This is a genomic window from Bacteroides fragilis (assembly GCF_019583405.1).
GTDB lineage: Bacteria > Bacteroidota > Bacteroidia > Bacteroidales > Bacteroidaceae > Bacteroides > Bacteroides fragilis_B.
In genome coordinates this window covers 115,343-173,013 of the sequence record NZ_SZUU01000002.1, presented here as the reverse complement: position 1 = coordinate 173,013, position 57,671 = coordinate 115,343, and the positions used below count along the sequence as shown (strand labels likewise).

The window sequence follows — 57,671 nt, the reverse complement described above, 5'->3', positions numbered from 1 at the left end:
TCTTGTTGGCGGGGGGGGAGTTGCATAACAAGTTCATCGATATATTTCTTTAAATCGGCGGCATCCAACTCTCCCTCCATGTCATAAGATTCTTCGACTGCTTGTATAGCTGTTATTTTGAGGGCTGTCTCTTTGTAATACCTACGTGAATGATTGAAGATCACGTTTCGGGTTATGATAAAGAGGTAGCCTTCAAAACTTTTGTTTTCATCCAAGAAATGATGAGATTCCCATACTTTCACAAATACTTCCTGCACAATTTCCTCAATATCCATAGAGGCGGTGAAATAGAGCCTTGTGAAATTATAAACTTGTTTCCAGTAATGATTGTATAAAAAAGCAAATGCTTCCTGATCGCCATGCTTTAATTTCCTGACTGTTTCTTTTTCTTGCATCTGTTTTAGTAATTAGAGGTGCAAAAGTAATCTTTTTGTTCTAAATTGCTGCGATTTCTACAAGAATATTAAAAAATAACATTTTTTGTTTAATTTATCTTGGTGTATTATGGCTATATAATCCTATTATATGCACTTAACTGGGTAATATGTTCTTTCTCTTTATAAATAAAATAATAGCAACATATATTTATTAGATAAGTTCTAAAGGAACTATTCTTTTGTGAACTTTTATGCATTGGTTCTCGATCTTGTCCCATATCTTATTTCCAATCTCTTTTTCTACCGGAGTATTCTTATTTTCTTTCCATTGTTTTCTCATTTGTTTTTCTATTAAATTTGAATAATAGAGTTTCTTGCGTTCCTTCTTGTCCAATTGATCTGCCAATAGCTTCTTGATCAGATTAGTTTCTTTGTTACTTTTATTCATTTTAATAATTATATTTAGATTTATTTTGTGTTATCTAAAACTAAATACACAACAGCCCCATCTACCACCACATGACAAGAGCAACTTTTTTTTATAAAAGTTTCTTGACTGGTATCTATAATATACATATTGTTTGTTTTGTTGTCTATTTAAACTTCTGATATTTAGTATAATATATAATAAATTAATTAGTAATAATAACTTCTTTGTTTTTTATGTGATATAGCATTAGTTCCTTTAGAACTATGGTATATTGCTGCTTCTGTAGCTCTTGTTTTGATTGTCGGTGGACTTTGGATGCATTTAAATGAAGGTAGTACCCCGATGGATAAATATATTGAAATTACAGCTCAGAAAAGCAGAATGTATTTATTACCAGATAGTTCGAAGGTCTGGATGCAGCCGGGAAGTTCTATACGTTTTGCCGAAGATTTCAAGAAGCATCGGAATGTATGGCTGAAAGGTAATTCTTTGTTCGAAGTTCACAAAAATATGGGTAGAAAATTCAGGGTGTATATCGATAAAGCCTTTATCGAAGTGAAAGGGACTTGCTTTTTGATAAAGCAGAACAATCCCAGTGCCAATGAAATTACTTTGTTTAATGGAAGCATCGAATTTAATGTAGAATCGACTCAACATAAAATAGAGATGAAACCACTTCAGGAATTGGTATATAATCCTGCTGATGCAGGGACTCAACTAAGGCAAATAGAAAATATAGAGTGGCAAAACGGCCGTTATAATTTTACACAATTTAATTTGGAACATTTGACTAGGATTATAAACCAAATGTATGGTTCACGTATCATTATCAGCGATAAAGTGAATAAAAATTGTGCCTTTACAGGGAGTATTCGCTATGATGAATCTTTGGAAGACGTTATTGATAAAATTTGTTTTAGCCTGAATCTTCGGGAAAAAGAAATAAATCACGAGATTATTATTTACAACTAATATTTATTAACCCAATGTTAAATCTAAAAATTGAAGCATGAACAAGTTTTTATTTTCTTGTCAGAAGCGGTGTCTTAAATACATCGTTATGGCTTTGCTGCTTTATCCGCTGTCTGCACTTGCTGCGCAAGGACAGATTGTGGTTAAAGGTCGGTCTCTCACTATTCCTCAAGCCATCCGGCTCATAGAAAAAAGCAGTCAATATACTTTTTTCTATAACGCTAATGATTTGAAAAACACAAACCTAAAGAGTATTGATTGTAAGGGTTCTATTAATGACGTCCTGAACGAAGTCTTTAAAGGGAGCAATATCAGTTATGTTATTAAAGGTAATGAAGTTATTCTTAAAGTTGAAAAAACGGAAAGCACACAACAAAAAAAGGTGAAAATCATTGGTATAGTGACAGACTCGAAAACCAGTGAACCTATCATCGGTGCAACGGTTCAATTACTGGGTACCACGACAGGTGTGATTACCGATGTAGATGGTAAATTTGAATTAGCGGCATTTCCTAAAAATGAAATACAGATTTCATATATAGGATATGTTACTAAGAAAGTCAAAGTCGGTAGTCAAAAAGTAATGTCTATCACTCTTTCCGAAGACGCCCAGCAATTGGATGAAGTGGTGGTCACTGCTTTTGGTACGGGACAGAAAAAGGAGACCATCACCGGATCAATTCAATCGGTGCGTCCTTCGGATCTTCTGGTACCTTCTGCCAACCTTTCTTCTTCATTTGCCGGACGTTTGTCGGGGGTGATTGCTTATCAACGTAGTGGAGAACCAGGCAAGAACTCTGCGGATTTTTTCATTCGTGGTATTGCAACGATGAATGGAGCAACTTCTCCGTTGATAATCTTAGATGGAGTGGAAGTATCCCAGGCAGATCTGAACGCATTAGATCCTGAAGTAATTGAAAGTTTCTCCGTATTGAAAGACGCTACGGCATCGGCGATGTATGGTACTCGTGGAGCCAACGGTGTGCTTATTATCAAAACTAAATCGGGAAGTGATCTTGAAAGGCCGATCATTGGAGTACGTGTAGAAGGATATGTAAATACTCCGATTCAGAAACCGGAGGTTGTAGACGGGCCTACTTATATGCGTATGTATAATGAAGCGGTGACCAATCAGGGAACTGGGTCTGTACTTTATTCCGATGAAAGAATCAATGGTACGATCAATCATTTGAATCCTTATATTTATCCGAATGTCGACTGGTACAAAGAGGTTTTCAAAGATGCGACATTCAATCAAAAAGCCAACTTTAACGTACGTGGAGGTACTTCTAAAATCACTTATTTTATGAACCTCAACATGAGTCATGAAACAGGAATGTTGAAAGACCGTTCCAGTGATTTCTTCTCCTATAAAAATAATATAAATTATATGAAATATGCGTTTCAGAATAACGTGGATTTCCATTTGTCTAAGTCTTCTACCATTTCACTGCACCTTAATGCACAGTTGAACGACATGCATGGTCCTTTAACAACCAGCGGGGGAAATGGAGTAGGGGATATATTCGGTGCTATCATGGGGACCAATCCAGTTGACTTTCCGGTTATGTTTCCTCAGGGAAACGATGCATGGTATCATTGGGGAGGTATTCTTGCCGGTAATTATGATCCTGCCAACCCGGTAGCTCTTGCGAGTATGGGATACAAAGATACGTTTGAAAGTACGGTAGTGGCCAATATCAATTGGGATCAAAAATTGGATTTTATTACAAAGGGGTTAAGTTTCAAGGCATTGGTCTCATTTAAGAATTGGAGTTACAATCAGAAGTTCCGTCTGCAAGGATACAATAGATATCAGCTTACTGATTATAAGCAAAATGAAGATGGTTCGTATGATTTTGTTGATACTTCTATCGGAGAACCGAGCAATCATACGATGGAATCTTTTTTTGGTACGAATGGTGATCGCCGAATTTATATTCAGGGGTATTTCGATTATGAGCGTTCGTTCGGATCGCATAATGTGAGCGGTATGTTGCTCTACAATCAGGATGATTACAATACGAATGTAAACAGTACTCTTATCGGCTCGCTTCCAAAACGAAAAATGGGCGTTGCAGCACGTTTGACTTATGATTACGCTCACCGTTACATGATAGAGGTTAATGCCGGTTACAATGGTTCGGAAAGTTTTGCCAAAGGGCATCGTTGGGGATTATTCCCTTCTATATCTTTGGGATGGAACATTAGTGAAGAGAAGTTTTGGGAGTCCATAAAGCCGGTGGTTTCTAATTTTAAGATACGTGGTTCGTATGGTCTGGTAGGTAATGATGCGATCGGTAGCGACCGTTTTGCTTATTTAGCCATTGTGAACTTGACCAACAGCCCGAGCTATACGACAGGATACGGGGGAAATAAAATTACATTGGCAGGACCTACTTACGACCGTTTTCAGAACAATGATCTTACTTGGGAAATTGGTCATAAGTTGAATGTGGGTGCTGATTTACAGTTCTTTAATTCACTGAATTTGACTATTGATGGGTTCCGGGAGATCAGAGATAATATTTTCCAACAAAAGAATTCGATACCGAATTACTTTGGAACTGCCAATACTAAAATCTATGGTAACTTCGCCAAGGTGAAGAATAGTGGAATCGATCTTGCCTTGGATTATGGTAAGTCGGTCAACCGGGATTTATCTATCCAGTTCAAAGGGACCTTTACGTATGCGCATAATGAAGTATTGGCATACGATGAAGCTGAGGGACTGCGTCCTGCTTTGTCGCAGGTTGGAAGGAGCCTAAATACCTATTTAGGTTATGTAGCGGACGGGTTGTATATTGACGAAGCAGATATTCGGAACAGCCCTCAGTCGACTCTCGGTAATATAGCGATCGCTCCGGGAGATGTGAAATTTGTAGACCAACCGGATGCTGACGGTAAGTATGATGGGAAAATTACATCAGATGACAGGGTTCAATTAGGCTATCCTACGGTTCCGGAGATTATCTATGGCTTTGGCCCTTCTATTAGATGGAAAGATTGGGATTTCTCTTTCTTCTTTCAAGGACAGACACATGTATCGTTGATGATGAGTGGATTCGAGCCTTTTGGAACCCAAGGTAAGAGTAATGTTTTGAAATGGATTAAGGATGATTATTGGAGCAAAGATAATCAGAATCCGAATGCGCGCTATCCGAGATTGACCCAATACAATAACCAAAACAACATGCAGGCCTCTTCTTATTGGCTGCGTGATGCTTCGTTTCTGAAATTGAGAAATGCGGAAATCGGGTATAGCTTCAAATGGGCGAGAATTTATGTGAATGGAAGTAACTTGTTGACTTTCTCTCCATTTAAATTATGGGATCCTGAAATGGGTGGGGGTGCCGGTATGAGCTATCCGACACAACGCACGTTCAATGTTGGTATTCAATTAACTTTTAAATAATTTAGACGTATGAAAATAGCATATAAACTCCTGTTTCTACTTTTTCTGATATTGGGATATAGTTCCTGTCAGTTTTTGGATATTGTTCCGGACGAAATAACGACCGAAGATGATGCATTTAAGGATCGGAATGCAGCTAAGAACTATGTTTATTCGTGTTACGGTTATCTGCCACAAAGTAATATAGCGCAGGGAAGTCTTGATCTGCTGACTGGAGATGAGGTGATTACAGCTTTTGAGCATGAAACGTTTGCCTCTTTTCCGAAAGGGAATTATACGGCTTCCAATCCGGTGATTTCTTATTGGAATACATTTTTTCAGGGATTACGCCAATGCTACTTGTTTTTAGCAAACGTAGATAAAGTACCCGATCTGACTGAAAGTGTTAAAACCGACTATATTGCACAGATCAAATTCTTGATCGCTTATTATCATTATCAGCTGGCACGTTGTTACGGACCGATCATCCTGATCAAAGAACTGCCGGATGTAAGTGTTTCTCAAGCAGACTATTTACCGCGAACTTCGTATGACGAATGTGTAGAGTGGATATGTAATTTATTGGATGAAGCAGCACAATCATTGCCTCCCGTACGTACTAATAAAGAAGATTACGGATTGGCAACCAGTGTGGCCGCTAAGGCAGTTAAAGCGAAAATGTTACTCTACGCAGCCTCTCCGTTATTTAACGGTAACTCTAAATTTTATGATGATTTTAAAGATAAGCTGGGTAATTTATTGATGCCCGTTACATACGATCCTAATAAATGGATAAAAGCAAAAAATGCCATTAAAGAAGCGATTGATCTTGCGGAGCAGAATGGGCATGCTTTGTATACGAAACAAGACTATAAGATGGGCAACGAGGATGCAAATCCCTATCCGGCAGCCGGTCCGGTGAGATGTCTTCGAACCAGTTTGGTCGATTGGGACTCACGCAATCCGGAAGTCCTTCTTGCAGAAACCCGTAACGAAGGTTCATACGGTATACAGAATAAATCATTACCATTTGTGACTGATGGATGGGCGTGGAATGGGATTGGACCGACGTGGGCCATGTTGAATCGCTTCTATACCAAGAATGGTTTGCCTTGGGACGAAGATCCGGCGTATAAAGATAGAGATAAATTGAAGATAGTCAATGTGGATGCGGCACATGCTGATGAAGCACATGAAGGGAGCAAAACAATTGAATTCAATCTGGAGCGTGAACCTCGTTTTTATGCCTGGATAGCTTTTCAGGGAGGATATTACGAAGTGATGAATGGTTCAACTAATCCTGCTTATGTTATGAGCAATGGAAAGAAAGACAACTCAGACAGCAGATTAATATGTGATTTTGTATTAGGCGGTAACTGTAGTCGTGGTACGGCTACCGTGCAGCGATCGGGTAACTATACACCAAGTGGTTATCTGAATAAAAAAGGGGTTGACCCTAATACGGTTGTTTCTACCAACTCTACGAATTTGAACCAGTATCCTTGGCCTATTATTCGCCTTGCCGACCTGTATTTGGCATATGCCGAGGCGTGTGTGGAAACCAATGATTTAGAAACTGCCAAACAGTATCTGAATAAAGTAAGAGAGCGTGCCGGTATTCCTACGGTAGAAAAGTCGTGGAGTGGCATTGCTACATTAGATCAGGCGAAGCTTCGTCAGATTGTTCGTCAGGAGAGAATGAACGAACTTTATTTAGAAAACCAGAATTTTTGGGATATGCGCCGTTGGCTGCTGGCTGAACAATATTTTAATGTCAAAGCTAAAGGGTTGAATATAGCTGCTACTACCATAGAAGATTATGCGATAGTGAAGACGATTGACTTTGAGCGTAAGTTTGAGGCGCCGACTCAATATCTGTTGCCTATACCTTCTACCGATATTAACAGAAATGAAAAATTGGTAAACAATCCGGGTTATTAATCTTTTTAAAGAGAAATGAAAATGAAAAAAATACTGTTTGGCCTATGTGTGATACTGGGCCTGATAAATATGACCGGGTGCTCCAGCGATGAGAAGTATCCTATGCCGACTAATATAGATCAGAGTTCACTTTCGGCTGAAGCCAAAGCTGGTGCCATTAAATTGAAATGGACCGTACCCGCCGATTCTAATTATTATTATGTGAAGGTGACTTATACATTACCTGAAGATGGGAAGAAATGCATGAGACTGGCAAGTGTGAATAGTGATACCATGTTGGTAGACAATCTGTTGCATCGGTATGGTGATATTAACTTTACGTTGCAACCTTGCAATCGTGGCGGTGAAGGTTCACAGAGTTGCAGTATAACAGCACGAGCCCTTCCTGCACCGAAGCAGATTAAAACAGATCGAAAGGCTATAACCTTGTCTGCTAAACAGTTGTATACAGATGACCAGGAGAGTAGTGAAGGACCTATCGCAAATCTGGTGGATGGGAAGAATGACACTTATTTCCATATGTCATGGAGCAGTCCTACACCTTTTCCTCATTATATCGTGGTCGATTTGGGTGAAGATAATTCCTTGTCCACTTTCTTGTTCTCTTATGTTTGTCGCGACAATAACAATAAAGACAATCCCAAGGAGATGGATGTTCTGGGCAGTAATACTTTTGATGGGAAGAATTATGATGAGAGCCAGACGACTTTATTGGCATCTTTGAGTAATTTGCCTAATACAAAAGCTGCGTCTTACGAATCGGATATAATAAAAGCCGGTGTATCTTACCGTTATCTTTGGTTTAAGGTGAAATCTTCTACAAGCGGTTCCAATTGGGTTGCATTGGCCGAACTCGGTCTTTCTAAGGTAATTGTGAAAACCTATGATCCGGAAACCGGAGAGACTACCATTGAGTAAAGCAAAATTCAATAGGTGCTTATATAATGTAGTGTGAATTTGGCACCTGTGGCTGTCAGATTGATGCTAAATACGAGAATCAAGTAATTATTAAAAAGGAAATACAAGTGAAGTCTTTTATTAGAACAAAATTTGTATTTCCTTTGTTTTATTTATCCTATGTTTAATTTACCCTAATAACATGAAGAAACATCTAATTCTAATGATTTCTGCAGCAATTATACCTCTGCTGCTGTATGCTTGTTCTGCTGAAGAAGAAAAAGCGTTAATATCGACGACTCTTGAGGTGGCGCAGTCTGCCATCGATTTTAAAAGTGATGCAGGAACCCGTGATATCGCTATTGTCACCAATGCCGATCATTGGACGGCCCGGTCTGATAAAGACTGGTGTTCGGTTGCTGTCAACGGAAGTACATTGACGGTAAATGTGTCTGGATATGATGGAAAAGAAACCAGGGAGGCAGCAATCAAAGTTACTGCCGATGGATTGGTAGAGACTGTTAACGTACGTCAATTGGGATCAGAGCCTGCTATTTTGATATCCCAACAGATCTTTACCGTTGAGGCCAGTGGCAGTGATATCGCATTCGATGTAACTACAAATGTTTCGGTAACTATCACATTGCCGGAATGGATCAAAGAGAAACCGGCAAATACACGTGCATCCGAAATGGTGACTACGACGCATAATTACATTGTTGCGGCCAATCCGGAAGATAATGAACGCACGGGCAATATCACCGTGAAAGAGGTCGGCGGAAAACTTGAAGCCTTGGTATCTGTTGCTCAAAAAGGATTGGGAGAATATGAATCCGGAAATCTGGAGGATATCAAAGACGATATTAAAGTTCCGGTAGAATCAGGTGAGGCAAGTTCTTTCCAGGGAGGCTCGAATATTGATAAATCATTCGATGGTGATATGAACACTATTTACCATTCCAACTGGAATAACGCAGGAGATCATTATTTCCCTATCACGCTGACTTATAATTTTGCTGCCGGTTCGGATATGGATTATTTTATATATTATCCCCGTACTTCCGGACCGAATGGTAACTTTAAAGAAGTGGAAATCCGTGTAAAGTCAAATGCGAATACCAGAGGGACCGATGAATGGAATACAGTGATGACTAAAAACTTCGGGGGGACGAATGCCGCAGTCCGTGTTAATTTTCCGAAGGCACAAATCGGAGTCACGTCGGTTCAGTTTATTGTCAAGTCAGGATCGGGAGACGGACAGGGATTTGCAGCTTGTGCCGAGATGGAATTTTATAAAAAGAATCCGGATGCATTTGATCCGCTCACCCTTTTCACCGATGGCACATGCTCTGAATTGAAAACCGGGCTTACCGATGAAGAAATAGAGAACTGTCCTTATTCATTCTACAAGAACATAGCTTATTATATGAAGCAGGGTAAATATCCGACAGAATTCCGTATTCAGGAATATAAGGCTTGGCCCCATCCGGACGCCCAGTCAGAAACACATAAGACCAGTCCTTACAGCCTGCGTGATAATCCTACGGGAATTTCGGTTAAAGATGGAGAGCAACTGATGATTTTTGTCGGTGATACACACGGGCAGACTGTCAGTGCGGTGATTCAGAATCTTGATGTTCCCGGTGGTGATGGTTTCGGGGGAACTTCTTATCCGTTGTCTGAAGGAGCCAACAAGATTACGGCCCGGAATAAAGGATTAATGTATATCTTGTATCACACTCCTGACTATGAAACCGCTCAGCCTGTAAAGATACATATCGCTTCCGGACAAGTAAACGGTTATTTTGATGTAGCTAAACATAAGGCTTCCGATTGGAATAAATTATTGAGCAATGCAGTAGATAAATATTTTGATGTAGTGGGACATTATGCACACCTCACATTTCCTACCGAACGTTTCCGTACTCACACTCCCGACGGAAAAGCATTGATCGATGCTTATGATCAGATTGTGAATTCAGAGATGGAACTGATGGGGCTGTATAAGTATAACAAACTGTTTAAAAACCGTATGTATCTGCATGTGATGTATACCAGTTATATGTATGCCACCAGCTATCACACCGCATACAATGATGGTACACTGGCGGAACTTTGTAATGTGGATAAACTGAAAACTTCCGCATGCTGGGGACCTGCACATGAAATAGGACATTGCAACCAGACACGTCCCGGATTAAAATGGCTGGGAACTACGGAAGTGACGAATAATATTATGTCGGAATATATTCAGACTACGATCTTCGGTCAACCTTCTCGCTTGCAGACCGAAGATATGGGAGACGGCAGCCGTAACCGTTACTCCAAAGCCTGGACTCAAATCATTGCGGCAGGTGCCCCACATGGAAACTTTGGAAGTGACAGCGATGTTTTCTGCAAACTCGTTCCTTTCTGGCAATTGGAGCTTTATTTCGGCAAAGTGCTTGGAAGGACACCGCTTCAGCAAACCGACAAAGGAGGATTCTATCCGGATGTGTATGAGTATATCCGGACGCATGATAATCTGAAGACTGCCGGAGAACAACAAACCGAGTTCGTGTATATCTGTAGTTTAGTAGCTAAAGCCAATTTGTTGGATTTCTTCACGAAATGGGGATTTCTGACCCCGGTAGATGTTACTCTGGACGATTATGGAGTTGGAAAGCTCACTGTTACTCAAACGCGTATCGATGAGATAAAGAAGCGTGTAGAAGCTTTGGGATATCCGAAACCGGATGTTGCCTTGGAGTATATAACAGATAATTCGGTAGAACTCTATAAAACCAAACCTGGAATTATATCCGGAACAGCTACGCGAAGCGGTTCGACATTTACCATGACCAATTGGAAGAATGTGGTGGCTTATGAAGTTGTGGATGAAACGGGCAGAAAGGTTTGTATCTCCGACGGAGTATTGGCACCGTCCGGTACTGCCACGTTTACCATGAAAACAGCCTGGAAGGACGGCTTCAAAGTGTATGCCGTCTCTGCTACGGGCGACAAGACAGCGGTAACGTTTTAAAGAGGAAGTAAGATATACCGTTAAGTAGCCGGCAAGGGCACAGAGTTCAAATCATTGATTTTAACTCTGTGCCTTTCGTCTGCTCGTGGCATATCCGCAGAGAACAAAATCACCATTTTCTTTCATAATTCGGAAAAAAACACGAAATTTGCGACGCTTTTAAGTTCGAATTACTAACACCTTTAAATATAAGATAAAGAAAATGACTAAAAGTGCATTGCAAATTGCCAGGGCTGCTTACCAGCCCAAACTTCCGAAAGCGCTGAAAGGCTCAGTAAAAGCAGTTGAAGGCGCAGCTACACAATCTGTAGCCGATCAGGAAGCTATCCAGAAACTGTTCCCGAACACTTACGGAATGCCGTTGATTAAATTTGAAGAAGGTGAAGCTATCCAGCTCCCCGCTATGAATGTAGGTGTTATCCTTTCAGGAGGACAGGCTCCGGGCGGACATAACGTAATCTCTGGTCTGTTCGATGGTATCAAGACACTGAACAAAGACAACAAGCTGTACGGCTTTATTCTGGGCCCCGGTGGATTGGTTGACCATAATTACATGGAACTGACTGCCGATATCATCGATGAATACCGTAATACAGGTGGTTTCGACATTATTGGTTCGGGACGTACCAAACTGGAAACTCCGGAACAATTTGAAAAAGGGCTGGAGATTATCAATAAATTGGGTATCAAAGCACTGGTAATCATTGGTGGTGACGACTCTAATACAAATGCCTGCGTTTTGGCCGAATACTATGCTGCCAAGAATGCCGGTGTACAGGTGATCGGTTGTCCGAAAACTATCGACGGTGACTTGAAGAACGATATGATTGAAACTTCTTTCGGTTTTGATACTGCATGTAAGGTATACTCAGAGGTGATTGGTAACATCCAGCGCGACTGTAACTCTGCACGTAAATACTGGCACTTCATCAAACTGATGGGTCGTTCGGCTTCTCACATTGCACTGGAATGTGCTTTGCAGGTTCAGCCTAACGTATGTATCATCTCTGAAGAAGTAGAAGCGAAGGATATGTCATTAGACGATGTAGTAACTTACATTGCCAAGATCGTAGCCGAACGTGCTGCTCAAGGCAACAACTTCGGTACTGTGCTGATTCCTGAAGGTCTGGTTGAGTTTATTCCGGCTATGAAACGCCTGATCGCTGAGTTGAACGACTTCCTTGCTGCTAATGCGGTTGAGTTCGCCAACATCAAACGTTCTCGTCAGCGTGAATATATCATCAGCAAGCTGTCAAAAGAAAATGCTGATATCTATGCAAGCCTTCCCGAAGGTGTGGCACGTCAGCTTTCTCTGGACCGTGACCCCCATGGAAACGTACAGGTATCATTGATCGAAACAGAAAAACTGTTGTCTGAAATGGTAGGAACAAAACTGGCTCAGTGGAAAGAAGAAGGTAAATATGTAGGTAAATTTGCTGCACAGCACCACTTCTTCGGCTACGAAGGACGTTGCGCTGCTCCGTCAAATTACGATGCTGACTACTGTTACTCACTGGGTTATACAGCTTCTATGTTGATTGCTAACGGCAAGACCGGTTACATGTCATCTGTGCGTAATACAACTGCTCCTGCTGCCGAATGGATCGCAGGCGGTGTACCTATTACGATGATGATGAACATGGAACGTCGTCACGGTGAAATGAAACCGGTAATCCAGAAAGCATTGGTGAAACTGGACGGAAAACCGTTCCTGACATTCGCTGCTAAACGCGATCAGTGGGCGCTGACTACGGACTACGTTTATCCGGGTCCGATTCAATACTTCGGTCCGACAGAAGTTTGCGACCAGCCGACTAAGACACTGCAGTTGGAGCAGGCTAAATAAGCTTTTCCCCGCATTACAATAGTAGAAACCCATCGGGGCGGATTGATTCAATTCCGTTCGGTGGGTTTTTAGTTCATCAGAATATCCCTATTTTATATGAAACGACTTTCTACCCTATGTCTGCTGGCAGCCGGCTTTTTCATTCCCGGACAGGCACAGCAGTCCCTTCCTCCAGTGCTTGATTCGCTTCGCGCTCCCTTGAAAGTGGCTACACCTCCTTCCGATGCTTATATCGGCTTGTCGCTTCTCGATAACGGTGAGATCAGACACTATAATTATGGAGAACAGGCTGTAGCAGGAACGGTCTATTTGTCCAGTACTGATCATGGCCTGACCTGGAAACGGGTAAACCGTCCCAAAGAAATGCCTTTTGCCGATCGTCAGAGTCCTGTCAGTAAGGAGTATATTCGTCTGGTAGATATGGGAACAATGGGTGTATATTGCATTCGTACTTCCGGAGGGTTGACAGGAGGACGTACTCTTACAAAAGTGTCCGATCGCAGTTCCATCATGATTAAACCACCTGTATTTATCCGAAACGGTAAACGTATTGTCGTGGCTGCTCACGGAGGGGTAACACCGAAAGGGTGCTATACCTATTTTTCCGATGATGACGGTCTGACCTGGAAGTGCTCGAATACAGTCATATCTCCCGATCATCAGGGAGGAGGCTTTCATAAAGGTATCCGTTGGAATCACGGTGCCGTTGAACCTACTGTAGTCGAATTGAGGGACGGGACTCTCTGGATGTTGATGCGTACTTCACAAGACCGCCATTATCAGGCTTTCTCTCAGGACGGCGGACAAACTTGGAGCGAATCGGAACCGTCGCCTTTTTATGGTACCATCACGATGTCTACTTTGGGGCGGTTGGTCGACGGACGACTACTGCTTTTTTGGTGCAACACGACTCCTCTTCCCGAAAAGGAGGGTACAAACGGCGTTTGGGATGATGTTTTCACTAATCGTGACGTGACTCACGTGGCGATTTCTGATGATGATGGAAAGACTTGGAAGGGGTTTCGCGAACTTTACATGGATCCTATGCGCAATGATACCGACTACGCCATTAATGGCGGCGGGATTGACCGTGGCGTTCATCAGGCACAGTTTGTAGAAGTAGCTCCGGGCAAAGTTCTGGCATCCATCGGTCAACATCCTCTTCATCGTGCCATAATGATGTTCGATGTGAATTGGTTGTACGAGAAGAGTCGCTTCAACAACTTTACCGACTCTCTTTCACAATGGAGTACATTCAATTACATTGACGGTATTAAAGGGCACTGTGCTTACAATCGCATACAGGGCTGCATGCTTGAACCCCATCCCCAGAAGGAGGGGCGACAAGTTCTTCATTTGATTTATCGGCCGGATGCTTCACTGGTGGCAGATACGCGTGGTGCGGTATGGAACTTTCCTGCTATGAAGAAAGGAACATTTACCGTCAGTTTACGTATTCCAGAGGGGAGTCATTCGGTTTCGTTGTTACTGAATGATCGCTGGATGAATCCTTCTGATACCGTAGCCCGCTACGAGTCTATGTATGAACTTCCACTGACGCGTAAGCAACTCGGAGTGAAAGACGACCGTTGGCATGAGGTTTCTTTGGAATGGGATTTATCGCAGAAGCGTCCGCAGGCACGTATCCGGGTAGATGGACGGCTTCGTCCGTTGTTCCTTCCACTCAAGAACGAATCGCAGAATGGAATTAGTTATGTTCATTTCATCGCTCCTCCTGCTGAGCCCAATCCGGGTGTTTACCTGGAGTGGGTGAAGGCGGAAGTACTGAACCGATAACGGAAATGAATTCCAAAATAGCTTACCACAGAGTACATAGAGGGCACAGAGTCTTAATATCATGTTTATAAGTATATCTGAAAAATATATCCTCTGTACCCTCTATGTACTCTGCAGTGAATCTATTCAATCCCCAATAAACCAAAGCCAATGAAGTCTTCACGAAATACTTCTATCCCCAACAAATCCGCTTCCGCCCGTCGTACATCGACACGGAAGACGAAAGCGAAGAAGAAAACTGTTCGTACTATGCCTGTCTGGATGCGCAATACTCTTGCGCTTATTGTAGTCGGTGTATTCTCTCTCGCTTTCTATTATTTCGTTATACGCCCTTATTCTTATCGTTGGAAGGAGTGCTACGGACGGAAGGAATATGGCGTTTGCATCCCTTGTGGCTATGAGGTGCATGGCATCGATATCTCCCATTATCAGGGGAACATCGACTGGAAGGAGTTGAAACAAAACAGAGAAACGGATTTTCCGCTTCACTTTATTTTTATGAAAGCCACCGAGGGAGGAGATCATGGTGACGATACTTTCAAAGACAACTTCGAACAGGCACGTCGCCATGGCTTTATTCGTGGGGCCTACCATTTCTTCACTCCACGTACGGATGCCTTGAAGCAGGCGGACTTTTTTATCCGTACCGTGAAACTCGATAGTGGAGATTTGCCTCCGGTGCTCGATGTCGAACTGACAGGCAAAAGGCCTAAAAAAGAGTTGCAACAAAATATTAAGAAATGGCTCGACCGGGTGGAGGCACATTATGGTGTAAAACCTATTCTCTACACTTCTTATAAATTCAAGACCCGCTATCTGGACGACTCGCTTTTCAATGCTTATCCCTACTGGATAGCCCACTATTACGTTGATTCGGTGAGGTACGAAGGTAAATGGCACTTCTGGCAGCACACTGATATCGGAAGTGTGCCCGGTATCCATCACGATGTAGATTTGAACGTATTCAACGGTTCGCTCGAAGAGCTGAGGAAGATGACGATGAGATGAACTTTACCCTCTTTCCCTGCGTTATATTTCTAAAAAAGGAAATACAGATGAATATAGCAATAAGCGGGGCCTCCGGTTTTATAGGCAAGCATCTTACAGAGTACCTTACAGAAGCGGGACACCGGGTAGTCCCTCTGGGGAGGCCTATGTTCCGTGAAGGCACATCGGGGCATTTAATTCAGGCCCTGTCACATTGCGATGTTATCATCAATCTGGCAGGAGCACCCATTAGCAAGCGGTGGACACCGGAATACAAAAAAGAACTTTATGACAGCCGGATTAAGGTGACGCACCGCATCATTCGGGCAATGGATGCAGTAAAGACAAAGCCGCGGTTAATGATTTCCGCTTCGGCCGTAGGATATTATCCTGAAGAGGGTACGTTTGATGAATATACCAATACCCGGGGAAGTGGCTTTCTGGCGGAACTTTGTTATGCATGGGAGAAAGAGGCCCGCCATTGTCCGTCGCAGACAAGACTGGCAATCACTCGCTTCGGCATTGTGCTCTCACCCGATGGCGGGGCGATGGAGCAAATGCTTCGTCCCCTCCGGATGACGCGGGTAGCCGGTGTGATTGCTCCGGGTACACAGCCTTTTCCTTGGATTGCGATTCGGGATCTTTGCCGGGCGATGGAGTTTATTATCAGCCACGAAGAGGTAAGCGGAGTTTTCAATTTGGTGGCTCCGCAACAGATTTCGCAGTATGTATTTACTCAGGCAATGGCAGCACGCTATCATGCTTGGATGAAAGTGGTTGTACCACGCTGGTTCTTCCGGATGAGGTATGGTGAGTCAGCTTCTTTCCTGACATCAGGACAGAATGTACGTCCTACACGTTTGCTCGAGGCGGGTTTTCGTTTTGTGAAGCCGACCATAGAAGGTTTCTTTGAAGGTACTGATCATACTGCGGTAGACCAACTGGACTTGCACCGCTATATGGGTACGTGGTATGAGATAGCTCGTTTCGACCATCGTTTTGAGAGAGGATTATCGGAGGTAACGGCCACTTATATACTGATGCCGGATGGTACGGTCCGTGTGGAGAACCGGGGATGTAAGCATAAGAAGCCCTATGACGTTTGTAAGACAGCAGAAGGACATGCTAAGATGCCTGACCCGTCTCAACCGGGTAAACTGAAAGTATCGTTTTTCCTGTCTTTTTACTCAGATTATTATGTTTTGGAGTTAGATCAGGAGGAATATAATTATGCTTTGATCGGTAGCAGTTCTGATAAATATTTGTGGATATTGAGTCGTGCACCTCTTCTGCCGGAAGAAATTAAGAAGAAATTGCTGGATGCTGCAACTCGCAGGGGATATGATGTAAAGAAACTGATCTGGGTGGAGCAAAGAGAGAAAAAATTAATGTAGTCTATATTAACCTAAACAAAAAGGAGATTAGAAAATGGAAGAATATGAAGTAATTCACCGCCCGGAGCGGAATCGTTTTGAATTGGAAAAGAATGGAATGACTGCCTTTGTGGAGTATGAAGTCGAAGATGGAGCACTGGATATTATGCACACCATCGTTCCTCCTCCTTTGGAAGGAAAAGGAATTGCGGCCGCACTGGTAGAAGCAACTTATAAATATGCCTCTGCACAGGGGTTGAAGCCCAAAGCAACGTGTTCGTATGCCGTCGCATGGCTGAAACGGCATCCGGTGGAATAAACCGTCCGGATTGAGGCCTGTTCGGAAAATGAATCGTTTTTAGGTTCACCACGGATTACACGGATTAATACAGATTCTTAGTATCAATGCTCTAAGCTTAACTCACCACAGAGTAACACAGAGTCTCACAGAGAAGATCTTTCTCTTCAACGCTCTATTGAAAATCTGTGTTAATCCGTGTAATCCGTGGTAAACTTGTCCTGTTACCATTCCGTCATAAAATCTCTCGGAGGAAGCTGACTGTTGCCCATCCTCTTCATTGTTTCCACCTTTTCAGCATTGGGAAGAACTGCTGCATGTTTGCAATGGCCTCTTCCTTCGTCATTTTCACTTCCGAGTCTTTATTAAATTCGTCTACGAACTGTGCGCAATGGTTAATCATTTCGTCCATTGTGCACTCCACGGTGAAATGTCCGTCAGCATAACAATAGGTGCAATACTCTTCATTCTTACTGCCATCTTTTTCTGTTCCCAATACTTCTGGGTTGAGCGGCATGCCGCAGCTTTGGCAAAACTTCTGTTTCATTCTTTTTCTGTTTTTAATGGGTTATTCAATAGGGATATATATTCTTGTCACGTAATCTTTTTCTTCCGCATCAGGTTCACAATTAAGGTATTCTTCAAATGAAGTTGCATCACGAAATGCGGTAGGCAGGGGATGCGAGTAAATTCGGTTATACATTTCTTGCAAACCACTGTAGCTTCCACGGAGTGTGTAGACGGCATAACGTCCTTGCGGAATTGTTTTCATGCCAAAAGCGCCTTGCGGTGACACATTGTGTTCCACTGTTGCGCAAGCGTAAAAACGGCATTGCTCGGTTTTCGTTACTGTAGGGTCATCAAAACTGATGCCTATCCAGCGGGTAGAAGGGGTCAGAAGACCGTTTGTCTGGAGAAAATTTTTCAATTTTTTCCACGCTTCCACGTAAAGTTCCTCTTCGCCATAGCGGCCGATGATACGGATATACACCAGCTTCAATTCCGGTTCTGTCAGGATTTCCGGTTTCAGAGGTTCCTCTTTCAGAGTGCTGAATTTTTCGTAACGTTTTGCCCGCTGTTTGCGGTAGGCGGTGGGGGATATGCCGAAAAACTGCTTGAATGCTTTCGATAGCGATTGTGGCGTTTCGTATCCCACCATCTCTGCTACTTGCACCAGGGGAGTATCCTTGATTTGCAGGTACATTACCGCACGCTCCACCCGTTGCCGAGCGATGTACGTAGCCAGTGGTTCGTGCAGGTAAGCCCGCATAATGCGATGGAAGTGATACTCCGAGAGGCATACTTCACGTGCCAAAGTTTCAACCCGCAAAGGTTCGTTAAGGTGTGAGTTGATATAATCTATCACTCGGTTCACCTGTTGCAGATATTTCTCTTCAGTATCACTCTTCATTGCTTTTGTTCCGTTAGGTTTCGGGACAAATGTAGTAGGTTTTACTGAAAGACCGGTTATCCGATCTTGCTATTTTTTTCTGTAGCTTTCTGTCCTGTCCGTATCGGTAATTTTTTCCATATCCGGCGGGGAATCATTCGCCAGAAAAAGACAATAATGGCATAGCGCCAGTCGATCACTACGACACGTTGCCGGCGATTGAGTGCCCGTACAATCCGTTCGGCTACCTTTTCCGGTTGCATCAGTAGCGGATACTGTTTCCCGTCGTTGAGCAAGTCGGTAGATACGAATCCCGGACGGATGTCTGTAAAGCGGATGTTTAGTTTTTGCATGCAGGCCAACTGCTCCAATGCATCGATATAGGTGTTCTGAAAACGTTTTGTGGCAGAGTAGGCAGGTGCTACTCCCAACCCTTTTGTTCCGGCGATGGAACTGATGACTGCCAATTGCCCACCGTCGTGCTTACGGAAATAATTGAAGGCGGTGTCTACCATGCGGGTGAACCCTACCACATTGGTACGGGTGGTTTCCAATTCGATGTCCGGATTCAGCCCTATGTTCTGATAACCGATGCCGGAACTCAACAGGAACAGATCCATGCCTCCGATTCGTCTGATCAGGTTACTCAGTTTGGGAACTGCATCTGGTTGGGTGACATCCAGGGCGACGACTTCTATACGGTCCGGTGCACTGCTCTGCAAAGCTTCCAGTGAAGGAAGCCGGCGTCCTGCAATACCGAGGCGCCAGCCTTGTAGGAGGAGTTGTTTGGCTACTTCACGCCCAATGCCCGAAGTAGCTCCGATGATAATGGCTCGTTTCATATCTGAATTTATGTTCAGGGGTTTGAGGCAAAGATAAGAAATAAAAATAACACAAGACATGAATGCGTAAAGTGAATAAGCCATATTTTTCTGCAATGAAGACTGAACCTATCATGCAGGGATAATCGGATTTCCTGAGTATGCACCTTTCCGTTTTGAAAGGCCGATCCTATCAAAATGGTAGGGTGATGATGGCTATTAGATACCTGAATGGAATTTCTATTTATCTGATAACTATTGGCTTACGTCCTGCCTTTTTGTTTTGGCACGATATTGGTTATATGTCTTTTCGCTAAATAATTCTTATGTTATGGAAAAATACCTGTCGACGGATATATACGTTAGCAAGCGGAATAACAGTCTGATAAACGGCAAGATGATAGGACGCGTTCTTGGAATCTTACTTTTTATAGAGGCGGTAATGTTCGTACTCTGTTCCGGTATTTCCGCAGTCTATGGTGAAAGCGATTATAAGTTTTTTCTTTATACGGCGGGTATCAACATCCTGTCCGGTGCGTTACTGATGCTCTACGGGCGTGGTGCGGAAAGTCGGTTGAGCCGGCGTGATGGTTATTGCATTGTGACACTTTCGTGGTTGTTTTTCACGCTTTTCGGTATGTTGCCTTTTTATTTGAGCGGGAGTATTGACTCGTTGACTAATGCATTTTTTGAAACCATGTCCGGTTTCACTACTACGGGAGCCACGATTCTTGATGATATCGAATCGCTTTCGCATGGTATGCTTTTCTGGCGCAGCCTGACACAATGGATTGGTGGACTGGGAATCGTTTTCTTTACAATTGCCGTATTACCCGCTTTCACCAGTGGGGGAGTACAGCTCTTTTCTGCCGAATCTACAGGAGTAACCCATGACCGTACCCATCCTAAAATTAATGTTATGGCCAAATGGCTATGGACAGTTTACCTGATATTGACACTGGCAGAAACCGTCCTCCTGATGTTGGGAGGTATGAGTCTTTTTGATGCTATCTGCCAGTCGTTTACCACGACTGCTACTGGTGGATATTCTACCAAGCAGGCCAGTATTTCGTATTGGAATTCACCATTTATTGAATATGTGGTTGCTATATTTATGATTCTTTCAGGAGTCAATTTTGCATTGTTCCTGATGTGTCTTCGCGGTAAGGTCAGTCGTCTTTTGAGGGACGAAGAATTACGTTGGTTCCTCGGCTCTGTTGCCATCCTGACTTTTTTGATCACTCTCGCACTTGTCTTTCAAAATCATTATGACTGGGAGACGGCTTTCCGTAAGTCGCTGTTTCAGGTTGCTACGGCGCACACCTCCTGTGGATTTGCTACGGACGATTATAATCTTTGGCCTGCCTTTACGTGGCTGTTGCTATTGATTGCCATGCTTTCGGGTGGATGTACCGGTTCTACCAGCGGTGGCATTAAGAACATGCGTTTGCTGATTGTTGCCCGTTCTATTCGAAATGAATTCAGGCATTTATTGCATCCTAATGCCGTACTGCTAGTACGAGTTAACAAACAGACCGTTTCGCCTTCGATTGTATCTACTGTAGGTATGTTTTTCGCTTTCTATCTTATCATCGTCATTTTTGGATGGACAGTTCTTCTGTTCTTGGGTGTCGGCTTTTCCGAGTCTATCGGTACGGTGATTTCCAGTATCGGTAATGTAGGTCCGGGACTGGGAGCCTGTGGACCTGCCTATTCGTGGAACGGATTACCCGACACAGCCAAGTGGGTACTTTCATTTCTGATGCTTATAGGGCGGTTGGAACTCTTTAGTGTACTTTTACTTTTCTATCCCGGATTCTGGAAAAATAGATGACAAGAAGGGAGCAGAAAAATGTCTGTATCTATATTCATAAAGAGTGTGGGGTACTTTCTGCATATTTCAGGTAATGTCGTCAAATCGTCAGCAGATGGTTTTGACCATCCCGTATCAGGATTTAGTTCTCTTTCTCCCGGTTGCAGAAATAATCGGAAAATACATATCTACTGGTTATAAAAGGAGACTTGATGATAGTCATGGTTCGTTATTTTAATAAGCACAGATAATTATTATAAAGTAATCATGCAATTATAATAATATTATTCTTCTCTGTGCCTGCTTATCCAAACAGATGCCTGATTGCTTCCCAAGGTGCATAAATCAGCATTCGGGGACCGGAGAAACGCATTACTTGTTTCATCCGTTCCCGCATGGCAGGTTTATAGCAGTGTACGCTGCATTGCTTGCATGCTTTCTTTTTCTCCCCAAAGGGGCAGCGGTCCAGCCGGGCATGCGCATAACGAAGCAACTCTTCGCATTGGGGGCAAAGCGTGACATTCTTTTCTTTTTTACGGCAGTAAAGACGGATCATCAGCTCTACCACTCTCTTTTCCTGATCAATACGGTTTTTGCTCAATTTTAATCTCTGTTAGAATTGACGCAAAAGTAACCAACATCTCCAAAAAACTGTATCTTTGCACCCCGAAAAATGAATATAATAATGAATATTAATAGTAAGGCTAAAGGATTTGTTTGCGGAGCTGTGGCTGCTGCTACTTATGGCATGAATCCGTTGTTTACACTGCCGCTCTATAAAGAAGGGATGTCGGTGGACTCTGTATTGTTCTATCGTTACGGGTTTGCCGTACTTATTTTGGGGATTTTGATGAAAGTGCAGGGACAGTCGTTTGCCCTGAAAAGGAACGAGATATTGCCTCTGGTTGCAGGCGGACTACTTTTTTCTGCCTCTTCACTGCTGTTGTTTTTGAGCTATAAGCACATGGATGCAGGCATTGCTTCCACCATATTATTTGTCTATCCGGTGATGGTGGCGCTTATCATGTTCCTGTTTTTCCACGAGAAAGTGTCGTTGCTGACCTTCTTTTGCATTCTGCTCGCCCTTTCCGGCATCGGACTGCTTTACAAAGGGGAGGGAGGCGAAACGCTGAGTCTGGTCGGCATGTTGCTCGTTATCCTTTCCTCACTGTCTTATGCTGTCTATATCGTCGGTGTCAACCATTCCACGCTGAAGTTAATGTCTACGGCCAAGCTGACTTTTTACGCGCTGTTGTTCGGTCTTTCCATTTATATAGTCCGCCTGAATTTCTGCGCGGATCTTCAGGCTGTTCCTTCGTTTCCTGCCTGGGGCAATATTCTTGCCATGGCTTTCTTGCCTACCGTCATATCATTGGTATGTACGGCTGTTTCCATTCATAGCATCGGCTCTACGCCTACTGCCATTCTGGGAGCATTGGAACCGGTGACCGCACTTTTCTTCGGGGTGATGATTTTTGGCGAACGGCTGACTCCCAGATTAATGCTTGGCATTCTGATGATTCTGGTAGCGGTCATGTTTATTGTAGTGGGTAAGCCATTGATGACTTTTATCAAGGAAGAGTTAGCCCGGGGAATGAAGAAAAAACTGATAAGATAAGGAATCCTGAAAAGCTTATAGCCGTTATACATGACTACATTTCATTCTATCGACGAGTTGCTGAAGATGATGAGCCGAGAACAGCTCCTGCTGAAACAGATGTTCAGCAAGCGGAAACAGCAATCCTTCCGGCGGGAATATGCACTGGAACTGACAGAATATAAACTACAACGTATACAGAGCCTGATCGATCACGGAGTGCTTCGTGAGAATGGTTCGTTTCTTGAGATGGAGGATATTTATCTGCATTTCTTCGAGCAGGTGCTCGAAGTGAATGAAGAGATCAACACTTCGTTTGTCAACGAGCATATCAGTTATCTCAAAGATACTATCTCTTATTATCAGCAAGAAAACCACGAGAAACGGAAAACGACCTATCTGCGTACCATCAAGCGGATATTACGTAATATCGCCTTGACCACCTTGCGCAATGTGATCGACCTGAAGCGTAACATTGACAGTACTTTCAAGAATGAGCCGAACTATCAGATCAAGAAGAAAAAACTGGTTCGCCTGGACGAGAAACGGCGGGATATCGAGGCATTGATAAAAGTGAGCGAGGAGCTTCTTGCCAATGAAGAAGACCGCTTCTTCCGGCGGATACCGGACGAGGAACTCGGGCTTGTGGTGGCAAACGTACGGATACAGCTCAATGAATGTTTCCACAACCTGATCGAGATACAAAAGCAGATTATCAGCTATCTGAACAAAATAGAGTATCAGAACAAGATCCGGGTTAAGATCCGGCAGCTGAAATACTTGAAAGATCAGTTCGAACTGGAAGAACGAACCAATATCTGCGAGGTGTTGATGCAGAAAGACAGTGTCTGGTTCGAACCTGCACCGGCCTATCCGTTACGTCTCTCCGTAGAATATCTTCGTAATGATGATGAAGTGTTGGAGAGCATCCGTAAAGTGATAACCATGATCGGCAAGCGTGCCATCCTGACCCGGAATGTGGCCGGCAGTATTGCCGAAGACTCTCTTGAGACCCATATATCGGAAGAGGCTTATATCAATCTGGAAGAAGTGAAGAAGCGGTTTATGCAGGCTGAAGAAGATTTGTTTTCGTTTGTGGCTGCCTATCCTTTCGCACAAGAGGTTTCTTTTGATGAGCGGATAACGTTCTACTGCCAGATTGTATCCCAGTTTTACGAAGAACTCCGTATCACCGGTGATTATGGCAGAATGGGTGGGGTGGAATATGCACTGATTTATTCGGAAAGGACAGGCGAAATAGTTTAGAAACGAATACAACTCACCACAGATTACACGGATTCTCACAGATTAATAATTTATTTTATTGAGAGTTAAATTAAAAGATCTGTGTTAATCTGTGTAATCTGTGGTGAACTCAAAGCCATTATAGTAATGATTAAACAAACTGCTGAAATATTTGAAATACTGAGTAAAGGAGGATTCATCTCTTCCGATAGTACCAATCCCAATATCCGCCAACTCTATACGGTGATCGAAGATAATCAGTCGGAGTTGTACGATTTCTTTGCTGCCATCAACTTTATCCTTGAGAGCGGGAATGAATATTATTATTTCTCCCGTCGGGAAAATAAAGTCGATCTGGAGCGTAAGTTAGAGATTGCCGCCCGCTGGATTGATGTGCTCGATTTCATTAAAACCTACGATGCGGCTTTTTCATCCGGATTCCGTTTCCAGCCGGCCGATATGGTCGTAAAAGTAGGTACCGACCTGGAACTGAAGGAGAAACTCGCCGGATTGAAGAAACTTGCCGGACGGGAGAAGCACGAAGAGATGATCGATAAAATAGTGAATGACCTGAAACGTGACGGCTTCATTGAACTGGAGAACGAGATCACTTCCACCTATAAAGTAGTGGCGGCTTTCGGCTATCTGGAAGAGTTGGTCGCTTGTATTAACATATCAGAAGAAATACAGAATGAGATACCTGAATAAAATTGTTTTCATCAATAGTGCCCGTATACAATATGCCGAAATACAGATAGACGGCAATGTTCACTTTATCGGTACACAGGGGGTGGGGAAGAGTACGGCGTTACGTGCGCTGCTTTTCTTTTACAATGCCGATAAGACGAAGCTGGGCATATCAAAAGAGAAAAAGAGCTTTGACGAATATTACTTTCCGTACCTCAATTCATATATTATTTATGAAGTGACCGTAGATGATGCATCGTATTGTGTGTTGGCTTTTCGATCCCAAGGGAGAGTTTGTTTCCGTTTTCTGGGAACGGGTTACAAAAAAGAATATTTTATTTCTCCCGAAGGAAAGGCTTATGAAGAGTGGGATCAGATACGCGATGCCCTTGGCAGCTTTGTCTATAAGAGCCGTCGCGTAGAGACGTATGAGGAGTATCGTGACATCATTTTCGGCAACAACCGGGGGCTTCCTCCGGAGTTACGAAAGTTTGCCATTACCGAGAGCCGTCAGTACCAGAATATACCGCGTACCATTCAGAATGTTTTCCTGAATTCAAAGCTCGATGCTGAGTTCATCAAGCAAACCATCATCATGTCACTGAACGAAGAAGATGTGCGTATCGATCTGGGGCAATATGCCCATCATCTGCGACGGTTCGATGAAGAGGTGACCGATATCAGCAAGTGGTTCAGGAAGAACAAGAACGGCGAGGTTACTGTTCGCCGGCAGGCTGACTGGGTAATTGAACTTTATAGGGAAATGCATTATCTGGAGCAACAGGCGCGTACGCTGGCCGGGGAACTGAATTATACTTTCCGGATGGCACAGGAGCTGCTCCCTTCACTGCAACAGAAGAAAGAGGAACTGTTGAAAGAGTTGGCAAAAGAGAAACACCAGCTTGAGGAACTTTCCGGGAAATTTCAGAGTGAGCGCGACCGTTTGCTGGGGCTTGTCAGGGTACAGAACGAGAACTTGAAAACTGCGCGTGAACGAAAGGAACGGTATGAGTCGCAGGATATTTATAATGTGTGCGACCGGGTGAATGCGGAGCCCGAGGCCATACTCCACAAACAGATGTTGGAGGAGCAGCTGACCATGTTGACTGCTCGCTTTGACGACATCAACAGCCAGTATAAGCTACTGAAGGAACAGGCTTCCAGTGCCTTTGAACGTTTCCGTAACGGTAAAAATGCTGAGCTGAATACGCTCCATTTACGTGCTATCGAACGTAAGGAGGCTGTACGAAAGGAGTACGATAAAATATTGAAAGAGGTGCGTGAGCAGGAAGTAGGGAAGTTGACCCTCCTGCGAGAACAGACAGAAAAGAAAAAAGAGGGCATCTATCAGTTGAAGATGGAACGGGAGAAGTGCCTGCACCGGACTTTCCATGAAGAAGAGTTACAGGCCTGCCGGACGGAACGCGTTGCATTGGAAAAGGAGAATCACGAATGCCGGTTGAAGCTGAAAGAGGCAGAACAACAAATGGGGCTGGTACGTCGGCAATGGGAACTGGATCAGGCTGCCTGTGAGCAACAGTCGGGCGTCCGTCAGAAGGAAATAGAGCAGCAGATTGCGGTTGGTAGAGAAAAAGTGGCGGAGATAGACCGGTTACTTGATAACTGTCAGGGATCACTCTATGAATGGTTGAGCAGAAATTGTCCGGGATGGGAGAATACCATTGGCAAGGTGATAGACGAAAAACTTGTTTTATTCAGTAAGGAACTCAATCCCCAATCTGTTCCGGATACCGGACAAGACTCTTTCTATGGCATCAAACTCGATCTTTCGGCTATCCGGAAAGAAGTGAAAAGTGTGCAGGAGTATGCCGCAGAGCAGGAAGCAATTCGTAAGGAGATACATGAATGGCAGCAGAATCTTGAGAAGTCGATAGAGGAAAAAGAGAAAGAGCTGGCTGCCATCCGGAAGAAACACCAGACTGTCCTTAATACTTATAAGGAAGAGATGGCTCAGTCCGCTTACTGTATGGAACAGAATGATAAGCGTATTCAGGTTCTGAAAGCAGATGAAATCATGCTGGAGCAGAAGGCAGGTGAGGAGAAACGTATATTGCTGGAACAGTTGGAAAAACAGTTGGCTGAGGCTACACACAGTTTGCAGGAGTCAGCGGCGGAACTGGAACAGTTCAATCACTTACTTGAAACCCGAATCCGCCAGAAAGAGAAGGAACGTAACCAGAGAATGCAGGAAGAAGACACTCTGATCCGTAACAAGCAGGAGGAGATCCATCAGTCCATTGCTTCTGAAAAGAAGAAAACCGATGAACTGCTGGAGACAATGGATAAGGACCTGTTGCATGAACTTTCCGGAAAAGGGGTGGATACGGAACGTATCACTGCCCTGCGTAATGAAGTGGCCCGCACGGAACAGGAGTTAGCGTTTATCGAGCAGCACCGCCGTCTGGTTTACGATTACGAAAAGGATAAGCGGGAATTCTTCGACCGTATGGACGAATTCAGAAATGGAAAGCAGTTGGCCGAGAAAGAACTGGACGGTGAGAAAGAGAAGTTCCGCTTGAAGGAAGAAGAACTGAATCAGAAAGTAACGGGACTGAACAAGCAATTAGTTGAGACAAATACCCGCTTGAAGCATTTAGAAGAGGATATCCGGGAGACTGAGAACTTCAAAACACTCAATATTTGTCCGCCTGTACTGCAAACGGGAGTGGAAGCAGAGAGTGTGAAGCGCTGCAAGAAAGTGATAGAGGAGCTGACACAGAATCATTATCGGCAGATTGAACAAGAAAAGGACTTCCGGGAAGCGGTCGGTCGCTTTACGGGTAACTTCTCCGAACAGAATACGTTCAACTTCCGTACACGTCTTACAAAGCGCGACGAGTTTATGACCTTTGCTGCCGATCTCAAAGAGTTCATTGATAATGATAAGATCATTGACTTTGAACGTCGTTCGAATGAAGCATATACCGACTTGATTCACCGGATCGGGAAAGAGACGGCGGATATGCTTTCAAAAGAAGGGTTGATTCGCAAAACTATCAACGACATCAATAGTGACTTTGTGGAACGCAATTTCGCCGGGGTCATCAAAAGCATTGCCTTACAGATTGTACCCAGTGGCAATCGTATCATGCAACATTTTGTTACCATCAAAGAGTTTTGCGACCGGAATCAACCGGGTGCTCTGGGCATGTTTAGCCTGTTCGGTCAGGAGGAGCTTGTGGAACAGAATCGGCAGGCGGTAAGTTTATTGCAGTCGCTGGTGAAAGAACTGGCACTGAACAAGGAAAAGGAACTGACGCTTTCTGATACTTTCGAACTTCAGTTTCGCATTGTGGAGAACGATAATGACAGTGGATGGGTGGAGAAACTGGCAAATGTAGGTTCCGACGGAACGGATATTCTGGTGAAGGCCATGATTAACATCATGTTGCTGAATGTGTTCAAGGAAAAGGCATCGCATCAGTTCAATGACTTCAAGCTGCACTGCATGATGGACGAGATCGGAAAACTGCATCCCAATAATATTAAAGGTATTTTGGACTTTGCCAATAACCGGAATATTATCCTGGTGAATAGTTCGCCTACTTCTTACCGGGCAAGCGATTACAAATATACTTATATCCTGAATAAAGACAAGCGAAATATTACAAGCGTGACACGGCTGATAAAGCAAGAGGTGAGGGAGTAATTTCCCTCACTCACATCTGCAAAGGTCGTTGGCTCCGCAAGTACATCGCGGGAGCAACTGCTCCTTTAGAATATATTTTCATACCTTTTCCAAGCGAGGAAAGAAGAGCCTGTGCGATCCAGCTGCGGCAACTGTCAGCATTGCTGAGGATTAATATGTTCATAATAATGTATAGTTTTCCTATTAACAGTGTTAACTCGGAATGAATGATTCTGATTGTTTGCAAACAAAGGACTTCTTTTTCACAGTTAAAGGACAAGTCTTTTGTTTGTAGAAAGCAAGTTTTAATACAGTGTTAAAACACGTTTTCCGGAATTTGTTTGTTTGGAGTGATAAACTGTTTAACCTCAATGATATCTCTGCATTGCGGATGATCTTTTATTAAGGCCGCCTCCTTGAAAGATTTGAGTAGATACTTGCTAATTTAGTAACTATATCTTTCTCAGAATCTCCATGCCAAAATCCGGCTGGTTTTAGTACCTTGACGCATCTCGATAATCTTATGTTCAGATATACCGACTGATTTGAGTTTGGCGGTCAGTTTACCCAGGTTCTTTTCTTTCGATACCAGACTGGTGAACCATCCGCAATTCTTTCGGTAGTTCCGGCTCTCTTCGATCATGGTCAGCAGAAAGCGAAGTTCTCCACCTTCGCACCAAAGTTCGTTGGCATTGCCTCCGAAGTTGAGCTGGGCTTTGGTTATTTTTCTCCCCTTTAGGCTACTGAGTTTACGCAGCGTCCCGTCTTCAGCTTCTTCTCTGGAACTGTGGAAAGGAGGATTACAGATGGTTACATCGAAGTATTCATCCGGAGCAATGATCCCTTCAAATATCTTTCGGCTGTCCCGTTGCAGCCGGAGTTCTATTTTATGGGCCAGTGCCGGATTGCAAGTTACAATCTTTCGTGCATTATCAATGGAGATAGGATCAATATCGGAACCGACGAAAGTCCATCCATATTCTGTTTGTCCGATAATGGGGTAGATACAGTTGGCACCTACACCGATATCAAGACACCTGCATGGGTGAGTGGCTTTTGTAGCCGCTTCTGCCTGTATCGGGCTTTCGGGTTGAATCAAATCCGCTATGTAATGGATATAGTCCGCTCTTCCCGGAATGGGCGGACACAGGTAATTCTTAGGAATATCCCAGTATCGTATGCCGTAACAGCTTATCAACAAGGCTTTGTTGAGTGCCTTCACCGCCTGCGGATTAAAGAAATCGATACTTGTCGTCCCGTATGCGTTCGGTGCGACGAACTTCTTCAACGGGGGATACTCTTCCATCAGTCTTGAAAAATCGTACTGTCCGTTATGCTTGTTCCTTTTATGTAATTCGTTTTTCTCTGCCATGCGGGCAAAGATACAGAGAATCTTTCGGCCGACAAATCGGGCTTGATTAAAAATGCGTATCTTTGCCGGCGAATTAAAAAAGAGCCAACCGTTGAAGTTACTTTTCTTATATCTGATAATCGTGAATACCGTTTCTTTTGTTATGTACGGTATCGATAAACGGAACGCATCCCGAAAACGATGGCGTACTCCCGAAGTCCACCTGCTGGGAATAGCCGTAGCGGGAGGTTCGTTAGGTGCATGGGCAGGGATGTATACGTTTCGGCATAAGACACGGCATCTTAAATTTAAATATGGTATACCGGTAATTGGGGTATTGCAGGTGGGGATGGCGGTATATTATTTCTTGTCAGAATTCATATAGGGACGAATGTCTTTTAAGAGTGATTCTAAATACATTTGCAATGTCCTTTACTGTGTTTTTCCACTCGATTCTCTTCTATGCCTTTGGAATTGCTGACTACTTTTTCTATCATTTTTTTACAGTGTCACATTTGTAAAACCCTTTTCTCTCTACCCGTATTTAATAAGAGATGTCGTTTTAAAACCAGATAATATCATTATCTTAATTTAATTCCCAGTTTTTGTAATCTGGAACGTATCGCTCCGTCATTCCGTTCGAATATCTCTGTCAGTTCGTTAATGGTTTTGCCTTCCGCATACAACCGGAGAAGATAATCATCTGCACTCTTTTCCCATGGCAAATAGGCGTTGCCATACTCTTCTCTTTTGAAACTAAGAGTCTGTTTTTGCTTTATAGGGTTCAATCCCCAATATTCAATAGCTCGGTCTAATTCTTGTTTGAACTGGAGTATTTCATCCTTGTTGATGAAAATCGTTTCTCTGTGGAAACCCTTATTTCCTTGATGTTTACTTTGGGTAATTTTTAGATATTCTTGTCCGCTTAAGTCCTGTTTAATATCTAAAAAGAGTTCTCCTCCTTTTGTGGATGTCCTATAGGTTATAACATCACTGTCTGCCGCTCTCTCCATAAGGGTAGGTTCTGTCGGCAGGTAATTCGAATTGTGTAAAAATGTAATGTTTGTTTTTCCGCTAATTTGTCTGTCGATATTTCCTCCTGGTTTACAATAACCGATTATAACATGGTCCGCAAATGAAAGTATTATTTCATTCCGGTCATAGGCTGATTGATGATTAATTCTGTGTACCTGGCTATTACAGGCAGTTACTATCAATAGCCTCTTCTCTTTGAGTGCCAACTTAATATGATTACTCCATTCTTCTTTCATGCTTTCAGCCAGTACCAGAATGACTGGTATTTTCTTCTCCAATAGTATATTAAAGACCTCTTGTTCCATTTTTGAATGATTTCCGCAAAGGATGCAATCTCTTTCCGGTAATAATTGATTTGCCCAGCGATAAATAGATGCTGTTTTATTTTCAGGTACTTGCCGGGAACATAAGAAAGCAATTTTCTTCTTCGACATGAGTGCACTGTTACCTGATTGGTAGAGTTGGGGAGTGGTGTTCATTTTATATGCTGATAATTGTTTTTCAATGTATTAATTGTTAATTGTCTTATCGTTATGGGACTTACATTCCGGTGATTAACAAAGGTAGGGAAAATATTTAAGATTAGTCTTTATTACTTTTAATTTCCTCCTTTCCCACATTCTTTTATTACTTTTGCATCCATTATCTTCGAAACCCAATACCGCAGTCATTATGAAAAGTATAGAAGTCGTAGCAGCCGTTATCAGATCTGGAGGAAAATATCTTTGTGTACAACGGGGACGGACTAAATTTTCATATACTTCTTTCAGGTATGAATTTCCGGGTGGAAAAGTGGAGAAAGGTGAATCTTTGCAGGAAGCACTTCAAAGAGAAATTATGGAAGAAATGGATTATACTATTGAAGTGGGAGAGAAGCTTTTGACAGTCCATCACATCTATCCTGATTTCGAAATTACGATGCACGCTTTTCTATGTCATCCTATCAGAGAGCAATATGTACTGAAAGAACATATTGCTGCACAGTGGCTCTCTCCTGGGGAGATGGCAACATTGGACTGGGCGGAAGCGGATAAATCGGTAGTAAGAAAGATTTCGGATTCGTATCACACTCCATATCCGTGATTCGTCTGTTTGTTTGTATTGAGCCCGAAAGGTTTGCTTATACTATTTTTTACTTTTAGAAGTCGGATAATCCAGAAGGATATGTCATGGTATATTGTGTAATTATCTAAAAAATAATTAGTTATTTAAGAACATATATATGTGTCGCTTAATAAGATCATGTTGTTCTGCCGATCCGTTTTCTCCCATGTTACTGTGTGTAACTCCATCCAGTCGCACAACTTCTATTCGAAATTTCTTTTGCTCCTCGCTGGTTGGGAGTACGCCCGGATCAGCATCATAATCGCACCCTCTCAACGTGTATATCCGTGGCTTTTGTGTTCTTGGGATTATCATTCTCCGGTGGTCCATTGAGATAGCTTTCGTTATCAGTTCCGGATGATCCGTTGCGGTGAGCATGGTTATATCACCTCCGTTTGAATGACCTATCACACAAAGTTTCTCCCATTGCAGATCCGGTTTTAGCTTCTTAAACTCCCGGATTGTAAAGAGAATATTTTCTTCTCCTCTTTTCCAGTTAGGCATACGGGTTTCCATAAAATTTCCTTCCATAGCCAAAAGAGGATCATCGGACAATTCGTGTTGGATACTTATCACATAATATTCTTTTTCTGCCAAAAAACGAGTCAGATATGAATAACTTTGGTTCGATTTATCGTTCTTGTTTCCGTCATATCCATGGTTGAATATAATGACTCTTGTTTTGGGATTTTCTTTTCGCGGTTGATAAATAGCTACCGGCACTATCCGGTTCCGGCTTGAGTCAAACAGACAAGTCGTGAATTCCGTTTGTGCATATACTTCTGCCAGAGAGAATAAAAATAGAAGTACGGTGAATCCTTTTTTCATACTGTCTTGTGTGTTTGGTAAACCTGTTGCTATCTCACAAGTCCATTTTTACTGAAATCATAAAATGCCTCGATCTTTTCCTGCGTATCGGCTTTCAATGCTAATAGCAACTCACGGGTGAATTCCAGATAACCAGTACCGTTTGCCGTAACTATGTTCTTATCACCGACAGCTTGCTTTTCCAGGTAACCATCCTCGTTGGTATATTGTTCTCCGCCCCACTGTTTGAGCACGGCAAGGGTGTTTCCGGTATGCTTAACATGGTTTAGGAAGCCATGGGCGCATAGAAATGAAGCAGCGTTACAGATGCCACCAATCACTTTTCCTTTTTCGAAAGCATCCTGCACGATGGGGAATACACGTTCTGCTTCAGGAGATTGCCATTGCATACCACCAATTAGGACCAAGGCAGCATAATCAGAAGGAAGGTTGTCGAAACTGTAGTCCGGCAGAGTACGGAAACCGCCCAAAGAACGGACCGTATCTAAAGTGGGGGCTACTGTTTTGACTACGTACTTGATTTCACTGCCCGGCATTAGTCCGGAATGAAGGGACGCTGCTATGAAAGCACTTTCCCAATCGGCATATTCGTTGAGAATGATAAATAATACTTCTTGTTTCATTATTCTTTTTGTTTTTATAGTTACATGAGAAAAGAGTTATTTCAACTGCTTTTATAGTTTGAAAGTTGTATGGGGAAGGGTTTTATTTCATTACTTGGCATCCTCTGCAATAATAAATACTTCCTCCCAGATAATTCTCTTTCACAATGGTTTCACCACATTTGGAGCATGCCTGTCCCGCCGTATTTTTTGACAGGGAGGCTACGTACCGGCCGGGAACTCCGAACAAATCGGTTTCGGTGCTTCGTCCGCCCAGGCGGTAGATATCTTGTAGTGTCTCTTTCACTTGTTCGTATATTTTCTCCTTTTCTTCTGCGCCCAGTTTGTCGATCTTTGTCTTGGGATGAATATGCGCATGGTACAGGATGTCTTGCAATACTCCGTTGCCCAGTCCGGGAATTGTCTGTTCCGTTGCCAGAAAAGCTTTTGCCGATTTCTTCTGTGCTTCCGGCGCATTTACCAATCCAAGAAAGTACTCCTTGTCAAAGGCGTCCGACATCACTTGTGGCTTTGTTCTGGCCGTTTCGTAATAGGCTGCCAACGGTGCGTCAAAATGTCCTTGGGTAAAGCACAACAGTGCTCCGTACATCCGTACCGATGCTACCAGGCAACTTTCGTCATCGAATGCCACCAGCAGCTGATGTTTGGAGGGTAACTTCGCTCCCGATTCGAAATAACGAAGATTGACTCCGTCTGTCAAAACCAACATCGTGTCTCCGGCCGTTAGTTCGACCATTCCGCCTTGTGGGCAGGCTCTGTCAATGGTCTTGCCAACCAGGCGTTCGGCACACTCTTCCGGTTTACCATAAAACCAGGCAAATTTATGTGGTGTGTATTGAGCGAACACATCCGTGATTCGTTTGCCGCATACGGTCTTGTTCAGTTGCTCGCACAGTAGGCGGGCTTCGGGAGCTTCTATCATGGGCGAAAGAATTTATTTAAAAGTTATAGCTGTACAAAGATATGATTCTTTTCGAAAAGAGGTTTATAATAAACAAATAAAGTTGTGTTGCTTATTATCTATAAGTCTAACTTTCTTAAATACTCATGTCTGTCGGCTTGGGGGGACAAAAGTACGTTCTAAATATCAGCTGCGTTTGTCCATTCTTGCTTTTCTTTGTCTCTTTTTTCCTATCCCTTCTTTTTCCCGTCCCTTATCTTTGCCGCGATGATCTAAAAAACAATATATTTGTAGTCTATGCAATCATTCAGAATCATAATGCCCACAGCGGCGCTCGTCCCTTATGTCCGGCATTACTGGATATTGAGCGACGATGCGCTTGCGCCGGTATCCGAACGGACGTTACCCGTGGGGTGCGTCCAGATGGTCTTTCACCGGGGGCGGCAACTGCTTTCGCTGACCGAAGGCCGGTTGCAACCCTCTTCTTTCATCAGCGGGCAGGCGTTCGGCTATTCCGATGTCGAGTCTACGGGGATGTTGGAGATGATCGTAGTCGTTTTTCAGCCCTTTGCCGCAAAAGTTTTCCTCCACATGCCTGTCAGCGAGTTTCGTGGGATGAATGTAAATACCGAAGAGACGGACGATCCTCAGTTGGTTGATCTGGGCAGGCGGGTAGCCGATATGCCGGATCAGGCGGCGTGCATCCGCCTGATAGAAGAGTTTCTGCTAAGCCGTCTCTACGCTTTTTCTGAATACAACCTGAAGCGGGTTTCGACCGCTTTGGAGGCGGTGACCCTCCATCCGCACATCCGTACGGCACAACTGGCGGACGTAGCATGCCTGAGCAATAAGCAGTTTGGGCGGGTGTTTGCGGAGTATGTAGGCGCTACTCCCAAGGAGTTTCTGCGCATTGTGCGGATGCAGCGGGCGTTGTACACCCTGCAATGCCAGCCGGGCATTTCGTTTGCGCAACTGGCCTGCGAATGTGGTTTCTTCGACCAATCGCACATGATTAAGGAGTTCAAACTCTTTTCGGGATATACTCCGGTGGAATACTTAGCTGTTTGCGCCCCTTATTCCGATTATTTCTCCGCGGAGGAATGATGTCTGTTTTTTACTATCCGGGGCGGGTACTTTGGCCTACTTTTGTGGTGTGCTTGGGAGACGTGACTTCCGGCATACAGTATTCATCTTATTAATAGAAAGAAAATGGAAAAGTTTATTGCGTTTTTTGAGATTCCGGCGGCAGATTTCCACCGGGCGGTAGGATTTTATGAAACAGTGTTGGACATCAAATTGGCGGTCTCGGAGTATGAAGAGGAGAAGATGGCCTGCTTCATGGAGCAGGGCGAAGCGGTGGGAGCGGTGTCGTGGGCACCTGATTTCCTGCCTTCTGAGCGGGGAACGCTGATTCATTTCTATTGCGAAGAGATCGGCAAGTCGCTGGAACGTGTCCTGCAGAAAGGCGGGAAAGTCATTATCCCCGAGACGAAGATTGACGCTGAAGGCAGGGGACATTTCGCTGTTTTTGCCGATAGCGAAGGAAACCATATCGGTTTGTATTCGGATAAATAGCAGGTGTGAGTGATTCTCACTATATTTGCCCGAAATTGAAGTATGTATAGAGAATATCAACCTTGTGGACTGCTGGCTCCTTACGTCGATAAAATCTGGGAGTTCAAAGGAAGTCCTGAGTATGGGATGCGCATCAACGTCCTGCCGGACGGGTGTACCGATTTGATTTTCGCTTTGGGCGGGATAACACAACCGGTAGGCAGCGAAGGGCGGATCATGCCGTCTTGCCGTTCGTTTTTCGTGGGACCGATGAAACGTTATTCGGAGTTGGTTGCGTATACCGAAACGGTTCACATGGTTGGTATTCGTTTTCATCCTTGCGGATTATTCCGATTCATGGACTTGCCCGTGCAGGAGTTGGCCGGTCAGCGGATCAGTAGTACCGACTTGGAAATCAAGCTATTCGATGATTCGTTTACAGAGCGACTCTACGAGCTTCCGGATTTGCGGAGCAGGATTCAGTGTATTGAGACAGTATTGGTGCGGTCGATGTACAAGCACGATGTAGTGGACAAACAGATTGTTTTTGCGGTAAACCGCATTCATTTGTACCACGGTCAGCGGGAGATCCGTTTGCTGGCAGAAGATGCTTGTTTGTGTCAGCGGCATCTGGAACGGAGGTTCAAGCTGTTTACCGGATTTACCCCTAAAGAATACAGTCGGATTGTGAAGTTCAGGCAGGCGATTGATCTGCTGAAAAGTACGACGGAGACAAATAACCTGCTCTCGGTAGCGGTGAATGCCGGATATTACGATGTTTCGCACTTCCTGAAAGAGGTCAAGACGCTGTCCGGCGGTACGGCAGAATCATTCCTCTCTCCGACCTTACCGCAAGAGGGGCTGCTGACGTATATTGAGAAATAAAATATCGGTTGGATGATAAAGGAAATCTCCTTTAGAAAAGCGTTTCGGATTTGGTTTCGGGTACAGGCATTGTATCGCGAGCGTAAAATAAACTATGTCTGTAAGAAATGGCATTAATTTCGCTAACATGGTTTATATTGCATTTCCTGCTGCTTCAAATTCTGTAAAAGTCGTTTTTTTACAACGCCGGGGTAGGTGGGCAAGCTTATATTTGCAGGGATTATCAATCTAAATATCATATACAATGAAATCATTAAACGAAAGAGCAGCAAATTTGCTGCAAGGTTGTGAAACGGTAATACTCAGTTCGGTCAATCAAGAGGGATATCCTCGCCCTGTCCCTTTGAGCAAGATTGCCTCAGAAGGTATTTCCGAGATTTGGATGGCAACCGGAGATCATTCTGTGAAAACCAAAGATTTCCGGAGCAATCCGAAAGCGGGTCTTTGTTTCTACGAACAAGGGAATAGCGTTGCCCTGACGGGTGAAGTGGAGGTAGTGACAGATGCCGGACTCAAACAGAAGTATTGGCAAGACTGGTTTATCGCCCATTTTCCAAAGGGGCCGACTGATCCGGAATACGTTTTACTGAAGTTCCGTTCTGAGCATGCCACGTTCTGGATCGACGGACAATTCGTCCATCGGAACATTTAACCCGTTACTCTGTATTCTGCTTCTTTTATGGTAAATCTTTTAGCTTCTGAGAGGTAGGTACAAAAAAAACGGTACTTCGATTCACATCGCAGCACCGTCACAACACAAACACAAAATAAAACACGACAAAACTACTATGCAATCTTACCTGTCTATGCCGGGGAGGCATACGTTGCGGCTGTTATGGATATTCCCATAGGCATAAAGCGCTTCAGGCCGATTTGCATAATTATAAACGTAGAAGAAATCATTTTTGTTCAGGGGAAAACAAAAAAATGTATTTTTTTTAAGTTATATGTGTTTTTCTACATGATTGGCTTGATGCTTTCTGCTGCATTTGTTTTACGAACGGGGTTGATGGAAATCAGTTCGCCTTCATAACGTTTTATTTCCCAAAGTTCAATCGCTAAATCTCTGAAATTTACAGCCTCTTTCTGATTATCAGTAAAGCTTGGTGAAACAAAAGCTACACGGGATTGTGACCAGTCTACATCGTTCCTTTTTAGAGTCTTTTGATTGTTTTCATTATATCCCAATATAAAGTCAGCCTTGTTTTGCAGCATTAAACTGAGGTATGTGAATCCTTGGTCTACTACGCTGGCCCTTATAAACTGACACTTGCTCCGAAGAAGAAACTCCTTGGCAGTGAAGGTCCGTATATATAATCAGAATCACGGTTCCAATTTTTGTCGAAATCTTTCTGGTAGGCGTTGGTTATATTTTGAATTCCTCCGCTAAGTTGCAAGACTACTCCTTTATATACGGTCATGTCATAAGATAACTTCAGATTGATTGCAAAAAACTTCGGAGTAGTGACTGCAACTGGCTCATTGACCCCTGAACCTGCCGCATGCCCCACCAGCATATTTCCCGTATAGGTGCCCGAGAAAGTTGCCGACAAATGTTTGAGCGGATTGAGTGTTGCTGTGAAGTACCCGTAGACATTGGGCGTACGCATCATTTTTTTCTCTTTGGGAGCATCTTCATCCCATTCTATTGCTTCATCATAATGGCTTTGTTGCAATGTAAGTCCTGCTTGTAATTGAAACCAGGAAGTGAAAGCCGCTTTTCCTTCTGCATTTAGGCCGAAAACCTTTGCTCCGTAAGCATTATAGCGTTCCAGAATTTCATTTCCCTGTTCGTCAGGCTGATTCAATTTACGTTCGGCAAATACATTGCTCAGGTTGGTATAGAAACCTTCCAACAAGAGGTTGACTTGTATGTTACCGAAAGTATGGTACAAATCGGCCGAAACGCTGAAGCTGTTAGAGCGCTCCTCCTTCAGGTTCTTTGCCAGCCGCGTTACCACACGTTCGCCACCTACCAGACTGGTATGTAAGTCTTCATCAAAAGTTTGCGGTGCGCGGAAACCGCCTGCGTAGCTGGCGCGCAGGTTGATTTCCTGTGTCGGATTGTAACGCAGATTGATCCTCGGGCTGAATATCACGTGGTTAATCAGATTGTGTTTGTCCAGACGTCCTCCTAAAAGCAAGCCCCACCGGTTATTTTTCCATTCGTTTTGCAGAAATGCACTTCCTATCCTGACTTTTTGCTTGAAGTCTCTATTGTAGCCGATATATTTGTCGGTCAGGTTATCGTAGTTGTATTCCGCACCTGCAATCAATTCGGAGGGCATAAACAGAAACCGGCCGAAACGATGCATGTATTGCGCACCGCCTACCATCGTCAGGTCATGTGTAGTTCCATAAGCCTTTTGCGCATCTGCTATGTTTTCCGGAGAATCATCTCCTGTTCCGCCGTAATAACTGTTTCGGGCTACATCACCAACAGAAAAGTAAGTGCTCAGATGATTGTTTTCATCCTGTGAAAAAAGATCGTATGTTACTCCTCCGCTGTTTATAGTATGTTCCGCTTGTTCGGCTATATTCGCTTCTTGTGGTGGCAGATTCAACTTGTTTCCTCCCCGGCTGAATCCGTTGATGGCATGGTACTCCAGTGTCAGTTTGGAATGAGTACTGGGTTTAAGAAATGAATGCAGTCCGATTACTTTATTTCTCAATACGGGCAGTTCCGTATATCCGTCCCCGTCATGGTCGTAACCGTCACGTTGACGGCTTTGCCCGAATATATATACTCCGGCACGATTGTCGTCGGTGACGAGAGAGGCATTCAACGTCGTGTTATTATCAAAAACACTACTTCCTCCGACGGACATTAAAGAATGGGAGAACTCCGCTGAATTGCGGGTCGGTTCTTTAGTGATTATATTAATTGTACCGCCGATAGCAGATCCTCCGAATAATGCGGAACCACCCCCACGTACTACTTCTACACGCTGAATCATGTTTGCCGGTATCTGTTCGAGACCATACACGCCGGCAAGTGCGGAAATCACAGGGCGGGAGTCAATCAGCATTTGTGAATAATGCCCATCGAGTCCGTTGATGCGTACTTGTGTATAACCACAGCTTTGGCAATTATCTTCTACCCGGACACCCGGCTGAAAACTCAATCCCTGCGCCAGACAAACGGCATGTGTGTTCTCAAATAGTTTGGAGTCCATTACGTTCACCAGATTGGGAGCCATGCGACGCATTGTTTCGGCTCGGTTGGCGGAAACCACGACTTCATCCAGTGCTATGTTATCTTCTTCCATTGTGAAATTAAGTTCTTGGGTGGAACCGGGTGTTACTTCGACTTCTTTCTGCAAGGTGCGGTAACCGATGAATTGCGCTTCAATGGTTAGTTTTCCTGTTGGCGAATTTTTCAGGAAATAATGACCAGAGCTATCGGTGGTTGTGCCGATAGTTGTTCCTTTCACATAAATGTTTATATACGGCAGGGGATTCCCGCTTTTCTTGTCGGTGACGTGACCGTAGATATGGGCATCACCTCCTTCCGAAGGTACGTTTTCGGCATAAACGGCCATGACGGTCAGCATCAGCCAACCGCAAAGGCAAATAATAAATTTGTAGTTCATCTAAAATTGGTTCTGAGTCAGTTGTTTTTTTATTTTTATCTCAACTTTACTGTCAGAACCGGATAGGCGGAGCATGCAGGTAATACGGATAAAGTTCTGTTTTATAGACCTTATCCTGAGATATTTCTTGCTCATAAATCAGAGTGGGAGTTATTAGATTGTTATGAGAAGCTTTTGCTTGCTGTAGGAAAGGGGAAAAAGCAAAGTCACAGATCGGACACTGATTGCATGGGGATTTGGGACAAGATTGACATTCATCATGTGTAGCTGAATGTGTCTCTTCATGGTAATGAAAAGCTTTTATGCCAAAAAAGGACATAAATGTTATTAGTAACAGCCATGCAATGTATTTCCTGTTTTGTTTTTTTCTTTTCATTTGCACCCATTTACCTAATGAATGGAACAAAGATATGTTTTTCAATATTTTTTTTGTTATCGCTTTATGTTAATTAAGTAATCATATCCTAATTTTACTTTGAGATATATTCATCTTTTGATTTTTTTTGTGCTGTCCGGAATACTTTATGTTTCCGGTATCTTTTTACCACAACAGATACTCCTTGCTATACTTCTGTTTCTAAAAAAAACGTCACAATAAGCTCTTTATATTAAATATTATTGTCTATATTTGCATTCAAATAAATCAGTATGAGCCCTATCCATAATAGAGCCATATATAGTGTTTAAAAAACAAACAAAACAGCAATTCTGATAATTGGTTACTTGTCTTTAAAAGTATATCGAGATACGTCTTATTGAAAAGAGATGCATGCTAATTGTAAATGCCCTTGCTATATACCCATATATAAAAAATAAATGCAAAACTTAAACCCCAATCAGCTAATATGCCCTTATTATTCTCCGGATTATAAGGTTATACCCCAGTACATCGAAATGAAAGCCGGGGAATCTCTGGAACTATACAGTAAGACAAGTAATTATTTTATTTTCTTATTTACAGGAAGTATTATCATTGATTTTAATCAATATATCAACCGTCCTGTATCGGAAAATGAAATGTTCTTCCTACCCAAGAATAATAAATTTAAATGGAAAGCAATTGCTAAAACAACCCTGATCCTTACAGGGTACAATGCATCGGCTTTCCCATGTTCAAGTGTGAGAAATAAAATACTCTCCAAGAGGAAAAGCACAGTAAAATTCCTATGCCGGGGTATTCCTATGAAAGAAGAAATGAAAAGTCTGGTTTATCAAATGAAAAACTATGTAGATGCCGGAATAAACTGTCACCACTTATACCTTTTAAAATACAAAGAAATGCAATTGCTATTCAAATATTTTTATACTCAGGAAGAAATAGCACAGATTTTTTATATGTCATTGGGCAACAGTCCGCTTTTTGTTGAAATGATTTTAGGTAATTACTCAAAAGTGAAAACTTCAAAGGAATTAGCTCATTTGTTAGGATACAGTATAAGGCAATTTGAAAAACTTTTTAAAGAGAACTTCGATGAAACTCCTTATAAATGGATGCAAGACCGTAAAGCCAAGCAAATCCTTCAGAAATTGAAAGATCCCGATATTCCGTTAAAGCAAATTATGTACGATTTTAAATTTGCCACTTCTTCACACTTTAATTTCTATTGCAAGCAGCATTTAGGGGGAACTCCTATGCAGGTAAGAAACGGAAATAAAGACAATCTTACATCTAAATAGATTACCCGTTGTTGATTCGCAGTATTTCTGCGCTGATTGGTAATTATCGTCCGCATATATACGATTATATTTGCAACAAATTAAGAAGTCAGTCTTAAACGATTGGTAGTATTGTTGCAAATTTGCATCTCTACAGTGATGGTTTTGCTTGATTCGTGAGCAAAAAACTGTGTGATATGACCATTTCGGGCCATTCCCTTTTGAACAGCGTCTGTCCTAACAGAGTTTCCGAAAGCGTTTGTTCAGAACAATTTGCGACATGTTCTTTTCTCGGTGTTAAAGCATAAAAGGGTAGTGCTTATACTGTGTGTATTTGTCAAAATCACCTTTCTTTGTCGCCGAAGAAATTAATTATGTTATACTCAAATTAAAATTTATGGCAACAGTAAAATTAAAGCTAAACAAATCGAGAGCATTGAAAGACGGAAGTTACCCTGTGGTATTTCAACTTCTCCACCAGAGGAAAAAAGAGATCGTATATACTAAATACCGTATGAAGGAAAATGAATTTATACCGGTTTTTGAAAAGGTTAGTTCTGACAATTACTCCGATTGCAAGATCAGCCGGGAACTACATAAGACGGTCAGGTTGCTCTATCTGCAGATAAAGCGGCTTGAAGCCATCGGAGATGACTATACCGTGAAAGACATAGCTGCCGCCGTTGCTATCAAGCCTGCCGGGAAATACATATTATTGGATTTCATCGATTCACAGATAGCCTGGAAAAAGTCAATGAAAAAAGATGGTATTGCGGCAGCTTATCGCAGTACACGCTCCTCTTTGGCTAAATTTATCGGCTCAAATCAGGTGAAAATGTCCCAGATCAACCAACGGTTCGTAACTTGTTACAAGGACTTCTTATCTTGCAATGGAGCCAGTGAGAATACGGAGGCATATTATATGCGCAATTTCCGGACCTTATATAACCTGGCCGTAAAAGACGGTTTCGTGCCCAAATGCGATTATCCGTTCAAAGACATTTGCACTAAACCATGCAAAACTATAAAACGGGCCTTGGATAAAGAGCAGATGTTGCGGTTAACGCAATCCGGTCTTGAATCCAATCCGGAGCTGATGCAATCCCGGGCTCTTTTTTTATTTGGCTTTTATGCTCAGGGAATGGCTTTTGTGGATATTATTTTTTTAAAATGGAAAAATATTTGTGGAAATTCAATAAGCTATAGGAGGCATAAGTCCAAACAGACTATTCAAATAACAATTACTCCCCAGATTCAGGCTATTCTGGATGAATACGGGATTAATAAAGAGAATGTGGACGGCTATGTGTTTCCCGTCATCAAACCTGTTATTAACCCCAAAACGGATAAAAACGAATATGAACAATACCGCGTAGCTTTAGGGCGGACAAACAGGCATTTAAAAACCATATCCAAGAATTTGGGTATTGCTCCGTCACTGACAACATATACCGCCCGCCATACCTGGGCAACGCTGGCGAGAGAATATGGCGCGTCCGTTGCTACGATCAGCACCGGCTTGGGACACACGAAAGAAGAAATGACCCAAGTATATCTGAAAGAGCTTGATCAGACTAATCTTGAGAGGATTAACGGTATGATTAACAGCTTATTATAATGAATGGTAATCTTACTAAAAAATGTGTTTTATGACACTCTATTCCGTAATAGAGATGCAGGCTTCAAAATCATAGGTTCTTTGTGCTTCTGGGTGCAAAGATAGACCATCCGTTATTTATATTTATTGCCAAAAAGAATGTTTTTTTTCACATTTTGTACTTATTGGCACAATTCAGGCAAAAAACTACTGAGTCATAGTCTGATACTTTATAATCAGTTCTCGTGGCGTACAATCGAAATGCTGTTTGCAGTAATGCGTAAAATGAGCCTGGGAATCAAAATTGAACTCTTCCATCAACTCTCCAATCGTAGTCTCCGATGCCATCACCTTATTTAATATGCGTTGGTTGCGTTGTTTCAGCAACCATTGTTTGGCAGTAACTCCGAATACCTGCTTAAACTTGCTGTGAAAGTTACATTTTCCCATGTTTGAAAGGGAAATGAGTTCATTTACATTATTTACTTTGGTACAGTTTTCGATGATAAAATCTTTGAATGACAATTCGGTTGCCAGAATTGGATAAAATAAGCGTGCCAGTTCTTCCTTGGTATAAAATCCACGCAGTAAAAAAAACAATTCCTGCTGCAACAAACTATGGAAATGCCCGCAGTCCATCTTCTGTTTCAGGCAATGCGTTACAAGCTCTAAAAAAGGAGGAAGCGGATAACGTATATCGACCGGTTCAAAATTATAATCGAATTTACTACAAAGTTCTGTCAGCGATTGCAATGCAAACTTGTCACAAAGGTTTAAAGGGATGCCGAACGACAATGAAAGCAAGCGGGAATCTGCCGTTACTTCTATTTTCACTGTAGCCATCTTGGGTAATAAAATAATCGATCCGGCCCGGAATTTCCTATCTTTGAACTGATTATAGTTAATGACACATTCTCCCTCGAGCAGGAATACGATATGGTTCCATATAATCTCCTTTTCCAGTATGACTTCATCCTCTTCAAACTCAAGATATTTGAATCCGTTTTCCAGTTCCTCACGGTAATTTCTACATGACAAATGCTCTTGCATATAGAGCAGTTTGTTCAGCGATGTTTTCTTATTCATAGGCTATTCTTTTTATTGGTTTTTCTCGTTTTGTTTCAGCAATGTTTCAACATCATGTCGATAATGAATCCATATCATATTGAAACACTGCTAATTCTATTGTAAAGAAGAAATCTCTCTGTGATTATTCAATATTCCTTAAGAATAGAGCACTCGTAACAAGTTGTCAATCATGCTTTTAAAATCGTTTTCACCTGTAATACATCTCTATTACGGAATAGAGCTTTAATGAATGTAAAAGAAATGTTTAAATCTAAAAATAAATAAGTTATCAATTTTTTAATTAAAAAATCGCTGAATGAAAGTAAAAAGTTTATTATTGTCGGTGTGCGCGATAGCGGCATTGGCAAGTTGTTCACAAAATGATGATGTGGCTCCTACGGGGAATGATGCCCCCAAGGCGCAAGTGATTCTTAAACTGGAAGGAGATGGAGTAAACACAAGAGTAGCGGGTGGCTCGGAAGCTGCTACCGAAAACGGAGCTGACATTAAGGATGTTACTGTATTTTTCTTTAACCAGACAGGCTTTATCGTAGGTGCCCCAAAGTTTATAGCGGCTGCTGATATCAATAATCCGATAACCACTACTACGGATGCCGCTGAAGTAGTTGTAATTGCCAATCTTGGTGATAAGACCGGTGATGGCACATTTAATGGTATAGCCAGTCTTTCCCAACTCCAAAAACTCGATTTCTCTTCTATTAATACTACCGGCACTGCTCCCGATCTTACTTATACTGTAAACCAGAGCAAGGACAATTTGTATTCAAGTGGAATGGGGGAAATCGCATTTAATGATAATGTAGGTACGGCAACCGTTCAGCTACATTTCGTATCAGCCAGAGTAAAGACTGTAAAGATTGCATGGACAGCTAACCAGCATTATGCTGCTACTGAAACAGAATTGAAAACTGATGCCTCCAAATGGTTTACCATTAAAAAGGTTTATATGATGACAGCCCAGACAAAATCACCTCTTATTCCGGCCAATACTGTAGACGCCTCGTGGGGAGGATTTGTTCCGCAGGCTTACGCTTTTGCAGGTGGTGGGTCATGGGGTACTGCACCGTGGCAATGGACAGGCGACAATGAGCCGAAGCAAACAGATGATTATCTTGCAGTCGCTGCGGATCTTAAGGAGAGCACTGCTAATGCCAATCAAATAGATAACGCCCTTGCAAGTAAATCCTGGTATCTGTTTGAAAATTCCCCTGCTTCTACCCATCCGACCGGTCTTGTTATTGAAGTTGTATGGAGATCAAAAGACCAGTCAACAGAAGTGGGTGATCTTTTGACCAGGTACTTTACAATGTATTTTGGTGAAAAAGGAACTAATGGTATTTCTCAACCTCTTCTTACAGCCGGAAAGACTTATGACATGTCTCTGTCTTTGAAAGGTGATTTTAAACCCGGCGGCAACGCAGGTGGCGGTGGTGACGATCCGACTAAGCCGAGTGTAGACGCTTCGGTTACGGTTACTGTAACTAAAGCAGCCTGGACGACAACCGCCGAAATCACAAAAGATTTCCAATAATCCTCGCATCCCCCTTTATTCTTTATAATTAAACAATAAAAATATTCTCAGAAATCGGCATGTGCCCGATTGTAATCCACATTCGGGCACATTACCGTTTTCAGCAAAGATTAAAAACAAGAAAGAATATCCATTATGACAGGTGACTACAAATTCCGGTTCATGCCGGGGATATTATATTTTATGTTCACACTATTGCTGTTATCGGGATGCATAGCTGAAAATAACGACGATTGTTTCAAGGGTGTTCCTCTAAAAGTGAAACTTCCTGCCGGAATTTCGCAGGAAGCCATCAAGGATATGAGTCTCTATGTATTTGATGACAAAGACCTGTTGTTAGATATTCTTCCAACAAACAGCAAAGAACCTGTCATGCTGAATTATCCGGGTATTCCCAGCCTCCATTGCATAGCTTTGTGTAATACGCAAGACGGTACGATGCTCGTCAGCCCCCTGAAAAAGGGCGATCCGCTCTCCGGCGGTTTCATATCTCTGAAACCCTCTGTGCCTACAAGGGTAGGGAAGAGCACATTCACCTCTCCGGCCGATTTATTCTATGGAGAGCTTAAGATAGAAAATACTTCGACGTCCGCCCGCATAGAGGAACAGGCCCTGGCTGTTTCACGGATGGTGGCGTCAATGAATATAACCGTACGCGGTCTGGAACTTCTTAGTGAAAACAATGACGGCGATTATTCGCTCGTTGTGCATGAAACTGCCAGCCGCCTGGATTTTGAAGGTCATTATAGCGGTGCTCCCGCTTCCTATCAATTTTCGCCCCGTTTTGAAGCGGGAAAAGATTATAAAATTCCTCCTTTCAATCTGTTTCCTACTCTGGAAGAAAACAAAGGGCTGACCATAGATATCTATCGTAACGGTGATCTGCTTAGAAGTCTGAACACGGACAGCAGCCACCAGCCTATCATCCCGGTAGTGGGACAAACACTGAACGTGCTGTTGGATTTCAAATTGAGTGTCAGTGTAGAGGTAGAACTCACCGCATGGGGAGAAGAGACTGTCTGGAAAGAATATAATTAAATCACCGGACGGTGGACTATAAATACTGAAGATAAAGTATAGAATATGAAGAATAAGCATACATCGAATTTAAGCAAGTGGGCAATGATTGTTGCTGCAATGATATTTCAAATATCATGTCAGCAGGACGATTCGTTCTCCCCGTCTGCGGATTCTACCATCATCAACCTGTCCGTATCCGCCGCCAATAGCGGAACGACAATGGATAATGATGATACCGCTTCGGCCATTAAGTCCCTTTGTATTCTTCAATTCAATGCAAATGGAAATGCCTTCGGTACCTTGCGTCATGTGGGTATAGGTACCGCTTCTGATGCGGGTGCCGGAAAATACAGCGCCACACTGTTGCAGAGCGTAGATAACAATGATAAATACAAGCTTGTCATCGTAGCCAACTTCCCCGATGGTGATTACGGAATCTTTTATCGTATGGCGGGAAGGAGCTATGCGGAAGTGCAACAAGCCTGCCTGAGCACGAAGCTTACCGGGGAAAGCAATGTACCGGAATTTACTGCTACACAGCCGTTTCCGATGTTCGGGATAGCTAAAGATGGAACTCCTCAAATCATTAATGAGACGATGGATCTCGGCACCGTATCACTGGTACGTGCAGTGGCTCGGGTAGACATCGGCATAGGGACTAAAAACGCCAATGGCAATACATGGACCAAAGGTAAAGTGCCGTTTTCCATGACCCAGGTGCAGATATGGAAAGATGGAAAGCAATACGCGTACATGCCCGTAGAAAACAACTTCTCTTCTTCGGCAGGGGTATTGACCATCAACAAACCTTCGCCTGTCGGAGATACGGAAACAAAGACGTATGGTAGCGCGTATATCACCAATAGCACCTATTGCGCGGAAAAAATCTATCTGCCCGAAGCCGATTTGTTATGGGGGGGAGTATATGATGACAAACATACCCAGCGCCTTGCAATTATCGTAGGAGGAAAGTATAACGGTTCGACCACTGAAACATTCTACCGCGTAGACTTCACTTACGACGAGGGAAGCCGGGACAAAATGAATATCCTGCGTAACCACGTATACCAGTTTACCATCAAGAGCGTGAAGGCTGCAGGTTATGCGACCGCCGATCTTGCGTACAACAGCAAGCCGAAAAATTTAGGTTTCGAAACCACTCTTGAACCATGGACTACGGGGCAATCGGCCTCTGTACCTTCCATTTCGGGATATTACCTGAATTATCAGGGATTTAATGGTGAGAACCTGGACTGGACTTACGCTGCGGGTTCCTCACAGCGAATTCCCAAGAAGAAGTCTCTTTGGACTGGCTATAACTTCTCATTCGATTACAATGATTTTTATAAGGAAGGAAATAGTTTCTACTCTCCGAATATCATGGGAGGACAAAACGGGGAATTATATTCTACAGTGCCGGATGCCCTTAACTATGAAGGTACCTTTCCCTCTCTGATGGTTTCCGGCAGTGATATGGTGAATGAATTGGGTAATGAGACCATTCCGTGGAAGACCGGGACTGCGTTGACAGCCTTTGACCTATGCCGCGATCTGGAAGAAGACGGATTCGATGACTGGAGACTTCCGCGACTCTCGGAACTGGCGTTTATCTATGTGAATCAGGGAAGTTTGGAAAAATTGCGCGGGTTCACACCGTTGTCCGGGACTTATTGGTGCGGAAGTGAGTATCTGGAAGGTACAACAGACGAACTGAGGAAAAAGTCCGGTTCAGCGTGGGCTGTAGATTTTAGTACTAGTACCACCGCCGGATATGCATTGCATTATGGGAAAACGACGAAACTGAGAATCCGTTGTGTAAGGCAGAAATCGAATGATAAGTAATTGAAACGATATACAAAGATGAATATGGATACAAACAAGAAATATACCATCCCCCGGGCAATCATCCTGGCAGCTTGCTCTTTACTATTGGCCGGAGCTTGTGATAACTATGTTTCTAACGGGCTTGAGCCGGGTACTCCGGCAAGGGAAGTCCCTCTGAATTTCAATGCCTCCATAGAAAAGGCCGAGACCACCCAATCAAGGACTATTGCAACCCCCACAACGGATTTTACCGGAAATACCTATTCCTTTGGCATGTCTGTCACTAAAAGTGAGAACGGGAATGAAATTTTCAAAGGATCATCAGACATGACAGCGACAATGCAACGCTCTGCTCCCTCCGCACCGTGGAATTGGTCTTTCATTGACAATTCCAATCAATTAAGCGTTACTCCCGCAGGACCGGAAGGTAAAGCCTTAAAGGTGGTTGCCTACTATCCGCCCGTCACAACCGCTACCAAGAGTGTCTATACGAATGGTATCCCGTTTGATTTCACCGCTACGGACGGTCTCAAGCAGACAGATCTGCTTTACAATACCAACACCATCTTTCCGTTCACTCCATCCGGTGACCCGGTGGCAACTGTCCCTTTAAACTTCCGGCATGCCTATACGTGGATCGTTCTTAATATCACGAAATACGTGAATAAAGGACCGGAGTGCATGCTGAGTAGTGTCTCTCTGGATAATCTCGGTGGGAGTTGGATTAAAAACAAAGGATTTATTGATCCGGAAACAGGATTGGCGAAGGATGGAGCTATTGTTGGTCCGATAGGAGTAACAGTGGATCCTGCTGTGGCATTGTCCACTACAGAAGTTCGCACCTATGAGTTTCTGGTCCCCTCGTTCATGGATACCAAAGTCGGTGACGGTGAAATAGCCCTCGTATTGAATGTTAATGGAATTAATGAGCTATTTACTCTGGACAAGGCCTATCTAAATCGTAGTGACGATGGCAAATCATTTGGCTTCAGACAGGGATATAAGAATACGTATGACCTGGTCTATAATAACTCTGTCCTGAGCCTAAGTATTCAGAACTGGAGCTCAGAGGTGATTAACGGTGGTTTTGGAGGCAGTATAGCTCCTCCCGGAGGCGGAAGCTATATGAAGATATATTTTCCGGGATATCATTGGCCGGCAGCCACTAAGCCTGGTGATCCATATGTGACTACATATCCTCCAAAACCTACCTATTTAGCTGCTGGAGTGCATCCGTTCGAAGACTGCCTTACCACTGTGGCCTATGGAGGTAACGGAGTTTATGTACCTGTTAATTCACCGGCCCCCGAGACACTGCCCACGGACGGTCTGAAAATTACGGATGATATAAACGTGTACACGAAGGAAAAAGTTTATCCGACAATTCAGATGACCAAAAACGATATATCCATTGTATCTGTTCCGTGGGAAGCTGCAAACGGGCAGTTGGTCGCAAAAGAACTTTGCAGGAAATATAACGGGGGCGGTTTTCATAACTGGAGACTTCCGAGAGCCTCCGAGTTGCGGACGGTATTAGTACTGGTATCGGCTAATGGGAATACTTTCGATGATTTGAACTTTAGTAAAGATGAGAATCGAAACAAACCATACTGGACCGGTACTGAAGTGAACGAAAACGAAGCATGGGGCATGTATATTGATTATACAGGAGTAATTTCAACAACTACGGTGGTGCTATCTCCGTATGATAAAAAAATGGAGGCTTCCGTGCGCTGTGTCCGTGATGTTAACTAAGAGTAAGTATTATAACAATCTACAAATGAACGATATTATCATGATAAGAAAAACAATGGTTTCGGCATGTATCGCCTGCTTAGTCTTGGGGGGATGTACGGAAGACAACCTGTCGCCCGATTCCCGGACGCCTTTACCCACAGAGCCGGTCACCGTCGGGCTGACCTTGGGCATAGACGATTACAACACTTCGTCTGCGGGGAGCACGCGCTCGGAAGAGATGCCTCCCGTCCTTTCGATGTCCTCGCCGGATATGGATGTGGAACTTGTGGCGACACCTGCCGTCACAAGGGCATCCTCGTCTCCGGCCGGGGTTATCACTGAAGATAATGCCGTTTATTCGTACATGGGCTTCCAGTTTGACGGAACAAAACCGGATGGAAGGCTGGTGGAAAAGAAGTTTTTCACTTCTCCGGACGGTTCCATCAGGACAGACGAGGTGGAGATTATGCCTACACCGGCGGGACAAAAAAACATGATTGTGATTTTTGCTAATGTCAATGAAAGTGAGTTTTCGGGGATAACAGTGAACAATTCCACCTATGCGGATTTACAAAATCTCTGTATGACATGGGTGACCGATGACGGCATTTTCCCCAGGAATAAGGTAACTCTGCCAAATGGCGGAGGAGAAAGAACAGGAATCGTCATGTGCGGCCAGATCTCTGCTGAAATTAGTGCAGGTAAACACCTATATGTATTTTTGAAGCGTACCGTGGCAAGAGTGACATTCAATATAAAAACAACTTATCCGCATTTTATAGATGTACCACATACGTGGAATGTGGCTTTGATGAATATTCCCACACAGAGCTATTATAATGTAATCGGACGAAAAGCCATTTTCCCTTTAGAGAGTTCGGGAGAAAAAAGCAAGCTTTTCTGGACTAAATCGCTCACAACAGTAACCGCTGCGAATCCTGTGATTGAAACGCCTCCTTTATATATCCCGATCAATCTCCAGCAGACGGTGTTGACCTCTACACAAAGTACCCGTCGCGATAACGCGCCCATAGGCGGCACTTACCTTCAGATTATCGGGTTGGAGAATGCGACGGTCTCCGCCGCCGAAGATTTGAATATTGTAAAAGATTTCTCTATCTATCAGTTGTTTTTGGGAAAGAACTTCACGACCGATTATAGTGTGTATGCCAATTACGACCTGACTTACAACATTACCCTGAAAGGAAACAGTGCGGAAGATACCAACGTCATCCGGTTGATACCGGGCTATTTCTCAGGAGAGCTTACGGCATACGATGCAAATGGTACTGCCTTATCGTCAGTAGATGACGTGAATGCCGCTAAATGGAAATACCCGAAGAGAATAGAATTTCATTTTATGGATGGCTACTATCCGGTGGGAAGCTCATCCGGTACCACAACGCCGGGAGAGACGAACCTGAAATGGTATGCAGGGACAGCATTCAACAATTTGGGAGCCACTTCGTTGACAGACGGACATAAGAATACCGAACTATTGCAAGCTACCGGTACCCCTTGGGAAGACTATGCGGCTGCTTACACCTGCTATCGGGGAGCGAACGGATACGGGCCGGGAGTATCTGCTGCGGATATTCTGTGGTATCTCCCTTCTGTCAGCGAGCTGATAGGAGCCTGGGTATCTTCTTCGAATACACGAGAACAGTTGGCGGGCAGCTACTGGTCGTCTACCGCTAATCCGAATGTCGATAAAGCCTTTGTAGTTACGAATGAAGGGAAAGTGTACTCCGATGCTGTCGGTAATCCGCATGCCGTCAGAGCTGTCCAGGATCCTGACAAAGCCAGTCATGCGGGCGGTGGCAACTAAGTAAACGAAATGCAACCTAAATAAGAAATAAAGATGATGAGTTTTAAAACCTGTCCTGTTCTATGGATTGTTTTATTCTGCTTCGGCTTTCCTCCGGTAGTTTTCGGGCAGTATATCCAAAAAGTGACTATTACTAAAGATGGTACAAAAACGACTTATGCCGTTATTTATGCGGAAGGATTGGCGGGAGCCGCCCAATGGGGTCCCGGAGTAAAGATGATGAGGAACGGTAATACCATCCGGCATCAGGTTTCTAAAGGAAACGGTAGTAATCTGAGTGTCAATGACAGAATACCGTTTCGCTTTATCGTGGCACCTACAGATGTGGAGAACAACAATAAAAATTGGATGGCAGTGCAAGGAGTAAATGATGGCGGGCAGAATCAGAATCCGGATTTTACCACTACTGCAAATACAGGCTGCCGTTGGTATGGTACTGTCGGTGCACCGGGTGCAGGGCGCCAATGGCGTGTCCCCACTCAACGCGAGTTACAACTGATGTGGATGTTTCGTGAACCCATCGGCTTGATATATAAGGATAAACCGATGGAAGAGTCCGGCAAGACGAAAAGATACTGGACTTCTACTGAAAAAGGTACGGACCAAGCCTGGTTTTTTGACTTTACGCCCGGTATACCTTACTGTGATACCCAGCTTAAAAGTACAGCGAACGGTATGGTGAGGTGTGTGAGTGATTATTAACTGATAATAAAGATAAATATGAAAATTCCGGAATTGGCAATCGATAAGGAGTCGCAAAACCTGTATTACATTTACCTGTTCTATGTGGAGGATAAGTGGTGGACTTTCGGATACTCCGCTTATTATTTGAGTATCATGTATCCGGTATTGGAAGCTGCCAATGCAACCACCGGGGAGCATGAAGCGTGCATCCCCTGTGTACACGTTCCCGACAGCTTTCTGGTCAGGCTCTCTGAATTTTACAGCACCTTGGTTTCAGACAACTACATACAGGTTGAAGCGCCACCCACTGCCTATTGCTACCGGCCCGGCTACGACGAATGGTATGAAAAGCTGACAGTAAACTAACATAAACTTTTTATATTGAAACATCCATGAAACAGTTCATACGATATTGCCTATTATCCTCTTTCCTGCTGCTTGGGGGCGGCCTTACGACCCGCCTGCATGCCCAATTCTACTCTGTGCAGTCCAATACACTGAAACTGGCGGCCACCACGTTCAACGTGGAGGGCAGCATGCTTCTGGATAAGCACTGGACGCTGAATATGAGTGTTTCTTATAATCCGTGGAACTTCAGCGACACTAAAAAGATAAAGCATTTTCTGATAGAACCCGGTGCGCGCTACTGGTTCTGGCAACCCTACGCCGGAAACTTCATCAGCATGTATGCCATGGGCGCACGCTTCAACGTGGCATGGGACAAGGTGCTCGACTACCGTTACCAGGGCTGGGGCTACGGCGCTGGAATGACCTACGGCCGCTCCTGGCTTCTGAGCAAGCGCTGGAACATGGAGGTGGAAGCGGGGCTGGGGCTGCTTGTCACCCCCTACACGAAATACCGTTGCGGACATTGCGGTGATAAGGTGAAATCGGGTACTTATTTCTTACCGACACCTAAAGTGGCGTTTAATCTTGTTTATTTGTTCTGAGGCCTGGCATTAAGCCTGCGCACGGATGATGTATGAAGAGTAGTAAAAGTTTCCATATTCTGTTTCTGGTCATGGTCGTCACTGCATGTTCGCCGTTCGGCAGGCTCTATAAGGAGCAGTCGAGGGTGACACTGGCATTGCCCGCCAACCGCCGGACCGAACCGGTGGAGGTGGCCAGACGCGATTCGGCCGATCAGCCTCCGGTCCTGAACTTTATCTTTGTCGGCGCCAAAGGGGACAGCATTCCCGTGGGCATGTCGGTGGAATGGGACAGTGTCCATAAAGAGAACCTGACCACGATGGCATTGGATGAAGTGGTGGTGTCCGCCGGTTCGACGCGGAACACTGCGGAGCGGAACGGACTGATCAACGTGGAGTTTGTTGTGACGGTGCCCAAGGCGCTGCAGCGGGAGGAGTGGATGGTCAAGGTCCGCCCCGTGCTGCTGAGGGGGAACGTGCCCGACTCTCTGAAAGAACTCCGCTTCACAGGCCGTCGCTTCCGCGAGTTGCAGGAATGGGACTATCGTCGCTATGACCGTTATGTGGAGAAGATCATTCCCGACTCCGCCAATTTTTACCGTACCTACGTAAACTACCGTTCCTTTGAACGCTACCTGGAACGCCTGAAATGGTATAAACGCAGACTGGAGAAGCTGTGGGCGATACAGGACGCCAAAAAACGGCTTCCCGACCCGCTGCTGCTTCGTTTCGGGATGTTCAACCGGCAGGTGGCCCGGCGGGACAGCCTGTTGAGGGAAAATATGCTGGAGTACTCCCGGCTGATGATCGAACGCCGGCAGTGGCGGTACGACCGTGCGCTTGCACGGGTGAACGACACCCTGCAGCCCCAATGGCCCCGTTTACGGGAGCGTTTTCATTACTTCAACCACCGGTGGGACCTCCGTACCAACTATCAGGCGGGAGAACTGGTCACCCGTAAAACTTATTTTTATGCCAGGGCATCGCTCGCCTCCCTGCGGCAGGCGGAACGCGGGCTCTATTATGCCGGGGGTGTGGACTCGCGGCTCTATAATTCCCGTTTCGGCTTCTTCAATGACAGGATGGAACGGATGGATGCCGCGCTTTACCGCCATTACCAAAACAAAAGCGGAAGGGCCGCAAGCCATGCGGGGATAAGATTCGTGCGCACACTGGTGGCGGGACGTGACACCATCCCTCTTTCTCCGGAGAACCGCCGTTTGTCGGAGAAATATACCCGGCGTTATGAAACAGTCAGGGATTTCTTCCCGATGTTCCACTTCCGCCGCCCGGATACGGACACCGTGCCTCCTCTTTGGCTGACGGCTGGAAGTCCGGATACGGTGCGGACCGGGCGGAAGTCATTGGCGGGCTTTTCGGAAGAGGGGATATTCGCATATTACAGCCCGGATCAAGGGGCGGCGGGACTTACCCGCAGCAAGCTGCCGCTGTACGCCTACCGCCGCGACCTGTCCGACTCGTTGCGCCTGCCCGGTTGCAGAGCGTTCAGGGAACTCGAACTCAGCCGGTTCGATCCGGCGGCAACGGTAAGGCATTACCTCGACCGTTACGAACGTCTGCGTTCGGGCTGCCCGCAATACCACCTGATACGCGAATTGTATAACATACATCCGCCCGCCGTTCGGCATGCCGGCCTGCAGGAAAAATACGGAAACTGGATATCGCACATCAATTCGCTGGACTCCACCGGGCTGGTGCAAAAGTTCTATAACACGCAGAAGATAGCCCGTAACGAGGCTCGTAAAGCGATGAAAGACGAGAAATACCATGACATCGTGCGCTTCCCGTTCAATCCGGAGGCGGAGCTGGACACGGTGATCTATGCCGCCGACCAGGTGAAGTTCCTCTATTCGCAGAAGGTGCCCGCGGATGAAAACTCGGCACGGATGAAAGTGTACGTGGTAGGCAATGTGCTGAGCGGCAAGGGAGGCAGATACCCGCTCCCCAAATCGGATACGCTGACTTATTTTGTGAGCTCTATGACTAAATTTATAGACAAGACTCCGCGCTATGTGCGAAAAATCATCACCCGTGACGCGGAGGCCAATACGAGTGTGAATTTTTACTTCCCGCGGAACGACTTTAACCTGGACGAGAGTATTGCCATAAACCGGCAGGGAGTAAAGAAAGTGAGGGACCTTACCCTTGCGCTGATGACCGATCCTGTGTACCGGATAGACAGCCTGACGCTCTTCGCCACCTCGTCTCCCGAAGGCAGTTGGCGCATCAACGGGGAAATAGCCCGGAAGCGTGCGCAATCGATCCGTGAGATACTGGCAAAGGAGTTTACCGTGCTGTACGATTCATTGTCTGTGGGTGTCAACGTCGAGATAAACGAATCGGGCAACTTGATTCACCACAAAGTGGAAAATAAGATTCCGAACCTGCCTGAGCTGATAAAGATATGTACCGTGCCCGAGGATTGGGTCAAGCTGCGCCGACTGATTGTGAATGACGCGGACTTCAAAGGCCATAAAGACGCCATATTGCGGATTATCGACCGCGAACAGGAACCCGACCGGCGCGAATGGCTGATAAAAAGCCAATATAAACCGGAGTATGCGTATATGTTAGAGAAACTCTACCCGATCATCCGTGCGGTGGATTTCCGTTTCAGCCTCTCCCGGCGGGGGATGAAGCAGGATACGGTCTATACGAACGAACCTGATACGACGTATGCCCGGGGTGTGGAGTGTTTGGAGAAACGCAAATACGCGCAGGCATTGGAGATACTCCGCCCGTATGATGACGTAAATACGGCCATCGCCTACATGTCTTTAGGTTATGACAAGGCCGCTTTGCGGATATTCGAGAAATCCCCCCGGACGGCTGAAAACAAGTACATGCAAGCCATCCTTCAGGCACGTTTGGGGGATGAAGAGAAAGCGGTGCGGCTGTTGCTCAGTGCTGTGGATATGGACGGGCAAATGAAATTCCGCGCGAACCTCGATCCGGAGCTCTCGGAACTGGTGAAGAAGTACGGGCTCTTTAAGGAAGAAGATGATTGGAATTAAAAGAAGCAAAGCAGGTGAATCTGTTTTCTATGAATATTATTAAAAACTAAAAAGATGAACAAGAAAGAATTGATTCAAGAGGTCGCTATTCGTAGCGGCATGTCACAAGCGGATGTGGAGAAGACCTTAAACCACATCACAGACACGGTCAGAGACAGTTTGCATAAAGAAGAACCCGTCACACTTGTGGGATTCGGAACTTTCCGGGTGCAGGAACATGCGTCACGCCAGGGGTATAATCCTTCAACCGGTCAGAAAATGGAGATTCCCGCAAAGAAGATTGTTAAATTCAAACCGGGCAAATCTCTGGAAATCAATCAAGAAAAAAAAG

48 protein-coding genes (2 of these 48 running past the window's edge) are annotated in these 57,671 nt (G+C 44.1%); 33 read left to right on the top strand and 15 right to left on the bottom strand.

Annotated features, from left to right (window positions below; genetic code table 11):
* A protein-coding gene (locus FDF36_RS05045) for an RNA polymerase sigma-70 factor (RefSeq protein ID WP_220390581.1) crosses the window boundary here: on the bottom strand, positions 1 to 395 show its 5' portion. 154 nt of this gene lie to the left of the window's left edge; the window shows 395 of its 549 coding nt (coding positions 1-395); it begins with the start codon at positions 393 to 395; its stop codon lies off the left edge, out of view.
* Positions 396 to 588: 193 nt separating this feature from the next.
* A complete protein-coding gene (locus tag FDF36_RS05040) occupies positions 589 to 825 on the bottom strand; it encodes a hypothetical protein (RefSeq protein WP_220390580.1) in 237 nt (78 codons plus the stop codon).
* Between the two features lie 324 nt (positions 826 to 1,149).
* Here FDF36_RS05040 and FDF36_RS05035 point away from each other — a divergent pair, with 324 nt between their 5' ends.
* The 10 genes from FDF36_RS05035 to FDF36_RS04990 all read left to right on the top strand — a co-directional run bounded on the left by FDF36_RS05035 (position 1,150) and on the right by FDF36_RS04990 (position 17,355).
* Complete coding sequence (locus tag FDF36_RS05035) at positions 1,150 to 1,779, top strand: FecR family protein (RefSeq protein ID WP_220390579.1); 630 nt, start codon at positions 1,150 to 1,152, stop codon at positions 1,777 to 1,779.
* 37 nt (positions 1,780 to 1,816) lie between these two features.
* The gene (locus FDF36_RS05030) at positions 1,817 to 5,194 is read left to right on the top strand and encodes a TonB-dependent receptor (protein WP_220390578.1); all 3,378 of its coding nucleotides are present in this window, start codon (positions 1,817 to 1,819) and stop codon (positions 5,192 to 5,194) included.
* Positions 5,195 to 5,203: 9 nt separating this feature from the next.
* On the top strand, positions 5,204 to 7,114 hold the full coding sequence (locus FDF36_RS05025; protein ID WP_220390577.1) for a RagB/SusD family nutrient uptake outer membrane protein: 1,911 nt from the start codon (positions 5,204 to 5,206) through the stop codon (positions 7,112 to 7,114).
* Positions 7,115 to 7,135: 21 nt separating this feature from the next.
* Entirely contained in the window at positions 7,136 to 8,032 is an 897-nt protein-coding gene (locus tag FDF36_RS05020) for a discoidin domain-containing protein (protein WP_220390576.1), read from the top strand.
* Between the two features lie 181 nt (positions 8,033 to 8,213).
* Entirely contained in the window at positions 8,214 to 11,033 is a 2,820-nt protein-coding gene (locus tag FDF36_RS05015) for a M60 family metallopeptidase (RefSeq protein ID WP_220390575.1), read from the top strand.
* Positions 11,034 to 11,235: 202 nt separating this feature from the next.
* Positions 11,236 to 12,879 carry a diphosphate--fructose-6-phosphate 1-phosphotransferase gene (locus FDF36_RS05010; RefSeq protein WP_220390574.1) on the top strand — a complete coding sequence of 548 codons (1,644 nt, stop codon included), beginning with the start codon at positions 11,236 to 11,238 and terminating at the stop codon, positions 12,877 to 12,879.
* 96 nt (positions 12,880 to 12,975) lie between these two features.
* Positions 12,976 to 14,676, top strand: a complete 1,701-nt coding sequence (locus FDF36_RS05005) for a sialidase family protein (protein ID WP_220390573.1) — start codon at positions 12,976 to 12,978, stop codon at positions 14,674 to 14,676.
* A gap of 150 nt (positions 14,677 to 14,826) precedes the next feature.
* Positions 14,827 to 15,684, top strand: coding sequence for a glycoside hydrolase family 25 protein (locus tag FDF36_RS05000; protein ID WP_220390572.1), 858 nt, complete (start codon positions 14,827 to 14,829; stop codon positions 15,682 to 15,684).
* Between the two features lie 47 nt (positions 15,685 to 15,731).
* Positions 15,732 to 17,057, top strand: a complete 1,326-nt coding sequence (locus tag FDF36_RS04995) for a TIGR01777 family oxidoreductase (RefSeq protein WP_220390571.1) — start codon at positions 15,732 to 15,734, stop codon at positions 17,055 to 17,057.
* A 34-nt stretch (positions 17,058 to 17,091) separates the two neighbouring features.
* Positions 17,092 to 17,355: a GNAT family N-acetyltransferase gene (locus FDF36_RS04990; protein ID WP_220390570.1), complete on the top strand. Its 264-nt coding sequence runs from the start codon at positions 17,092 to 17,094 to the stop codon at positions 17,353 to 17,355.
* A 256-nt stretch (positions 17,356 to 17,611) separates the two neighbouring features.
* Here FDF36_RS04990 and FDF36_RS04985 read toward each other — a convergent pair whose 3' ends face one another.
* The 3 genes from FDF36_RS04985 to FDF36_RS04975 are packed head-to-tail and all read right to left on the bottom strand — an operon-like array spanning position 17,612 to position 19,566.
* A complete protein-coding gene (locus FDF36_RS04985) occupies positions 17,612 to 17,881 on the bottom strand; it encodes a zinc ribbon domain-containing protein (protein ID WP_220390569.1) in 270 nt (89 codons plus the stop codon).
* 21 nt (positions 17,882 to 17,902) lie between these two features.
* Positions 17,903 to 18,745 carry an AraC family transcriptional regulator gene (locus tag FDF36_RS04980; RefSeq protein WP_220390568.1) on the bottom strand — a complete coding sequence of 281 codons (843 nt, stop codon included), beginning with the start codon at positions 18,743 to 18,745 and terminating at the stop codon, positions 17,903 to 17,905.
* A gap of 56 nt (positions 18,746 to 18,801) precedes the next feature.
* The gene (locus FDF36_RS04975) at positions 18,802 to 19,566 is read right to left on the bottom strand and encodes an SDR family NAD(P)-dependent oxidoreductase (RefSeq protein ID WP_220390567.1); all 765 of its coding nucleotides are present in this window, start codon (positions 19,564 to 19,566) and stop codon (positions 18,802 to 18,804) included.
* Positions 19,567 to 19,876: 310 nt separating this feature from the next.
* Here FDF36_RS04975 and FDF36_RS04970 point away from each other — a divergent pair, with 310 nt between their 5' ends.
* Positions 19,877 to 21,379, top strand: a complete 1,503-nt coding sequence (locus tag FDF36_RS04970; protein ID WP_220390566.1) for a TrkH family potassium uptake protein — start codon at positions 19,877 to 19,879, stop codon at positions 21,377 to 21,379.
* 283 nt (positions 21,380 to 21,662) lie between these two features.
* Here FDF36_RS04970 and FDF36_RS04965 read toward each other — a convergent pair whose 3' ends face one another.
* Positions 21,663 to 21,959 (bottom strand): nitrous oxide-stimulated promoter family protein, encoded by a 297-nt coding sequence (locus FDF36_RS04965; protein ID WP_005780129.1) that lies wholly within the window; start codon positions 21,957 to 21,959, stop codon positions 21,663 to 21,665.
* 84 nt (positions 21,960 to 22,043) lie between these two features.
* On the opposite strand from FDF36_RS04965, the gene FDF36_RS04960 reads away from it, so the two are divergent.
* The 4 genes from FDF36_RS04960 (at position 22,044) to FDF36_RS04945 (ending at position 28,557) form a co-directional block, all read left to right on the top strand.
* The gene (locus FDF36_RS04960) at positions 22,044 to 22,976 is read left to right on the top strand and encodes a DMT family transporter (protein ID WP_220390565.1); all 933 of its coding nucleotides are present in this window, start codon (positions 22,044 to 22,046) and stop codon (positions 22,974 to 22,976) included.
* 30 nt (positions 22,977 to 23,006) lie between these two features.
* Positions 23,007 to 24,221, top strand: a complete 1,215-nt coding sequence (locus FDF36_RS04955; RefSeq protein ID WP_005780125.1) for a hypothetical protein — start codon at positions 23,007 to 23,009, stop codon at positions 24,219 to 24,221.
* Between the two features lie 126 nt (positions 24,222 to 24,347).
* Positions 24,348 to 24,908, top strand: coding sequence for a condensin complex protein MksE (locus tag FDF36_RS04950; RefSeq protein ID WP_220390564.1), 561 nt, complete (start codon positions 24,348 to 24,350; stop codon positions 24,906 to 24,908).
* Positions 24,892 to 28,557 carry an ATP-binding protein gene (locus tag FDF36_RS04945; RefSeq protein ID WP_220390563.1) on the top strand — a complete coding sequence of 1,222 codons (3,666 nt, stop codon included), beginning with the start codon at positions 24,892 to 24,894 and terminating at the stop codon, positions 28,555 to 28,557. Before FDF36_RS04950 ends, FDF36_RS04945 begins: the two co-directional genes overlap by 17 nt.
* A gap of 10 nt (positions 28,558 to 28,567) precedes the next feature.
* On the opposite strand, the gene FDF36_RS04940 is transcribed toward FDF36_RS04945, so the two are convergent.
* Positions 28,568 to 28,720, bottom strand: coding sequence for a low molecular weight phosphatase family protein (locus tag FDF36_RS04940; protein ID WP_220390896.1), 153 nt, complete (start codon positions 28,718 to 28,720; stop codon positions 28,568 to 28,570).
* A gap of 279 nt (positions 28,721 to 28,999) precedes the next feature.
* A complete protein-coding gene (gene rlmF, locus FDF36_RS04935) occupies positions 29,000 to 29,908 on the bottom strand; it encodes a 23S rRNA (adenine(1618)-N(6))-methyltransferase RlmF (protein WP_220390562.1) in 909 nt (302 codons plus the stop codon).
* A 52-nt stretch (positions 29,909 to 29,960) separates the two neighbouring features.
* On the opposite strand from rlmF, the gene FDF36_RS04930 reads away from it, so the two are divergent.
* Entirely contained in the window at positions 29,961 to 30,272 is a 312-nt protein-coding gene (locus FDF36_RS04930) for a DUF1294 domain-containing protein (RefSeq protein WP_080720206.1), read from the top strand.
* Between the two features lie 196 nt (positions 30,273 to 30,468).
* On the opposite strand, the gene FDF36_RS04925 is transcribed toward FDF36_RS04930, so the two are convergent.
* Entirely contained in the window at positions 30,469 to 31,401 is a 933-nt protein-coding gene (locus FDF36_RS04925; RefSeq protein WP_005807309.1) for a DNA-processing protein DprA, read from the bottom strand.
* A 193-nt stretch (positions 31,402 to 31,594) separates the two neighbouring features.
* Between FDF36_RS04925 and FDF36_RS04920 the strand changes: the two genes are divergently transcribed.
* Positions 31,595 to 32,005 (top strand): (deoxy)nucleoside triphosphate pyrophosphohydrolase, encoded by a 411-nt coding sequence (locus FDF36_RS04920; RefSeq protein ID WP_220390561.1) that lies wholly within the window; start codon positions 31,595 to 31,597, stop codon positions 32,003 to 32,005.
* A 117-nt stretch (positions 32,006 to 32,122) separates the two neighbouring features.
* On the opposite strand, the gene FDF36_RS04915 is transcribed toward FDF36_RS04920, so the two are convergent.
* The 3 genes from FDF36_RS04915 to FDF36_RS04905 all read right to left on the bottom strand — a co-directional run bounded on the left by FDF36_RS04915 (position 32,123) and on the right by FDF36_RS04905 (position 34,399).
* Entirely contained in the window at positions 32,123 to 32,854 is a 732-nt protein-coding gene (locus FDF36_RS04915) for an alpha/beta hydrolase (RefSeq protein ID WP_220390560.1), read from the bottom strand.
* 29 nt (positions 32,855 to 32,883) lie between these two features.
* A complete protein-coding gene (locus FDF36_RS04910) occupies positions 32,884 to 33,477 on the bottom strand; it encodes a type 1 glutamine amidotransferase family protein (protein WP_220390559.1) in 594 nt (197 codons plus the stop codon).
* Positions 33,478 to 33,559: 82 nt separating this feature from the next.
* Complete coding sequence (locus FDF36_RS04905) at positions 33,560 to 34,399, bottom strand: endonuclease VIII (protein ID WP_220390558.1); 840 nt, start codon at positions 34,397 to 34,399, stop codon at positions 33,560 to 33,562.
* 276 nt (positions 34,400 to 34,675) lie between these two features.
* Between FDF36_RS04905 and FDF36_RS04900 the strand changes: the two genes are divergently transcribed.
* The 4 genes from FDF36_RS04900 (at position 34,676) to FDF36_RS04885 (ending at position 37,469) form a co-directional block, all read left to right on the top strand.
* A complete protein-coding gene (locus FDF36_RS04900) occupies positions 34,676 to 35,482 on the top strand; it encodes an AraC family transcriptional regulator (protein WP_220390557.1) in 807 nt (268 codons plus the stop codon).
* A gap of 105 nt (positions 35,483 to 35,587) precedes the next feature.
* Complete coding sequence (locus FDF36_RS04895) at positions 35,588 to 35,953, top strand: VOC family protein (RefSeq protein ID WP_005780096.1); 366 nt, start codon at positions 35,588 to 35,590, stop codon at positions 35,951 to 35,953.
* A gap of 42 nt (positions 35,954 to 35,995) precedes the next feature.
* Positions 35,996 to 36,817 carry a helix-turn-helix domain-containing protein gene (locus FDF36_RS04890; protein WP_220390556.1) on the top strand — a complete coding sequence of 274 codons (822 nt, stop codon included), beginning with the start codon at positions 35,996 to 35,998 and terminating at the stop codon, positions 36,815 to 36,817.
* Between the two features lie 244 nt (positions 36,818 to 37,061).
* Positions 37,062 to 37,469: a pyridoxamine 5'-phosphate oxidase family protein gene (locus FDF36_RS04885; RefSeq protein ID WP_220390555.1), complete on the top strand. Its 408-nt coding sequence runs from the start codon at positions 37,062 to 37,064 to the stop codon at positions 37,467 to 37,469.
* A gap of 305 nt (positions 37,470 to 37,774) precedes the next feature.
* On the opposite strand, the gene FDF36_RS04880 is transcribed toward FDF36_RS04885, so the two are convergent.
* Positions 37,775 to 38,032, bottom strand: a complete 258-nt coding sequence (locus FDF36_RS04880; RefSeq protein ID WP_259281368.1) for a hypothetical protein — start codon at positions 38,030 to 38,032, stop codon at positions 37,775 to 37,777.
* A 41-nt stretch (positions 38,033 to 38,073) separates the two neighbouring features.
* Positions 38,074 to 40,410 (bottom strand): TonB-dependent receptor, encoded by a 2,337-nt coding sequence (locus FDF36_RS04875; protein ID WP_220390554.1) that lies wholly within the window; start codon positions 40,408 to 40,410, stop codon positions 38,074 to 38,076.
* A gap of 1,182 nt (positions 40,411 to 41,592) precedes the next feature.
* Here FDF36_RS04875 and FDF36_RS21140 point away from each other — a divergent pair.
* Together FDF36_RS21140 and FDF36_RS04865 are read left to right on the top strand one after the other, a co-directional pair.
* Positions 41,593 to 42,087 carry a helix-turn-helix domain-containing protein gene (locus FDF36_RS21140; protein ID WP_259281367.1) on the top strand — a complete coding sequence of 165 codons (495 nt, stop codon included), beginning with the start codon at positions 41,593 to 41,595 and terminating at the stop codon, positions 42,085 to 42,087.
* 376 nt (positions 42,088 to 42,463) lie between these two features.
* Complete coding sequence (locus FDF36_RS04865) at positions 42,464 to 43,684, top strand: tyrosine-type recombinase/integrase (protein WP_220390552.1); 1,221 nt, start codon at positions 42,464 to 42,466, stop codon at positions 43,682 to 43,684.
* A 186-nt stretch (positions 43,685 to 43,870) separates the two neighbouring features.
* On the opposite strand, the gene FDF36_RS04860 is transcribed toward FDF36_RS04865, so the two are convergent.
* Entirely contained in the window at positions 43,871 to 44,749 is an 879-nt protein-coding gene (locus tag FDF36_RS04860) for a helix-turn-helix domain-containing protein (protein WP_220390551.1), read from the bottom strand.
* 298 nt (positions 44,750 to 45,047) lie between these two features.
* Between FDF36_RS04860 and FDF36_RS04855 the strand changes: the two genes are divergently transcribed.
* From FDF36_RS04855 to FDF36_RS04810, 10 genes are all read left to right on the top strand, one after another.
* Positions 45,048 to 46,283 (top strand): fimbrial protein, encoded by a 1,236-nt coding sequence (locus FDF36_RS04855; RefSeq protein ID WP_220390550.1) that lies wholly within the window; start codon positions 45,048 to 45,050, stop codon positions 46,281 to 46,283.
* Positions 46,284 to 46,418: 135 nt separating this feature from the next.
* A complete protein-coding gene (locus tag FDF36_RS04850) occupies positions 46,419 to 47,321 on the top strand; it encodes a FimB/Mfa2 family fimbrial subunit (protein ID WP_220390549.1) in 903 nt (300 codons plus the stop codon).
* Positions 47,322 to 47,366: 45 nt separating this feature from the next.
* Entirely contained in the window at positions 47,367 to 49,145 is a 1,779-nt protein-coding gene (locus FDF36_RS21135) for a hypothetical protein (protein WP_259281366.1), read from the top strand.
* A gap of 24 nt (positions 49,146 to 49,169) precedes the next feature.
* The gene (locus FDF36_RS04840) at positions 49,170 to 50,882 is read left to right on the top strand and encodes an Lcl domain-containing protein (protein WP_220390548.1); all 1,713 of its coding nucleotides are present in this window, start codon (positions 49,170 to 49,172) and stop codon (positions 50,880 to 50,882) included.
* Between the two features lie 25 nt (positions 50,883 to 50,907).
* A complete protein-coding gene (locus tag FDF36_RS04835) occupies positions 50,908 to 52,692 on the top strand; it encodes a DUF1566 domain-containing protein (RefSeq protein WP_220390547.1) in 1,785 nt (594 codons plus the stop codon).
* A gap of 33 nt (positions 52,693 to 52,725) precedes the next feature.
* Positions 52,726 to 53,394: a DUF1566 domain-containing protein gene (locus tag FDF36_RS04830; protein WP_259281365.1), complete on the top strand. Its 669-nt coding sequence runs from the start codon at positions 52,726 to 52,728 to the stop codon at positions 53,392 to 53,394.
* A gap of 18 nt (positions 53,395 to 53,412) precedes the next feature.
* On the top strand, positions 53,413 to 53,742 hold the full coding sequence (locus FDF36_RS04825; protein WP_220390546.1) for a hypothetical protein: 330 nt from the start codon (positions 53,413 to 53,415) through the stop codon (positions 53,740 to 53,742).
* Positions 53,743 to 53,768: 26 nt separating this feature from the next.
* On the top strand, positions 53,769 to 54,326 hold the full coding sequence (locus tag FDF36_RS04820) for a DUF3575 domain-containing protein (RefSeq protein WP_220390545.1): 558 nt from the start codon (positions 53,769 to 53,771) through the stop codon (positions 54,324 to 54,326).
* Between the two features lie 32 nt (positions 54,327 to 54,358).
* Positions 54,359 to 57,340: a tetratricopeptide repeat protein gene (locus FDF36_RS04815; RefSeq protein ID WP_220390544.1), complete on the top strand. Its 2,982-nt coding sequence runs from the start codon at positions 54,359 to 54,361 to the stop codon at positions 57,338 to 57,340.
* A 54-nt stretch (positions 57,341 to 57,394) separates the two neighbouring features.
* Positions 57,395 to 57,671: the 5' portion of an HU family DNA-binding protein gene (locus FDF36_RS04810; protein ID WP_220390543.1), read on the top strand. 17 nt of this gene lie beyond the right edge of the window; only the first 277 of its 294 coding nucleotides appear in the window; it begins with the start codon at positions 57,395 to 57,397; its stop codon lies off the right edge, out of view.

Bases quoted from the DNA above. Each gene is read 5' to 3' on its own strand.
- FDF36_RS04990 (WP_220390570.1), top strand. From the start codon at position 17,092: ATGGAAGAATATGAAGTAATTCACCGCCCGGAGCGGAATCGTTTTGAA.
- FDF36_RS04895 (WP_005780096.1), top strand. From the start codon at position 35,588: ATGGAAAAGTTTATTGCGTTTTTTGAGATTCCGGCGGCAGATTTCCAC.
- FDF36_RS04910 (WP_220390559.1), bottom strand. From the start codon at position 33,477: ATGAAACAAGAAGTATTATTTATCATTCTCAACGAATATGCCGATTGG.
- FDF36_RS04970 (WP_220390566.1), top strand. From the start codon at position 19,877: ATGGAAAAATACCTGTCGACGGATATATACGTTAGCAAGCGGAATAAC.
- FDF36_RS04940 (WP_220390896.1), bottom strand. From the start codon at position 28,720: ATGAACATATTAATCCTCAGCAATGCTGACAGTTGCCGCAGCTGGATC.
- FDF36_RS04995 (WP_220390571.1), top strand. From the start codon at position 15,732: ATGAATATAGCAATAAGCGGGGCCTCCGGTTTTATAGGCAAGCATCTT.
- FDF36_RS04975 (WP_220390567.1), bottom strand. From the start codon at position 19,566: ATGAAACGAGCCATTATCATCGGAGCTACTTCGGGCATTGGGCGTGAA.
- FDF36_RS04890 (WP_220390556.1), top strand. From the start codon at position 35,996: ATGTATAGAGAATATCAACCTTGTGGACTGCTGGCTCCTTACGTCGAT.
- FDF36_RS04985 (WP_220390569.1), bottom strand. From the start codon at position 17,881: ATGAAACAGAAGTTTTGCCAAAGCTGCGGCATGCCGCTCAACCCAGAA.
- FDF36_RS05030 (WP_220390578.1), top strand. From the start codon at position 1,817: ATGAACAAGTTTTTATTTTCTTGTCAGAAGCGGTGTCTTAAATACATC.
- FDF36_RS04980 (WP_220390568.1), bottom strand. From the start codon at position 18,745: ATGAAGAGTGATACTGAAGAGAAATATCTGCAACAGGTGAACCGAGTG.
- FDF36_RS04840 (WP_220390548.1), top strand. From the start codon at position 49,170: ATGGATACAAACAAGAAATATACCATCCCCCGGGCAATCATCCTGGCA.
- FDF36_RS04955 (WP_005780125.1), top strand. From the start codon at position 23,007: ATGACTACATTTCATTCTATCGACGAGTTGCTGAAGATGATGAGCCGA.
- FDF36_RS05020 (WP_220390576.1), top strand. From the start codon at position 7,136: ATGAAAAAAATACTGTTTGGCCTATGTGTGATACTGGGCCTGATAAAT.
- FDF36_RS04825 (WP_220390546.1), top strand. From the start codon at position 53,413: ATGAAAATTCCGGAATTGGCAATCGATAAGGAGTCGCAAAACCTGTAT.
- FDF36_RS04860 (WP_220390551.1), bottom strand. From the start codon at position 44,749: ATGAATAAGAAAACATCGCTGAACAAACTGCTCTATATGCAAGAGCAT.
- FDF36_RS05005 (WP_220390573.1), top strand. From the start codon at position 12,976: ATGAAACGACTTTCTACCCTATGTCTGCTGGCAGCCGGCTTTTTCATT.
- FDF36_RS05035 (WP_220390579.1), top strand. From the start codon at position 1,150: ATGGATAAATATATTGAAATTACAGCTCAGAAAAGCAGAATGTATTTA.
- FDF36_RS04865 (WP_220390552.1), top strand. From the start codon at position 42,464: ATGGCAACAGTAAAATTAAAGCTAAACAAATCGAGAGCATTGAAAGAC.
- FDF36_RS04885 (WP_220390555.1), top strand. From the start codon at position 37,062: ATGAAATCATTAAACGAAAGAGCAGCAAATTTGCTGCAAGGTTGTGAA.
- FDF36_RS04930 (WP_080720206.1), top strand. From the start codon at position 29,961: ATGCGTATCTTTGCCGGCGAATTAAAAAAGAGCCAACCGTTGAAGTTA.
- FDF36_RS04880 (WP_259281368.1), bottom strand. From the start codon at position 38,032: ATGCTGCAAAACAAGGCTGACTTTATATTGGGATATAATGAAAACAAT.
- FDF36_RS04900 (WP_220390557.1), top strand. From the start codon at position 34,676: ATGCAATCATTCAGAATCATAATGCCCACAGCGGCGCTCGTCCCTTAT.
- FDF36_RS04920 (WP_220390561.1), top strand. From the start codon at position 31,595: ATGAAAAGTATAGAAGTCGTAGCAGCCGTTATCAGATCTGGAGGAAAA.
- FDF36_RS04960 (WP_220390565.1), top strand. From the start codon at position 22,044: ATGAATATTAATAGTAAGGCTAAAGGATTTGTTTGCGGAGCTGTGGCT.
- FDF36_RS04905 (WP_220390558.1), bottom strand. From the start codon at position 34,399: ATGATAGAAGCTCCCGAAGCCCGCCTACTGTGCGAGCAACTGAACAAG.
- FDF36_RS21140 (WP_259281367.1), top strand. From the start codon at position 41,593: ATGAAAGAAGAAATGAAAAGTCTGGTTTATCAAATGAAAAACTATGTA.
- FDF36_RS04855 (WP_220390550.1), top strand. From the start codon at position 45,048: ATGAAAGTAAAAAGTTTATTATTGTCGGTGTGCGCGATAGCGGCATTG.
- FDF36_RS04915 (WP_220390560.1), bottom strand. From the start codon at position 32,854: ATGAAAAAAGGATTCACCGTACTTCTATTTTTATTCTCTCTGGCAGAA.
- FDF36_RS05015 (WP_220390575.1), top strand. From the start codon at position 8,214: ATGAAGAAACATCTAATTCTAATGATTTCTGCAGCAATTATACCTCTG.
- FDF36_RS05040 (WP_220390580.1), bottom strand. From the start codon at position 825: ATGAATAAAAGTAACAAAGAAACTAATCTGATCAAGAAGCTATTGGCA.
- FDF36_RS05010 (WP_220390574.1), top strand. From the start codon at position 11,236: ATGACTAAAAGTGCATTGCAAATTGCCAGGGCTGCTTACCAGCCCAAA.
- FDF36_RS04830 (WP_259281365.1), top strand. From the start codon at position 52,726: ATGATGAGTTTTAAAACCTGTCCTGTTCTATGGATTGTTTTATTCTGC.
- FDF36_RS04835 (WP_220390547.1), top strand. From the start codon at position 50,908: ATGAACGATATTATCATGATAAGAAAAACAATGGTTTCGGCATGTATC.
- FDF36_RS21135 (WP_259281366.1), top strand. From the start codon at position 47,367: ATGAAGAATAAGCATACATCGAATTTAAGCAAGTGGGCAATGATTGTT.
- FDF36_RS05000 (WP_220390572.1), top strand. From the start codon at position 14,827: ATGAAGTCTTCACGAAATACTTCTATCCCCAACAAATCCGCTTCCGCC.
- FDF36_RS04815 (WP_220390544.1), top strand. From the start codon at position 54,359: ATGAAGAGTAGTAAAAGTTTCCATATTCTGTTTCTGGTCATGGTCGTC.
- FDF36_RS04950 (WP_220390564.1), top strand. From the start codon at position 24,348: ATGATTAAACAAACTGCTGAAATATTTGAAATACTGAGTAAAGGAGGA.
- rlmF (WP_220390562.1), bottom strand. From the start codon at position 29,908: ATGGCAGAGAAAAACGAATTACATAAAAGGAACAAGCATAACGGACAG.
- FDF36_RS05025 (WP_220390577.1), top strand. From the start codon at position 5,204: ATGAAAATAGCATATAAACTCCTGTTTCTACTTTTTCTGATATTGGGA.
- FDF36_RS04875 (WP_220390554.1), bottom strand. From the start codon at position 40,410: ATGAACTACAAATTTATTATTTGCCTTTGCGGTTGGCTGATGCTGACC.
- FDF36_RS04945 (WP_220390563.1), top strand. From the start codon at position 24,892: ATGAGATACCTGAATAAAATTGTTTTCATCAATAGTGCCCGTATACAA.
- FDF36_RS04850 (WP_220390549.1), top strand. From the start codon at position 46,419: ATGACAGGTGACTACAAATTCCGGTTCATGCCGGGGATATTATATTTT.
- FDF36_RS04820 (WP_220390545.1), top strand. From the start codon at position 53,769: ATGAAACAGTTCATACGATATTGCCTATTATCCTCTTTCCTGCTGCTT.
- FDF36_RS04925 (WP_005807309.1), bottom strand. From the start codon at position 31,401: ATGAACACCACTCCCCAACTCTACCAATCAGGTAACAGTGCACTCATG.